Here is a 56130-nt window from a genome sequence, read left to right as displayed (position 1 = left end):
TCTGCGAATAGCCATCCACATAGGGATTGAGTCCCGCCACCATGACCTGGCCCTGGGCGATGTACGCGAAGACGTCCCTGCTGAAGAGCGGGAGTGCCGCGGCGAGCGGGATGGTCCACGCGATGATGGCCGTCATCAGGTACGGCCTCGTGTCGTCCGACCAGCCGTTCAGCCGCTGTCCCAGGCGCAGCCAGGACCGGACGAGGAGCATCCCGCCGAGCGCCAGGAGGAGCACGGAGAGCACGGCGCCGGCGGGCTCGAACCGCAGCCAGATGATGAGCGGGATGCGCCGGAGCTCCGCCGACGCGAGGGACAGCCAGCCGACGCCCAACGACCCCATCCACATCAGGAGGGAACCGACGAACCCCTGCACGATGGCGATGTTCGGTCGGTTGGGCCCCTGCTGCGTCGCGACGTCGGAGAGCGGGACCTGGGCGGGCATCGGGGAAATCCAATCGTCGGCAAGCAGAAGTCGGCGTCGAACGCCCCTGTCCCAGGCCGGTGACGGCCCGGTGGCGGGAGACCCGCGGGCGGCGCCTTGCCGGAATCAGCAGGGTTTCCCAGATCTCCCCGCGGCCCTGAGCGAACTTCTCGAATATTAGCATCGGGCCCGGAGCGCGACCCGGCAGGCGCTGCGACGAACGGCGTGCCAGGCAGGGCTCCTGTCGCGTCCGGCGCCGGCAGCAGGCCGGGGCACCCGGGCACGGACGCGGGGGTGCCGGGCGGTACATTGGTCGAATGCCGATATCGAATGACCCCATCGTCTGGATCGACTGCGAGATGACGGGGCTGGACCTCGTTCACGACGCCCTGATCGAAGTCGCGGTCCTCGTGACGGATTCCGAACTCAACGTCCTCGGTGACGGCGTGGACGTGGTGATCAAGCCCACGCCCGAGTCCGTCGCCCAGATGGGCGACTTCGTCCGGACGATGCACACGACGTCGGGCCTGCTGGAGGAGCTCGACGGCGGCATCACGATGGAGGACGCCGAGCAGCAGGTCCTCGAGTACATCAAGGCGTGGGTTCCGGAGCCCCGGAAGGCCCAGCTTGCGGGCAACTCGGTCGGGACGGACCGGAACTTCCTCGTCCGGGACATGCCACTCGTCGTCGATCACCTGCACTATCGCGTCATCGATGTGTCGACCATCAAGGAACTCGCCCGCCGCTGGTACACGCGTGCCTACTTCCAGGCCCCCGCGAAGACCGGCGGCCACCGGGCTCTGGGCGACATCGAGGATTCGATCAGGGAGCTGCGGTACTACCGGTCGGCGGTCTTCGTACCCTCCCCCGGACCGGACTCCGCAACCAGCAAGGGCATTGCGCGCACGATCGCGTCCTGACGTCCGGGCGGCATTCCGTCGCCCCGGTCAGGAGCGCACCGAAAAGTGTGTAAACTTGTTTCCGCTGCCTTCCGCGGACAGCCCGGCCGGTCACTCGGACGCGGGTCTGCGTTGCGGAGACACATGGTGGGTATAGCTCAGTTGGCAGAGCGCCTGGTTGTGGTCCAGGAGGTCGCGGGTTCAAGCCCCGTTACTCACCCTCAGTCGTCAGGAACCTTCCTGACCACGTATGCCGTCCCGGAATCGTCCGGGGCGGCATACGTCATTTAGGCCCCACCAAGCCCAAGCCCCGGAGAACGGGTGTGCCTCTCCGGGCTGCGAGCATACGAAGGACCCACGTCATGGAACGCACAGTGTTCGAAGAAGATCACGAGCTCTTCCGCGATGTCGCACGCGAGTTCAACGACCGCGCCGTCGCTCCCCACTACGCCGACTGGGACCGGCAGCACCTGATGGACCGCTCGGTCTGGACCGCGGCGGGCGAGCAGGGACTGCTCGGGCTTGCCGTCCCGGAGGATTTCGGCGGAGCGGGCATGCCCGACTTCCGGTTCCGCGCGGTGCTGGACGAGGAGTTCGCCCGGGCCAACCACCTCGCCGTCGGGCTGGCATTCCACCTGCAGGACGATCTCGTCCTTCCGCACCTGCTCGCGTACGGTTCGGACGACCTCAAGGAGCGGTGGCTGCCGGGCATGGTCTCCGGTGAGATCGTCACCTCCTGCGCCTGGACCGAACCGGGGGCCGGTAGTGACCTCCGCGGCATCCGGACGAAGGCCGTGCGCGACGGCGACGACTGGCTGATCAGCGGCCAGAAGGTCTTCATCGGCAACGGGATCAGCGGCGACGCGTCCCTGGTCCTCGCGCGCACCGACGGCGGCACGGGCCGGGGATCGAGCGACTCGTTCTCCCTGTTCATGGTCCGCAAGGGCGAGGGCTATACGCCCGGTCGCCAGCTGGACAAGATGGGCCTCCGCGCCTCCGACACCGCCGAACTCTTCTTCGACGCCGTCCGTGTGCCGGGCGCCGACCTCGTGGGCGAGGTGGGCCAGGGCCTGCGCTACAGCCTCGGGCAGATCCCGCAGGGCCGCCTCGGCATCGCCGTCGCCTCCGCCGCCCTGGCGCGGGCGACCTACGAGCAGACCGTGCGGTACGTGAGCGAGCGGAGCGCGTTCGGCGAACGGGTGCTCGATTTCCAGAACACCCGCCACGTGCTCGCCGACATGCTCACCGAGGTGCAGGTGACGGAGACCTTCGTCGACCAGGCGGTGCTGGCCTTCAACGCCGGAACGCTGACCCCGACCGCCGCGGCGCAGGCCAAGCTGTGGGCCAGCGAACGGGCGAAGTCCATCACGGACCGCTGCCTCCAGCTGCACGGCGGCTACGGCTACATCCTCGAATACCCGGTCTCGCAGGCGTTCCTCGCGGCGCGGCTCCTGACGATCTTCGGCGGGACCAGCGAGATCATGCGCGAGTCCATCGGCCGGTCCATCGCCGACCGCCCCACCCAGAACAGGTAGGTTCCATGACCGTCCACCCCATCACGATCGCCGGTGAGCCTGTCCTGCACCGGCGCGCCCTGCCCGTCGGAGCCTTCGACGACGCGCTGCGGACCCTCATCGCCGACATGTTCGAGACCATGGACGTCGCGAACGGGGTCGGACTCGCAGCACCGCAGATCGGCGTAGGGCTGCGCGTGTTCGTGTACGGGATGGAGAACGACGACGGCGTCGCTCCGCGCGGTGTCCTCGTCAACCCGACGCTCGTGACCTCGAAGATTCCCGGCTCCGACCCCGACCCGGAGGACGAAGCGGAGGGGTGCCTGTCCGTGCCGGGCGAGTCCTTCCCCCTCAAGCGGGCCGACTGGGCGCGCATCTCAGGGTTCGACGGCGACGGTGTGCCCGTCGAGTTCGAGGCGACGGGGTGGTTCGCCCGCTGCATGCAGCACGAGTACGACCATCTGGACGGCCGGCTGTACGTGGATCGCCTCAACAACCGCCAGGGGCGCAAGGCGAGCAAGGCGATGAAGAACAACGGCTGGGGCGTGCCCGGCCTCACCTGGCTGCCAGGAGTGGACCCGGACCCCTTCGGCCACTAAGCAGGCCCGGCGCTCCGGCGTCAGGGGTTCCTGGCCGCCCCGACCCCCGGCTCAGGCACCGGGGCCTCGACGAGGTCCTCCAGCCGCTTCACGCCCCGCAGGGGTCCCAGCAGCGCGACCAGCGGAGCGGTGCACGCAATGAGGACGCCGATGAGGACGGCGTGACGGATGCCGACGGTCTCGGCGAGGACTCCCGCGACGAGGCTCGCGAGGGCCAGCATGCCCCAGCTCACAGTGCGGGACGCGGCCCCGAGGCGCCCCATCATGGCCGGCGGACACACGCGCTGGCGGAAACTCGTGCCGATCACGATGTTCCAGGCGACACTCGCGCCCATGACGAACATGCCGAGGATCCCCCAGAGCATGCCGGGGCCGGGCGAGAGGATCAGGAGGGAGGCGTAGCCGAGCACCCCGGGCACCATGGACCAGCGCCACAGCGGACCGGAGCCGAAGCGCTCACCCAACGAGTGTGCTGTGATCCCCCCGACGGCACCCCCCACGGAGGACGCGGCCAGCAGCAGCCCGAGCCACACCTCGGACTCCCCCAGGGTCCTCAGCACCAGCAGCACGAGCAGCGAGGCGGAGATGTTGCCACCGAGGTTCCAGAGCGCGGCGTTGAGCAGGAGGGCGCGCAGCGGGGCGGTGCTGAAGGTGTAGCGGAGGCCGTCCCACATCTCGCGGACGATCCGGTGGTCGCTCCGCGGGCGGACGATCTCCTCCACGTCGAGGCGATGGATGGCCACGAGCGCGATGACCGACGTCGTCACCTGCACGATCAGCGTATTCGAGGCCCCGATGGCTCCCGTCAGCCATCCCCCGGCGGAGCGTCCCGCTGCGTCCGCGGCCGCACCGGATCCCGTGATCAGGCCGTTGCCCTCCATCAGCTCGTCCGCGGTGATGGCCTGCTGCACCAGCGCTGCGTCCGCCAGCTGGAAGAAGACGCCGGCCACGCCCGCGACGAAGGCCGCGACGAACAGCAAGGGGGTGCTGAGGAAGTCGAAGAAGTAGCCGACCGGAAGAAGCCCGAGGACCAGGACGCGCACGGCGAGGGATGTGAGCATCACCGGCTTGCGCGGAAGCCGGTCGACCCACACGCCGATGAGCAGTCCGCAGAGAAGCCAGGGCAGGAAGGTCATTCCGGCGAGTGCGGCGACCTCGAAGTTGCTCGCATCGAGTTCCACCGCGGCGATGACCGGGAGCGCCACCGCTGCGACGGCGTTGCCGAGCACACCGAATGTGCTGGAGACCATCAGCGCCCGGAAATTACGATTGCGCACCAGTAGGTGTGGTTCGGCAGGGCCCCCAGTGCTCATCCGATCACCCTAGTCCAGGGCACCTACGGTGGTTCGTCCGCCGTGGCCAGTTTCCGTCGGTCATCTGCCGCATCTTGACTGCTGGACGGGTGCCGCCGATAATCCTTCACCCAGGCAACCGCATGAGCAGGGGCGGTCCGGATTCCTCCCTCGGCTTAGCAGACCTCCTGCGTTTGCGGCGCCGTCGGCCCGAAGCGCACCATGGAGGAGGGAGTCCGTCCCGCGGTCGTTCCCCCAGCAGTATCGCGGTCGACGAGCTCCCGAGGCGGCTATAGACGCCGGGCGGTCCCCCTACCTCCTGAGACCGGTACGGGGGACCGTTTCATGAGCGTGGCGAGCGGTCGTATCGAAGCGAACGGGCCGACCCCGAAGCCCCAGCAGTAGGCCGACCCGTTCATACCGCAGCGATTGCGTATGAGACCCGCGGCGGTGATCACACAGTAGGACGCGCGGGGTCCCGGGACAACGTATGACGCGCCGGGGATTCTGTCCGGGGTTCGACCGCGGACTGTGCGGGCAGTGCATCCGGCCCGGAACACCGGCGTCCCCGCGCGATATCTGTCAGGTCGAGGGATGGGTCGACCGATACGCCGGGTTCTGTCATCGCGCGCCGTCGCCGGCGTGCGAGTAGCGGCCATCCATCTACGAACGCCGTTGCCGACGCCCTCCAGCGGCCTACCCGTGCACTCGGGCGGGCAGCCCTCGAACGCGCACTGTCTGGCCTTGCTCCGGGTGGGGTTTACCGAGCCGTGCCGGTCACCCGGCACGCTGGTGGTCTCTTACACCGCCTTTTCACCCTTACTACCCGCGCCGGCCGGAACCGGGAACGGGAGCGGTCTTTTTTCTGTGGCACTGGCCTGCGGGTTACCCCGAGTGGGCGTTACCCACCACCCTGCCCTGTGGAGCCCGGACGTTCCTCGGTGGAGTCGATGCTTCCGCACCGTCCAACGCGACCGCCTGGTCGACCCATCCACTCCCAGTCTAGGCCGTCGGGAGCGCGCCGGCGGCCGTGCACGGACGCCCTTCTCCGGTTGGATACAGTGGATCGGTGCTGATCCTGCTCCCCCCGTCCGAAGGCAAGTCCGCAGCCCGTACCGGCGCCCCGCTCCATCTGGGCGATCTCCACTTCCCCGAACTCAACGGCTCGCGCAGGGCCGTGCTGGACGCTCTCCGGGTGACCAGTGCCGCCGACGACGCCCACGCGGTCCTCGGCGTCGGGGCGTCCCTCGCCGAGGACGTGGCGCGGAACCTGGTGCTCGACGTCGCACCCGCCGCTCCCGCCCACGACATCTACTCGGGCGTCCTGTACGACGCCCTGGACTATGCGGGCATGACGGCCGTGCAGCGGCGCAAGGCTCGGGAGCAGTGCGTCGTCGTCTCCGCCCTGTGGGGTGCCGTGGGCTTCGGCGACCGGATCCCCGCCTACCGGCTGTCGATGTCGGTCGACCTCCCCGGCACCGGGCGCCTCGCGACCTTCTGGCGCGAGCACCTCGCGGCACCCCTCGCACACCACGCGGGAAACGGCCTGATCGTCGACTGCCGTTCGAGCACCTATGCGGCGGCCTGGGCCCCGCCGGTCCAGCAGACCGCTGCGGTCAACGTGTTCCAGATCCGGAACGGGAAGCGGACGGTTGTCTCCCACTTCGCGAAGCACACGCGGGGCGAACTTGCCCGGCACCTGCTCACGCGACGCGGCGCAGCACCGGCGACGCCGAACGCCCTGCTCCGTGCGGCCCGTGAGAAGTGGACGGCGGACCTCCGGCCGGCCACCGCCCGGAGGCCCACGCAGCTCGACATCGTGCTCGACTGAGTCCCGCGGTCGCTCGTCTGCCCACCGACACGGCCTCGTCGGTGGGCATCACGCGACATGCCCATTCAGGGAGCCGTGTCGGTGGGCAGGTGTGACGGCGCTCAGTCGGCGACGAGCTCCACCTCGAACCCCTCGGCGTTCTCGAGGTACGCGGCATAGTGGTCGGTGCCGCCCGCGAAGGGATGCCGGTCGGCGAACAGCAGCGTCCAGCCGTGGCTGGCCGCCCGACGGGCCAGGAGGTCGACGTCGGCGCGTGAGCCCGCGTGGAACGCGAGGTGGTTCACCCCGGGACGACGGCGGTCGTGGCCGCCCGCTGCGACCTGCAGCCCGCTCTCCAGGACAACGTAGAATTCCTCGGAGCCGAAGCTCACGCCGGTCTTCCACGACTGCTTGCGGGGGAACCCGAGCCGCTCGAGCAGCCAGCCGAGGCTGGCGTCCGCCGCCGGGAGGTCCTTCGTCCACACCTCGACATGGTGCAGCCGGCCCGTCCGGCGGGGCACCTCCTGCGGAGGAGCGCCGCGGCCGGTCGAGGGCGCAGCCGTGGTCGGCGGTGCGGCAGCGGATCGCGGCTTCCAGTCGACGCCGGCCATCCCGGCGTCCATCGCCTCGTTGGAGAGCCGGTCGGCGTCCTTGTTCCGCTCGCGCGGGATCCACTCGTACGTCACGCGCCGGGGGTCGAGCACCTTCCGTGCCCGGGCGGCCAGGACGCGCATGTCCGCGTGCTTGATCTGCCAGCGCCCGGACATCTGCTCGACGACGAGCTTGGAGTCCATCTTCACGTGGACGGCGGCGTGCGGGTTGATCTCGCGGGCGAGCTCGAGCCCGGACACGAGGCCGGAGTACTCGGCAACGTTGTTGGAGGCCTTGCCGATGTAGGCGGCCTTCTCCACGAGGATGCGGCCCGTGTCGGGATCGCGCACGAGGGCACCGTAGCCGGCGTGCCCCGGGTTTCCGCGCGATCCGCCGTCGGCCTCGACGACGAGGCGCGTCGGCAGGTCCGGGCGGGCGCGGTCCTGGTCCTCGTCCTCGTCCTCGTCCTCGTCCTGCGCGTAGGGGTCGAACAATTGCTGATCGGTCACGGCTGCTGGTTTCCCCAGTCGCTGGAGCGGACGAGGATGCAGCCCGAGTCGGGGCAGAGGACGATGTCGTCGGGCGCGGCGGCGGAGATGTCGGCGAGGTCGCCGGGGCTCAGCTGCATGCCCGATCCCTCGGACTTGCCGTGGAAGAGGCGTGCTGCCCCCACTCCACGCCGGGCCAGGATGCGGTCGTAGATCGCGAGGAGACCGGCGTCGAAGGTGGCGGCGAGCTCGTCCCGCTGCACCTGCACGCGGGCACGTTGCGCATCGACGTCGGCCAGTTCGGCGTCCCGGGCGTCCTCGAGGGCCTTGAGCTCCGCGCGGACGCCGTCCGTGCGTCCCTGTACCTCGGCCTGCGCGGCCTTCGCCGTGTCCACCCGCTCCATGACGTCGAGTTCGACGTCCTCGAGGTCGGACCGCCGTTTGGTGAGGGTCGCAACCTCGTGCTGCAGGGCGGTCAGGTCCTTCGAGGTCCCGGTTCCGCTGTTGAGCCGCTTCTCGTCGCGTTCCAAGCGATCGACGACGGACTGGACCTCGTCCTCCGAGCGGGTGAGTTCGCGCTGCAGGTCCCCGAGTTCGGTGGTCGCCCGGACGAGCTCGCCGTCGACCTCGGCCACCCGGCCGGCGACGATCCCGATCTCGGGATTGCTCCGGGCTGCGGCGGCCTGGCGGGCCAGCTTGTTGAGGGTCGAATCGAGGGCCTGCAGATCGAGCAGGCGGAGTTGTTCCTCGGGTGCAGCCTTGGCCACGATAAACCTCCAGGTGGGGACGGATGGGGCACGACGGGCGGGCGTGGGCCTCATCCCAGCCTAGGCCACGCCGTCCGGGACGATGGTCAGTGACCGGGCGTGAGGACGAAGTCCCAGGGGTCGGTGTTGACGCCGCTCACGCGGATGTCCGCGGTGAAGCCCTGATCGGTGAGGACGTTCGAGAGGGCCGCGGCGGCGGGCGTCAGCCACAGCCACTCGCTGCCGAAGTGGGAGACGTCGATGAGGTAGGGCGTGCCGCCGACGGCCGCCTCCCTGACCTCCGACGCCGGGTGGTGCCGCAGATCCGCGGTGACGTACACGTCGGCCCCGCTCGACCGGACGCGATCGAACAGGGAATCACCCGCGCCGCCGCAGACGGCGATCCGGCGCACGACGGCGTCCTTGTCGCCGGCCACCCGCACGCCGCCCGCTACGGCGGGAAGGATGGAGAAGACCACTTCCGCGAAGGCTCCGAGCGTCACCGGCGCGCCGAGGTTCCCGACCCGCCCGATCCCCTCCTCGGGCAGGCCGTCCGCCGCCGGGGTGAGGGGCTGCACCTCCTGCAGGCCGAGCGCGTCCGCGAGCACGTCGGAGACTCCCCCGACCGCGCTGTCGCCATTGGTGTGGACCGTGACGAGGGCGCACCCTGCCTCGATCAGCCGGTGGACGGCTTCTCCCTTGAAACCCGACGCGGCGACGGAGGAGACGGGCTTGAGGAGCAGGGGGTGGTGGGACACGATCATCGTCGCCCCCCAGTCGAGAGCCTCGTCGAGGACGGCCGCGGTGGGGTCCACGGTGAAGAGGATCTTCTCCGCCGTCCGCGCCGTCCGCCCGGCCACCAGCCCCACCTTGTCCCAGTCCTCGGCGAGACCCTCGGGCCAGAGTTCCTCGATGGCGAGGAGCACGTCGCCGACGGTCGGCACCGTCGACCCGGACGGATCAGGCGCGGCGGCGGCGGACGGAGCGACACCGGAGACGTGCTCGTTCTGGTCCATGACACCAGTAATACCCGCCGTCGACGGAGCCGCCAAGTTCCTGCCGTTCCACCGACGGCGGAGCGGGTGCGGGAATCATCGGCACCTGACGTGCATTGAGACAGTCATGAAGACTTTTGTGCTTGGAGGGGGCTGCTTCTGGTGCCTCGATGCCGTCTACCAGAAAACCCGCGGCGTGACCGAGGTCGTCTCCGGTTACACCGGCGGCCATACGAGGCACCCGGACTATGACAGCGTCTGCTCGGGTATCACCGGGCATGCGGAGGTGGTCGCGGTGACGTTCGACGAGGAGGTCGTCCCCGAGGACGTCATCCTGGACATGTTCTTCGTGTCCCACGACCCAACCACACTCAACCGGCAGGGCTACGACGTCGGCACGCAGTACCGCAGCGTCATGTACTACCAGGACGCTGCTCAGAAGGAACTCTTCGAGGCCGCGATCCGCCGCAACCAGGAGAGCTGGAAGGACCCGATCGTCACGGAGGTCAGTCGGCTCCCCCACTTCCACGTCGCCGAGGACTGGCACCAGAACTTCTACGCGAAGCACCCCGAACAGGGGTACTGCCAGGTCATCATCAACCCGAAGCTGGCGAAGGCCCGGAAGTATTACGCCCAGTGGCTGGCCGCATAGGAGCGCCGACGCCCGGGCGTTAGGCTGACCGCCGTCGCCCCGGGGCAGGCCCGCGCCACCCCCACGACACCCCCTACCGCATCCCGAAGAAGGCAGGCCCCCATGGCAAAGATCTACGACGACGTCACCCAGCTGGTCGGACGAACCCCCCTCGTCCGTCTCAACCGGCTGACCGAAGGACTCGAGGCGCAGGTCGCCGTCAAGCTCGAGTTCTACAACCCGGCCAACAGCGTCAAGGACCGCATCGGGGTCGCCATCATCGACGCCGCCGAGAAGGCGGGCGCCCTGCGCCCCGGTGGCACGATCGTGGAGGGGACCTCCGGCAACACCGGCATCGCCCTGGCGATGGTGGGGGCCGCCCGCGGGTACAAGGTGGTGCTGACGATGCCGGAGACCATGTCCACCGAGCGGCGCGTCATGCTCCGGGCCTACGGTGCCGAGATCATCCTCACCCCCGGCTCCGAGGGCATGCGGGGCGCCGTCGACCGCGCCAAGGAGATCGTCGCGACGACCGAGAACTCCATCTGGGCCCAGCAGTTCGCCAACGCCGCCAACCCCGAGATCCACCGCACCACCACAGCCGAGGAGATCTGGGACGACACCGACGGCGAGGTCGACATCTTCGTGGCCGGCGTGGGCACCGGGGGGACGATCACCGGCGTCGGCCACGTCCTGAAGGAGCGGAAGCCCGGCGTGAAGATCGTCGTCGTCGAGCCGGCCGACTCGCCCATCCTCAGCGGCGGCGCGCCCGGCCCGCACAAGATCCAGGGACTCGGCGCCAACTTCGTCCCGGAGAACCTCGATCGCGAGATCTACGACGAGGTGATGGACGCCACCGTGGAGGACTCCGTGCGAGTGGCCCGCGCGCTCGGGACCCAGGAGGGAATCCTCGGGGGGATCTCGTCCGGAGCCATCGTCTGGGCTGCGCTCGAGCAGGCGAAGCGCCCCGAGAACGCCGGTAAACTCATCGTGGCCATCGTGTGCGATTTCGGCGAGCGGTACATCTCCACGATCCTCTTCGACGACATCCGCGGCTGATCCCGCGGTGCCTGCGGCAATGCCCGTCCCCAACCACTCCACGAGAAGGTAGCCGGTGAGTTTTCTAGCACGACTGAGCGAGGATCTCGAGACCGCGCGCACCCACGACCCGGCGGCGCGTGGCGCGGTCGAGACCACCGTGGTGTACTCCGGGCTGCACGCCATCTGGGTCCACCGCCTGACCCACCGCATGTGGCGGGACGAAAGGCTGCGGTTCCCCGCCCGTGCGCTGGCCCAGCTCGCGCGGGCCCTGACCGGCGTGGAGATCCACCCCGCCGCCACCATCGGTCGCCGGTTCTTCATCGACCACGGGATGGGCGTGGTGATCGGGAGCACCGCGGAGATCGGCGACGACGTCATGCTCTACCAGGGCGTCACCCTGGGCGGACGCTCGCTCGAGCGGGTCAAGCGCCATCCCACCATCGGTGACCGCGTCACGATCGGTGCGGGCGCGAAGGTCCTCGGCCCGATCACCATCGGTGCGGGCAGTGCGGTCGGCGCGAACGCCGTCGTGGTCAAGGACACTCCCCCGGACTCGATCGTCACCGGTATCCCGGCGACATTCCGCCACCGGGACTCGCGCCGCGAGACGCAGCCGGCCGTCGACCCGGCGGAGTACGTGGACCCCGCCATCTACATCTGACCCTCCTTCGCGCACGACGGAAGCCCCGGACCGAGGTCCGGGGCTTCCGTCGTCCATACCGTCAGTACCCTCCGGTCAGTGGGTGTCGACGGCTTCGATCTCGGACTTGTCCTCTCCCCAGAGGGTGTGGAAGGTGCCCTCGCCGTCGACCCGGTTGTAGGTGTGCGCGCCGAAGAGGTCGCGCAGGCCCTGCGTCAGCGCGGCCGGCAGGCGCGGGCGGCGCAGGCCGTCGTAGTAGGCCAGCGACGCCGAGAAGACGGGTACCGGGATGCCCAGCTGGACGGCGGTGGCGACCACGCGCCGCCAGGCGGGCACGGCGCCGGCGATCGCCTCGGCGAACGCTGGGGCGAGCAGGAGGTTCGCCGGGCGCTCGTCGGCGACGGCGTAGGCCTTCATGATGTCGTCGAGGAGTTCGGCCCGGATGATGCAGCCGGCCCGCCACAGGGACGCGATCTCCTCCAGTTTCAGGTCCCAGCCGTACTCCTTCGCCGCGGCTGTGAGCATGTCGATGCCCTGCGCGTAGCTCACCAGCTTCGACGCGTACAGCGCCAGCCGGACGTCCTCCACGAACGTCTCGGGCAACTCCACGGTGCCCTCGTGGCCCTGCAGGATCTCCTGTGCCAGCACACGCTGCTCGGTCTGGGAGGACAGGGCGCGGGCGAAGACGGATTCGGCGATGCCCGACGTCGGGCTGCCCAGCGCCAGCGCGGACACGACGGTCCACCGGCCGGTGCCCTTCTGCCCGGCGGCGTCGACGACGACGTCGACGAACGGCTTGCCGGTGCGCGCATCCGTGTGGCCGAGGACCTCGGCGGTGATCTCGATCAGGAAGGAGGACAGCGTCCCGGTGTTCCAGTCAGTGAAGATCTTCGCCTGGTCGGCCGGCTCGATACCCGCTCCGGAGCGCAGCAGGTCGAAAGCCTCCCCGATCACCTGCATGTCCGCGTACTCGATGCCGTTGTGGACCATCTTCACGAAGTGGCCGGCGCCGTCCGTGCCGATCCACCGGCAGCACGGCTCACCGTTGTACTTCGCGGAGATCTTCTCCAGCATCGGCCCGAGCGAGTCGTAGGCCTGCCGGGACCCGCCGGGCATGATCGACGGGCCCAGGAGCGCGCCCTCCTCGCCGCCGGAGACGCCGACGCCGACGAAATGCAGGTCGTGCGCGGACAGGGCCGCCTCCCGGCGGCGCGTGTCCTCGTAATGGGAGTTGCCGCCGTCGATCACGATGTCACCGGGCTCCAGCAGGGGCACCAGCTGCCCGATGACGGCATCCACGGGCGCACCCGCCTTCACCATGATCAGCACCCGGCGGGGCTTCTCCAGCGCGTCGACGAGTTCCTCCATGGTCTCTGTGCGGATGAACTCCCCGTCCCCGGAATGCTTCTCCAGCAGGGAATCCGTCTTCTCGATGGACCTGTTGTGCAGGGCCACGGTATAGCCGTTGCGGGCCAGGTTACGGGCGAGGTTGGCCCCCATGACTGCCAGTCCTGTGACGCCGATCTGTGCGCTCAATGTGATCTCCGTTGTTGGTCAACTGCATGCAAGACGCCGCATGCGACGGTACTCCGGGCGCGTTCACGCGCGGCTCCTCCGGTCGCTTTCACACTATTACCGTCGCGCTGCGCGCCGCCACACCTGGGGCCGCCGATCGCGGTATGTGTCGCGCGGTCTGCACCTCCGGCTCCACGTCAACCGGCGGCCCGGCTGGGACGGTGGTGCCATCCGTGAAAGAATGATAAGGATGTCCGACGTTACCGTTACCCCCACTGCCCCTGCCCCCGCCTCCACGCGCCCTCAGGTGCGCCCCGAGGTGGAGGGCGCCGAGCCGATCGTCGCCAGCGACGGCCGGCCGCTGCTGCAGTTCAAGTCCCCGAGGGTCAGCCAGCCGCCGGTGCACCTGGCCGACCTGACCCTGCCCGAGCGGCAGGAGCGGCTGAAGGAACTGGGACACCAGGGATTCCGCGCCAAGCAGCTGTCCACGCACTACTTCTCGCATCACACGACCGACCCCGCGGCCATGAGCGACCTGCCGAAGGCCGGGCGCGAGGAACTCGTCGCCGCCATGTTCCCGCCGCTGCTCACCGAGGTGAAGCGCCTGACAACGGACAACGGGGACACCATCAAGTTCCTGTGGCGCCTGTTCGACGGCGCCCTCGTCGAGTCGGTGCTCATGCGCTACCCGGGCCGGGTGACGCTGTGCGTCTCCTCGCAGGCCGGCTGCGGCATGAACTGCCCGTTCTGCGCCACCGGCCAGGCGGGGCTGACACGCAACATGTCGACGGCGGAGATCGTCGACCAGGTGGTCGCCGCGAACCGCGCCATCGCCGAGGGCGCCCTCGGGGACCTGCGCACGGACGGCGGGCACGACGCCGACCGGGTCACCAACATCGTCTTCATGGGCATGGGAGAGCCGCTGGCGAACTACAAGCGCGTCATGGCAGCACTGCACCGCTTCGTCGACGAATCGCCCGAGGGCCTCGGCATGTCGGCGCGCAACATCACGGTGTCGACGGTAGGCCTGGTGCCGGCGATCAACAAGCTCGCGGCCGAGTCCCTGCCGGTCACCTTCGCGCTGTCACTCCACGCTCCCGACGACGAGCTTCGCGACGAGCTCATCCCGGTCAACACGCGCTGGAAGGTCGACGAGGCGCTCGACGCCGCCTACAACTACTACCGCGTCACCGGGCGTCGCGTCAGCATCGAGTACGCGCTCATCAAGGACATGAACGACCACCCCTGGCGTGCCGACCTGCTGGCGAAGAAACTCAACCAGCGCGGCCGCGGCTGGGTGCACGTCAACCCGATCCCCCTCAACCCGACGCCGGGATCCATCTGGACGGCGTCGGAGAAGAGCGTCTCCACCGAATTCATCAACCGGCTGCGCGACGCCGGTATCCCGACGACGCTCCGCGACACCCGGGGCAAGGAGATCGACGGCGCCTGCGGGCAGCTCGCGGCCGAGGAGTAAACCTGCATGGATTGGCGCCGGTGATCGGCGAGCCGGTATAGTCGATCCTCGTGATGCCGACCGGAACGGTTCCGACCGACGGCCTGGTGTCACGGGAGAAGGGTCTTTAGCTCAGCTGGTAGAGCGCCACGTTTACACCGTGGATGTCATCGGTTCGATCCCGGTAGGACCCACGAAGAACCCAGAAGGAGCCCCGCAGCTGCGGGGCTCCTTCTCTGTTCCAGGTCCGTCGTCGGGACGCGCGGTCGCCGCCCGAGAAGGCCGCCACCCGACCTTTCCGTCCCGGCGGTCAGGCAGTCCGGTGCATCTCGCTCGCCAGGCCGCGGCGGCGAAGCGTTCAGCGCTGCCTCAGAACGTCGATCAGCTCGTGGACGAGGACGATTAGCACGAGCGACGCCCCGGTGACGAAGAGCAGGGCCAGCCACAGGGCCGGCGGCCCGCCGTCGTCATCGATGCCGAGACCCAGTCTGCGTGCCGCAATGCACAGCGCGATCATGCCGGCTCCCACGACGAGGATCGCCGTCCTTCGATTCCACTGCCAGTGTCCGAGCACGTGGTCCCCTCTCGTCGGAGGCTCCTGAGGCGCTCCTACCTCTGTGCCTCCGCCACACCGACCGGCGCACCGTCGTCGAAGGTCACCACATAGTCCTGCCCCATGATGTCGACGACACACTCCATGGCCCCGCTAACCCGGCAGTCCTCGGCTGGAGCGGGCGGCGTCGCCGGATCCTCGAAGATCGGCTCCAGCAATTCGGGCGGAATGCCGGGAGGCGTGGGTTCGTGGAACATCACTGACCCGGGCCGCAGGCAGGTGTAGGGATCGCTGGGATCGGTCCACCAGGCTCCCTCCTCCGTGATGGGGCACTGCGGGTAAGGCGGCGCGGGCAGGAGTTCCGGCGGGAGATCGCCGCCCCGGCCGGTTCCGGCCGGCAGTGGCGCCGGTGCGGGTGTCGCCGGCCCGGCATCGGCCGGGGCCTCGACGGATCCGTCCGCAGCAGGAGATTCCCCGCCCAGCGCCGGAACGGCAGGGACAAGCGTCGGCGGGACGACCGCAGGGACGGACGGCGGAGCGGCGCCCCCTGGCTCGGCCATGGGTGGCACGACAACCGGCGCGGCGACCGCTGGCTGGGCCACCGGCGCGGAAGGAGCAGGCGCGGCCTCGGGCTCGGTTACGGGTGGGACGACAGCCGGCTCCACCACCGTCGGCGCGGCGACCGCTGGCTGGGCCATCGGCGCGGAAGGAGCAGGAGGGGCCTCGGGCTCGGCCACGGGTGGGACGACAGCCGGCTCCACCACCATCGGCGCGGCGACCGCTGGCTGGGCCACCGGCGCGGAAGGAGCAGGAGCGGCCTCGGGCTCGGCCACCGGCGGGGCGACCGCGAGGGCGGAGACGGCCACTACCTCGTTCGTCCCACCCCGCACCTCGAGTACCACGGGTGCTGTGACAAGCGCCGCCGCGGATCCGAAAGCTATCAGAAGAGACCGTGTTGTGCGCTGCATTGTTCCACCCTGCTCGAGAGACCTGATGGTACGACGCTACGTGCGCGCCGGCACGAGCGGCAGCGTGGTGATTACTCGGACGAGACGCTGACTACCTGTATCTCGCAGTGCAACTACCTAAGGCCGCGGCAGGTCCGGGAGCTGCTCGGCGAGATAGGTGAGGGCCTCGGAGACGCCCGCCTCGATCTTGAGCGAGGCGAACTCGTCCCCGCGCGTCCATCCGCGATTGATGATGACTACGGGCTTGCCCGCTTTCGCTGCATGTCGGACGAAACGCAGTCCGCTCATCACGCTCAGCGAGGACCCGGCGACCAGGAGCGCGGCGGCGTCGTCGACGATGGCGTACGCGTCGGCGACCCGGCCCTTCGGCACGTTCTCACCGAAGTACACGAAGTCGGGCTTGAGCATGCCGCCGCACACCGGGCAGGGAGCCATGAGGAATTCGCCGGTGTCGTCCACATCGGCGTCGGCATCCGGGGCGATGTCTCCGGCGTCGGACTCCCGCTCGAGGTATCCCGGATTGAGGGCCTCGAGGATCTCCGCGATCCGGGACCGGGCGAAGGGCGCCGCGCACTGCAGGCACACGACGCGGTCGAAGGTGCCGTGGAGGTCGATGACGTTGATGCTTCCGGCCGAGGAATGGAGTCGGTCGACATTCTGCGTGATGAGCCCGGACAGCAGGCTCCGCTGCTCCAGCCGTGCGATGGCGGTATGCCCCGCGTTGGGGTCGGCCCTGCGGAGGTGCCGCCAGCCCAGGTGGTTCCGCGCCCAGTAGCGGCGCCGGAGGGCTTCATCGCCGACGAACTGCTGATAGGTCATCGGATTGCGGGGCACCGATTGCGGACCACGGTAGTCGGGGATGCCGGAGTCGGTACTGAGACCCGCGCCGGTCAGTACTGCCAGGCGCTGCCCGCCGAGCAGGGCGACGGCCTCGTCGAGGAGTACGCGTTCCGCCGGATGCAGCGGCGGGAGCTCCGACGCCGGGGGCTCCCGCACGAACCCGGTCAACCCGAGCCCCGGATTCGACTCCGGTCCGGGCAGGTCGTCACGCCTTCGCATGCCGCCGCCCGGAGCGGTCACAGGGCCGCTTCGACCGAGCTCAGAGCGTGGGCGTAGTCGGCGATCGGTCGGCCCTGCCCGTGGGGTGATGACACGACGGCGCGGACCACACCGGTACCGTCCAGCACATAGCTGACGCGCTCGGCGTAGCCCTGCTCCTCGTCGAACGCCCCGTACGCACGCGTGACCGAGCCATGCGGCCAGAAATCGGCCAACAGGTCGAAGGAGATGTCGTTCGCGTCCGCGAATGCCCGCAGCGTGTATTTGTGGTCCACGGAGACCGCCACGAGCGTGACCCCGGCGGCGTCGAACAGCTCCAGACTGTCCCGGAGCTGGCCGAGCTCATCGGTGCAGACGCGGGAGAACGCGAAGGGGAAGAACACGACGACGGAGCCGCCGACCAGCGATGATCGCGTCACAGTCTCGCCGAACTGGTTCGCCAGGGCGAACCCGGGGGCCATCGACCCGACCTCGAGTGGCACGTCCTACTGCTTCCGGCGGTTGACGAGCCGGGTCGCGGCCCATTCCTTGGACACACCGGCGGAGGACGTGGAGTGCAGTCCCGCCGTCGGGGCCGCTTCCTGGATGTCCGCCGGGGGCACGTAGCCGGGCCGGCCCGATTTCGGTGTCAGGAGCCAGACGACCCCGTTGCCGCCGAGCGAGGTCAGCGCATCCACGAGTGCGTCCACCAGGTCACCGTCGCCGTTCCGCCACCAGAGCAGAACGCCGTCGACGACGTCCTGATCGTCCTCCGTGAGCAGTTCGGATCCGATGCCGTCCTCGAGACTTTCGCGGAAGTCGAAGTCGACGTCGTCGTCGTACCCGAGTTCCTGAACGAGGTCCCCCTGCTTGAAACCCAATTTGCCTGCCACGTCGACCGCGGTGGCGGCCTCAGCCTCGCTCACTTGTCTCCTCCTGGAAGAACCGGACTGTCGCCCGACGGATCCTGCTGTAGATGTACATGGCTACCAGCCAACACCTTTCTGAGCCCAGCATCAAGCCAGCGAAGGGGATTTCGGGCGCTGCGTCGACACTCGCGCCCGGATCGCGGCGGTGGCCGCCCCCGCACACGCCCTCGGCGTAATCTGCCCCGCCGCTCCACTCGCGCTACGCATCGGGCCCGCGGCGGCGATAGAGTAAAGCGACTATGGCCGGGTGCTTATGCCGGGCATGCATCTCTGCGCGGGCCCACGAGCCGTGCGCAGGCACTAAGCGACACAGACATAATCTGTGGAAGTGGAGAGACATCACGTGGCTGTAGAACAAGGTACGGCGGACATCCTGAGCGGTCTGACCGCCGGCAAGCCCGACGGGGATCCCGAGGAGACCGCCGAGTGGATCGAATCACTCGACGATCTGATTCGTGTGCAGGGCACCGAACGCGCGCAGTACATCATGCGTGCACTCCTCCAACGGGCAGGCGCCCAGTCGGTGGGCGTGCCCATGGTCACGACGACCGACTACGTCAACACCATCCCCGCGGATCAGGAAGCCGAATTCCCGGGCAACGAGGAGATCGAACGCAAGTACCGCGCCTGGATGCGCTGGAACGCGGCCGTCATGGTGCACCGCGCGCAGCGCCCCGAGATCGGCGTCGGCGGTCACATCTCCACGTACGCAGGAGCGGCGACCCTCTACGAGGTCGGCTTCAACCACTTCTTCCGGGGCAAGGACCACCCGGGCGGCGGTGACCAGGTGTTCTTCCAGGGTCACGCCTCCCCCGGCATGTACGCCCGCGCCTACCTCGAGGGCCGCCTCACCGAGGAGGACCTCAACGGGTTCCGCCAGGAGAAGTCGAAGGAGGGCAACGCCCTCTCCTCCTATCCGCACCCCCGCCTGATGCCGCACTTTTGGGAATTCCCCACCGTGTCGATGGGCATCGGACCGATGAACGCCATCTACCAGGCGCAGTCCAACCGGTACCTCCACAACCGCGGCCTCAAGGACACCTCCGACCAGCAGGTCTGGGCCTTCCTCGGCGACGGTGAGATGGACGAGCCCGAGTCGCGCGGCCTGCTGCAGCTCGCCGCGAACGAGAACCTCGACAACCTCAACTTCGTCATCAACTGCAACCTGCAGCGCCTGGACGGGCCGGTGCGCGGCAACGGCAAGATCATGCAGGAACTCGAGGCCTTCTTCCGCGGTGCCGGCTGGAACGTCATCAAGGTGGTCTGGGGGCGCGAGTGGGACTCGCTGCTGGCCAAGGACCACGAGGGTGCGCTGGTGGACATCATGAACCAGACGCCCGACGGCGACTACCAGACCTACAAGGCCGAGTCCGGAGGATTCGTCCGTGACCACTTCTTCGGCAAGTCGCCCGAGACGAAGGCCATGGTCGAGGACCTCACCGATGCCGAGATCTGGAACCTCAAGCGCGGCGGCCACGACTACCGCAAGGTGTACGCGGCGTACAAGGCGGCCACCGAATTCAAGGGCAAGCCGACGGTGATCCTCGCGAAGACGGTCAAGGGCTACGGTCTCGGCCCGCACTTCGAGGGCCGCAACGCGACCCACCAGATGAAGAAGCTCACCAACGGCGACCTGAAGGCGTTCCGCGACCACCTGCGGATCCCCATCACCGACGAGCAGATCGACGACGACCTCTACAACGCGCCGTACTACCACCCGGGCGTCGATGCCCCCGAGATCAAGTACATGCTCGAGCGCCGGCGCGAACTCGGTGGGTACGTGCCGGAGCGCCGGACCAAGCACGCCGAGATCGTCCTGCCCGACGACAAGGCGTATGCGACGGCGAAGAAGGGGTCCGGGAAGCAGATGGCCGCCACCACCATGGCGTTCGTGCGCATCCTGAAGGACCTCATCCGTGACAAGGAGTTCGGCAAGCGCATCGTGCCGATCATCCCCGACGAGGCACGCACGTTCGGCATGGACTCGTTCTTCCCGACGGCGAAGATCTACAACCCCAAGGGCCAGAACTACCTGTCCGTGGACCGCGACCTCGTCCTCGCCTACAAGGAGTCCGTGGAGGGCCAGATCCTCCACGCCGGGATCAACGAGGCAGGGTCGATGGCGGCGTTCACGGCGGCCGGGACCGCCTACGCCACGCAGGGCGAGCCGCTGATCCCGATCTACGTGTTCTATTCGATGTTCGGCTTCCAGCGCACCGGCGACTCCATCTGGGCAGCAGCAGATCAGATGACGCGGGGCTTCATCATCGGAGCCACGGCAGGCCGCACCACGCTGACCGGTGAGGGCCTGCAGCACGCCGACGGCCACTCGCCGATCCTCGCCTCGACGAACCCCGCCGTCATCACGTACGACCCCGCATTCGGCTACGAGATCGGGCACATCGTGCGGGACGGGCTCGAGCGCATGTACGGGGACATCGGCGACAAGCCGGAATCCTTCCGCAACGTCATGTACTACATCACGGTGTACAACGAGCCGTTCCAGCAGCCGGCCGAGCCGGAGGAACTGGACGTCGAGGGCCTGCTCAAGGGCATCTACCTCCTGAAGCCCGCGAAGGTCGACGGGCCGAGGACCCAGCTCCTCGCCTCCGGTGTCGCCGTCCCCTGGGCGCTCGAGGCGCAGCAGATCCTCGCGGACGAGTGGGGGGTCTCGGCCGACGTCTGGTCCGTGACCTCCTGGAACGAATTGCGCCGTGACGGTCTCGACGCAGAGGAGGAGGCCTTCCTCAACCCCGGCGCGGAGGCCCGCACGCCCTTCGTCACACAGCAGCTCGAGGGCGCCACGGGTCCCATCGTCGCAGTGTCGGACTTCATGAAGGCGGTCCCCGACCAGATCCGCCAGTTCCTGCCGAACGAGTTCGCGACCCTCGGAGCCGACGGCTTCGGTTTCTCGGACACCCGCGCGGCAGCACGCCGGTTCTTCAAGATCGACAGCCACTCCGTCGTCGTCCGGGCGCTCGAGATGCTCGCCCGCCGCGGTGAGGTCGACGCGAACGCGCCGAAGGAAGCGATCGAGAAGTACCGCCTGCTCGACGTGAACGCCGGCACCACCGGCAACACGGGCGGAGACGCCTAGGCCCGGCACATTCCGAAGGGGCGACGGCGGGAGCAGTTCACGAACTGGTCCCGCCGTCGCCCCTTTTTTGTAGCCTTCACACAAATGAGGGGCCGCGGGTCGAAGACCGTATGCTCGGAGAATGCCGCAGCCCGACGACATCCCTGCCAGCATCCCGACCGCGGGAGGGCCGACGAACGCCGGGGCCGCTCCCCCGGATCCTGCGACAGTCGAGAAGCTGCGCTCCACCATCGGATCGCTGTCCACCGCGACGCTACGGCAGCTCGACACCGACCTGCCGTGGTACCGGGGATTGCGGCCGGACGAGCGTTCCGCGCTCGGCATGGTGGCGCAGAAGGGCATCGCGTCGTTCGTCAACTGGTACCAGAAACCGGTCTCGCCGGCATGGGTCCTGAGCGACGTCTTCGGCACGGCGCCCACGGAGCTCACCCGCTCCATCAGCCTCCAGAAGGCCCTGCAGCTCATCCGGGTGGTGGTGCAGGTCGTCGAGGATCAGGTGCCGTTCCTCGCGCCGGCCGCTGATCAGGGATCCCTGCGTGAAGCCGTGCTGCGGTACTCGCGCGAGGTGGCGTTCGCTGCGGCCGACGTCTACGCCCGGGCCGCGGAGACGCGCGGGTCCTGGGACACCCGCCTGGAAGCGCTCGTGGTCGACGCCATCCTGCGCGGCGAGAGCTCCGATGCGCTCCGCTCACGGATCGCGGCGGTCGGCTGGAAGTCGCAGGCCCGCATCACCGTGATGGTCGGCAGCGCCCCGCCGGATCCCAACGCCGGATTCCTCAACGAACTTCGCCGTGTCACCGGCCGCCTGGCCGAGGACGTCCTCGTCGGGATCCAGGGCGAGCGGCTCATCCTCGTGCTGGGCGGCGTCCGGGACCCGGCCAAGGCGTATCCGAGGATCAGCGAGCTGTTCGGCGACGGCGCCGTCGTCCACGGGCCCGAGGCGGAATCGCTCGTCGCTGCGAGCAGCTCCGCGCAGGCGGCCTTCGCCGGGCTGACCGCAGCCCGCGCCTGGCCCGGGGCGCCCCGCCCCGTCTCCTCCGAGGACCTCTGGCCCGAGCGCGTCATGTCCGGGGACGACACCGCGCGGCGCGCCCTCATCAGGACGATCTACCGCCCGCTCCTGGCGGCCTCCAACGGGCTCGAGCAGACCCTGTCCGCCTATCTCAGTCTCGGGCACTCCCTGGAGGCCACGGCGCGGGCCCTGTTCGTGCACGCGAACACCGTCCGGTACCGCCTCCGCCGCGTCTGCGACGTCACCGGCTGGGATCCACTCGTCCCCCGCGAGGCGTACGTCCTCCAGACGGCGCTGGTCGTCGGCCGCCTCGCGCCGTCCCAGACCGCCGCAGGGCCGGGTGGAGCGGCGCCCGGAACAGGGCGCGCAGCACGCGCCGCGCCCGCGGACCAGGGCGCGACGACGCCCGCCGCGCGCGCCGTCTCCTTGTAGACTTCCCACAAAGACGCTCAGTGAGCTTGGTTCAGCCGAACACCCGATAAAGCTCCCTCGATTTGGAAAGCTGGAACAGTGCTTGCAATCGCCTGCCCCGGACAGGGCTCACAGACACCGGGCTTCCTCAGCCCCTGGCTCGAACTCCCGGGAGTCCGGGACCATCTGGAACAGCTCAGCGACCGAGCCGGCACCGACCTCGTCCGCCACGGCACCGTCTCCGACGAGGAGACCATCAAGGACACCGCCGTCGCCCAGCCGCTGATCGTCGCGGCCGGTCTCGTCACGGCGCGCCTGATCCTCCAGGACTACCCGCTCACTGCGGCGACCGTCGTCGCGGGGCATTCGGTGGGCGAACTGACCGCGTCGGCGGTCGCGGGGGCACTCAGCGAGGAGGACGCCGTGGCCTTCGTCCGTGTCCGGGCCAACGCCATGGCCGAGGCCGCCGCCGCACTGCCGACCGGTATGAGCGCCGTCCTGGGGGGTGATCCCGACGAGGTCGCCACCGTGCTGGCGGGCCTCGGGCTCACCGCCGCGAACGCCAACGGAGGCGGTCAGGTGGTCGCCGCGGGGACCCTCGAGCAACTGACTGCCCTCGCAGACGCTCCCCCGGCCAAAGCCCGCGTCATCCCCCTCAAGGTCGCCGGAGCCTTCCACACCGCTCACATGGCGCCTGCCGTCACGGCCCTCGAAGCACTGTGCCCCAGCCTCAGCCCCACCGATCCGCTGGCCACCCTCGTGTCCAACTATGACGGTCAGCCGGTCGCCGCGGGTGAGGGCAATCTGGACAGCCTCATCGCGCAGGTCTCCCGGCCCGTGCGCTGGGACCTCTGCATGGAGTCCATGCAGGCGATGGGCGTCACCGGGATGGTCGAACTGTCGCCCGCGGGTACGCTCACGGGCCTGGCCAAGCGTGGAATGCGCGGGACGGCGACTCTCGCAGTAAAGTCGCCCGAGGACCTCGACGCCGCCCGCAGCTTCATCACGGAGCACTCGCGGACCTCGGACCTCGATCCGTCCCTTACCCCCGAAGGACCCCAGTGAGCATCACCACGATCAAGCAAGCCCCCCTCCGCGAACACACGCGCATCCTCGGTGTCGGCGCCTACCGCCCCGAGGTGATCGTCACCAATGAGGACGTGTGCCAGTGGATCGACTCCTCCGACGAATGGATCCGGCAGCGGACCGGGATCGTCACCCGGCACCGCGCGCCCCGCGAGGTCAGCGTCATCGACATGGCGGAGGCCGCTTCCCGGGAGGCGCTGGCAGCCGCGGGGATCGAGGCGTCACAGCTCGGCGCCGTCCTCGTCTCGACGGTGACCCATCCCTACGCGACGCCGTCGGCCGCCGCGCAGCTGACCGACCGGCTGGGGGCCACGCCGGCACCGGCGTTCGACATCTCCGCGGCCTGTGCCGGCTACTGCTACGGCATCGCACAGGGTGACGCGCTGGTGCATGCCGGCACCGCCGAGTACGTCCTCGTGGTGGGCGTCGAGAAGCTGTCCGACTTCATCGACAACGCCGACCGCACCATCTCGTTCCTCCTCGGGGACGGGGCCGGTGCCGTCGTGATCGGCCCCGGCGACACCGCGGGCATCGGCCCCTCCGTATGGGGATCGGACGGCAGCAAGCACGAGGCCATCCGCATGAACCGATCCCTCATCGACGTGCGTGACTACTCCCTCGGAGTGGCCACCGACACGGAGCCTGAGACCGACGCGGACGACGGCCGCCAGAGCCTCTGGCCCACCATGGTCCAGGATGGACCCACGGTGTTCCGCTGGGCCGTGTGGGAGATGGCGAAAGTCGCACAGCGAGCCCTGGACGCCGCCGGCGTGACCGCGGACGATCTGGCGGTGTTCCTCCCCCATCAGGCCAATATCCGTATCATCGATGAAATGGTGAAGCAGCTGAAGCTCCCTGAACACGTCTACGTCGCGCGGGACATCGTGGACGCCGGCAACACCTCGGCAGCCTCGATCCCGCTCGCCATGCATCGCACCCTCAAGGAACAGCCGTCGCTCAGTGGCAAGCTCGCTCTGCAGATCGGTTTCGGTGCGGGCCTCGTGTTCGGTGCGCAGGTCGTCGTTCTTCCCTAGTTTTCAAGCCCAGACCGCGAGAGTGCGGTTTGACCATCCCCGCCGGTGTACCGGCAAGAACAGAAAAGGAGCCACCATGGCTAGCAACGAAGAGATCCTGACCGGCCTGGCGGAGATCGTCAACGAAGAGACGGGTCTCGCGCCGGAGTCCGTGGAGATGGACAAGTCCTTCACGGACGACCTCGACATCGACTCCATCTCGATGATGACCATCGTCGTCAACGCCGAGGAGAAGTTCGGCGTGCGCATCCCGGACGAGGAAGTCAAGAACCTGAAGACCGTCGGCGACGCCGTCAACTTCATCTCGGGCGCGCAGGCCTAGTTCCTGCGGTTCCGAGCGCTGCGGCCGCTCCCGGCGTCCCCGCCGTGAGCGGCCGTACTCGTCATCTCCCCGCCCCGGTCGTCCCGGTGCACCCCCCAGCGTCGAAAGAGTGACCATGCCACGCAAAGTCGTCATCACCGGACTCGGTGCCACCACCCCCATCGGCGGGGACGTCCCGACCATGTGGGCCAACTCCCTCAAGGGAGTCTCGGGCGCACGGACCATCGAGGCCGACTGGGTGCAGCGATACGAACTACCGGTCACCTTCGCCGCCCAGATCACGACCCCCGCCTCCGAGGTCCTCACCCGGGTCGAGGCCAAGCGGATGGACCCCTCCACGCAGTTCGCCGTCGTCGCCTCCCGTGAGGCATGGCGGGACTCGGGAATCGAGGACATCGACAAGGACCGCCTGGCCGTCGCCTTCGCCACCGGAATCGGCGGGGTATGGACTCTGCTCGACGCCTGGGACACCTTGCGCGACAAGGGCCCCCGACGCGTCCTGCCGATGACCGTGCCGATGCTGATGCCCAACGGTCCCGCCGCGGCCGTCAGCCTCGACCTCGGCGCGCGTGCCGGCGCCCACACTCCGGTCTCCGCCTGCGCCTCCGGCACCGAGGCACTGCACCTTGGGCTGGACCTGATCCGGTCCGGGAAGGCGGATGTCGTGATGTGCGGCGGGGCCGAGGCCGCGATCCACCCGATGCCGATCGCGGCCTTCGCCGCCATGCAGGCCCTGTCCCGGCGCAACGACGAGCCGGAACTGGCATCGCGACCCTACGACACTGCCCGCAACGGCTTCGTCATGGGCGAGGGCGCCGGCGCGCTCGTGATCGAGGCCGAGGAACACGCCCTGGCCCGTGGTGCCCGCATCTACGCCGAGCTCGCCGGCACCTCCGTGACCGCGGACGCCTACCACATCACCGCCCCGGACCCGGAGGGTCTGGGCGCAACCCGCGCCCTCAAGGCAGCCCTGTTCGATGCCCGCGCCCAAGCGGAGGACGTGGTCCACGTCAACGCGCATGCCACGTCGACGCCGGTGGGCGACAAGCCCGAGTACACCGCGCTGAAGGCGGCTCTCGGCAGCCACCTGGACGACGTGGCGGTATCGGCGACGAAGTCGCAGACCGGTCACCTCCTCGGGGCGTCCGGTGCCGTGGAGGCCGTCATGACGGTCCTTGCCATCCACGACCGCAAGGCCCCGGTGACGATCAACCTGGACAACCAGGATCCCGACATCCCGCTCGACGTCGTCACCTCCCCGCGCGACCTGCCCGCCGGCGACATCGTCGCGCTGAGCAACTCCTTCGGGTTCGGCGGCCACAACGCCGTCATCGTCCTCCGGAACGTCTGATTCCCGGCCAGAACGGGGAAGGCGCCATCCGCACGGATGGCGCCTTCCCTGTTCGTCGTCGCGTGACCGGGTGCTCAGCCCACCTGATGGAGCCAGCGCACGGGGGCTCCCTCGGCAGCGTGCCGGAAGGGTTCGAGTTCTTCGTCCCACGACTCCCCCAGTGCGAGGGACAGTTCGTGGTAGACGGCGGCGGGATCGCCGGCTCCCGCCTCGTAGGCATAGCGGATGCGGTCCTCGGTCACCATGATGTTGCCGTGGACGTCCGTGGTGGCGTGGAAGATCCCGAGTTCCGGCGTGTGCGACCAGCGGCCGCCGTCGGCACCGGCGCTCTGCTCCTCCGTGACCTCGTAGCGCAGGTGGGCCCACCCGCGGAGTGCGGAGGCGAGTTGGGCGCCCGCGCCCTGGGAGCCGACCCAGGAGAGTTCGGCACGCAGCATTCCGGGCGCGGCAGGCTGCGCTGTCCACTCCATGTCGATGCGCCTGTCCAGCACCGAGCCGATCGCCCATTCGACATGAGGGCACAACGCAGTAGGGGCTGAGTGCACGTACAAGACACCGCGCGCCATCACAACAGACATTCCATCCTCCATAGCTGTAGGTACGTCTTCCCCAACGACCTGCAACGGATGATGACAGTGCGATGAACCTGGCAGTGCTTTCCGAGACCCTCCCGCGATACCACGCGGGATCCGCCTGACTCCTGCTCATTCTGCACGAGAGGGGTGAATTACGCCACTTCTGCGCACCCGCGACCACCCCTTGGACAGACGATCGGAGAATGAGCCGCCTTGGTTCTTGGTGTTACTCGGGCAGGTAGGGCTCGTAGCGTTCGAGGGTGCCGTCCACGACGGGGATGGACAGTTCCTCTGTGCCTTCTCCTGTGGTGGCGGTGATGGGTGTCAGGGCGCCCGGCGCGTCCCCGACGGTGTCGAAGATGACTTCGTTCGTGTCGAACGGGAACTGTCCTTCCGCCGGCACCGTGATGCTGACATCGTCGTCGTCGTCGCTGATCGTGACTTCGACGGGCTCCGCCGATTCGTTGTTCAGGGTTCCCAACAGACGCCCGGGCTGGCCCTCCTCCGTGGCGACTAGCAGGAAGCTGCGTAGTTCGATCGAACCAACGACGCCGTCCTCGCCTACGGCGATGGCATCCCAGTCTTCCTCTGCCGCCGAGTAGCATCCGGTCAGGCCGAGGGACGCGCTGACGGTGAGCAACACCGCGGCGCTGAGATATCGGTTCCGTGTGGTCTTCATGTGGGCTGAGGGGTTCGTCATTTGATTGTCTCCTGGCTGGTCATGGGACGGTCGATCCGGTCGATGGTTGTACTTGTCATCCCTGTGGGGTGGCTCCTCCTTGGCCGACGCTACTGGTTGCCTTTCCTCGAGGCTAGGAGTCCGGGGTTGAGCGCAGTTCGAAGAACACAAGCTGGGGCGGGGCGCTGATGCGCATGGGCAGGTTACTGAACCCGATCCCGCAGCTGACGAACAGCGCGTTACCGGTGGCACCGAAGCCATCCGGTGCGAAGCCGTCGGCGACCATCGTTTCGTTCGTCGTCCACGCGAGCCATGACCATTGCGGGGTACCGGGGACGGCGATCTGCCCGCAGTGGGTGTGCCCGGCGACCGCAAGCGGCGCGCTGCCGGCGGGCAGCGCGGGGAAGGTCGTGGGATTGTGCATCATCACCAGGCGTGGAGCATCATCCGGCACCTCACTGAGGGCTTTGTCGACATCAGCGAGGCCCTGATAGGCCGGACCGATCCCCACGATCTGCACAACCGCATCGGCACCGTTCGCGCCCGGGACGGACAGGGTCGACGAGGCGTTCTGCAACACCGTCACGTCGTGTGCGACCAGAGATTCGGTGAGCTGATCGGCGGCGTCGACGAGATAGTCGTGATTCCCGAGCACTGCGAAGGTCGGGATGTCCGCATCGCGAACAGGTTCCAGAAGGTCCAGGACCGTTTCGATCTTCTCCCGGTTCGGAGGGTCCTCGCTGTAGAGGAAGTCTCCGGCGATCAGCAGCGCCGCAGGCTCCTCGTCGACTACCCGCTCCACGATGCGTTCGACCATGCCGATGTTCGCGAACCACATGCCGATCTGCAGATCAGCAATCACAGCGACTTCCGTGCCGTCCGCCTCAGCACTCAGGCCGGGGATGACCGTCTGATGACGTTCCTCATCCAGCATCAACCGGGGCTCAATGGCGAATCCGTACACCACGACCATGTTCACGACAAGCACGATGGCAGCCACCGTGGTCCTCAGTGCACGTCTCATCGTCGCTCTCCCTCTGTTCTTCCGCGAAGTCCATGCGGGGCCCGGGAGGAGGGCCCAGTGCGAACTCCGCGTGTACGACCTTCTGCCCTGGATCAGCTGTCCTGCCCCCGTGGTGTCTAGGTGTCGGAGGCGACGGAATCATCGATTTCGGTGGCGTGGACGTAGGGCTCGCCGTCCCAGTCCTCGTAGAGGGCGTCGTCCAGATCGACGCCGAGCTCGTCCTCCACCGTGACGACGTAGAAGCCTTCCTTCACAGTGCCGGTGACCACGACTGTCGCCTCCGTGCTGACCTCGGGCAGGTCCTCCGGATGAACGATCAGCAGCTCGTCGACCGTGGTGTCGTCGGTCCCTGCGATCGTGAATGCCGTGGGATCGATGACCTCGTTCACATCGGCCGACAACGTCACCTCCTCACCGATGTAGGAGTCCCTGTCGTCGAACCACGACTGGTCGTAGGAGCCGATGTAGGCGTCGTCACCTTCACCGACCTGCTCATCCTCCTCCGACGGTTCTGCCTCGTTGACGTCCTCGACGTCGGCGCCCTGTTCGGATCCGGCCGTGTCGCTGCAGGCCGCGACGGACAGTACTGCCGCCGGTGCGATCGCCAGGGCGGCTGCCTTCTTGATCCACGTGCTCTTCGTCATCGTTCCCATGACTCCTCCTCAGGTTCAGGGGGTCCGGCGGCGCCTTCCGGCCCTTCTGTGCGGTGGGGGTATGTTCTACGCCAGAACCCACAGTAAGCACCCTTAGCACTCGCATTGGGACGATCCGGCCATCATCCCCGCTACCGTTGCGAAGACGCAACCGCCCCGTTATTCGGCTGAGACCAGCTGACGACGGGCTGGCAATCAGCGGTGAATCGGCCGGTACGCCGGCTGCGCAGGAGCGCATCGTCGACCAGGCGCCGGCGTCAGGGGTGGCGAACGGCGCGGGCACCCTGATGGAGTCGGCGCCCAGAGCGAGCAGGACCACGACGGGGTGCAGCTTCACGGCTTCGCCCATGATCAGTGGCTGCAGCAGGTTGCCCTCGGTCTGCTGCACGACGACGACCGCGATCCCCACGCCACTGGCCGGCCCCGCGCCGCTGGTCACATAGGCGACCAGGACGGCGAAGATCCCGGTCAGGGTGGCGCCGATCACCGGGACGAACCCGCCGAGGAAGATGATCATCGTCAGAATCAGCGCGGTGAACGTATTGGCGAGGACCGACAGGGCTCCGAGCGCATCCTCTGTCCCCGTCGTGGTTGTGTCGCGCCGGCGTCGTCCTCGGCCCGCATGCCCAGCCGGCGTACCGGCCGATTCACCGCTGATTGCCAGACCGCCGTCAGCCGGTCTCAGCCGAATAACGGGGTGGTTGCGACTTCGCAACGGTAGCGGGAAGGATGGCCGGATCATCCCCGTGCGAGTGCTGAGGGTGCTTACTGTGACTGTGGCATGGAACACGACCACGAATGGCGCACCTCGTCATCAACGAGAGGATCATCATGGACACCATTGGATCCGTCCGCGAAGGGATGGACGTCTTCACCGCGTCCGGCCACAAGATCGGCACTGTCGCCGGCGTGAAGATGGGAGACCCGGACGCGGTCACCGCCGAAGGCCAGCAACCGGAGCAGACCGGAAGCGTCGTGGGAGCAATTGCGTCGGTCTTCGACCGCAGCCCCGCGTTGCCCGAGGAACGCAGGCAACGACTCCTGCGCCTGGGTTACATCGAGATCGACGGCACGGGGCCCGGGAACCACACGTACGAGTCGGCGGAGGACATCGATCGGGTCACCGATGAAGGTGTCTTCCTGAGCCTCTCGGCCGCAGCCACCACGACCTGAGCCGGTGCCCTGAGCACGATCGCAGACGACCTCACAGGAGTTCCACTGATGCTGATAACGACACGGGTGGCGGAAGGATCCACCCTTCGCTCTGTGACGCGATCAGGGACACGTCCGAGGCCGGCTATCACGCAGGCGTCGACGGCGGCCCTCGCAGCACTGGCGACGGCGGTGACGCTGGGAGGGTGCACCAGCGCAGCTTCCGAGCCCGGGGTCGGCCACGGGACCCAGGTCGCGCTGGACCAGATCCAGGCGATCGACCTGAAACTGGTGACCGAAGCGGCAGATGAGCCGGCCCGAATTCTGGGTACCGTGATCAACACAGGAACGACCCCCGTCGAAGTGGTCAGTCGTGACGCCGACGACACCGCCACACTCACCATCGGGGCCGAGGACACCTTCCGGTTCGCCGACAACCCGACGATCTTCAGCACGACGGACGCCGACATCGGCGACACGGCAGCGATGCTCATCAGCGTCCCGGTCATCGCCAGCGAGGAAGCCGTTGCGGTGCCCGTGTACCAAGGCGACCTCGGAGGCTACTACGACCGCACGTCTTAGGCTCCGGGACCGTAATCCCACCAGCACGGTGCACCTGAACCATCGACCGTCGTCGACGGCACCCGCGACCCCTCCACCTCCCTACCTTCCTGACTGGGACACGGACATCCCGCCACTGCCGATCGTCACCGCGAAGCAACCCAGCTCGGCGAGAATGGAAAACATGGACGGACCGAACGATGACCAGGCGCCCGAAGACAACAGCCTTGATGCCCTCGTGCGTGCCTCGCGGGTCTTCATCGCGGTGGTGGCGCAGTCCATCGCTGACATCGAGGACCGCGTCACTGCCCCGCAATGGCGGGTTCTCATCCTGATCGCTACCCGCGGATCGCAGACACACCGCGCCGTAGCCGCGGATCTCCGGGTTCATCCCTCAAACGCGACCCGCACCGTCGACAAACTTCAAACGGCAGGACTCGTTCGGAGAGAAGAAGATCCCCACGACCGTCGTTTCCTTCGCCTGCAACTCACCGACGAGGGCCTGGCCCTGGTGAACCGCGTCATGTCCAACCGGCGACGGGCACTGTACGACGTCGTCAGCCGGATGGACGCCGGCGACCGACTGGCACTGGAGAAGGCAATGCGTGCCTTCGCCGAAGCTGCAGGTGAACCCCCGAGCGAGGCGACGGGCGCAGCCCTCGGACTGGGCTGAACGCGCCACCCCCACCCTCCGACCCCGGGCTACCGGGAAGCCTTGTCCGCGGTGTCGTTCATGACGGCCTGCGCCGCGGCCTGCTCCCGCCGATCGAGCGTGGTCCTGATCGTCAGGTCGGAGCGGTACAGCACCTCTTGGCGGTCCTCGACGGTCGCACGGTAGGCAGTGTCATCGAGGATCAGGTGCGTGGCGTAGGCGCAGAGATACGCTCCCTGCGCCGAGCCGGTGCAGCCGTCGAGGGTGGGCGTGCCGGTGAGCCCGAGCTCGGTGGCGATGGCGTCGTCGTGCTCCTCCTGGGTGATCGTTCCGCGGGCGAGCATCGCGTCGATCACGAGGTTCCTGCGGTGCGGTGCCTGGAAGATCGCGTGCTCGCCGTTGTGCAGGGCGGAATCGATCAGGACGTCGGTGACGAACTGCTGGGTGATGGTCGAGGCACCGCGGGTCGTACTCGCTCGACAGATTGCTGGCGGTGGCCCCCATGATGACATCGAGGTCCACCCCGTCGTGGTCGTACAAGCGGTAATACTCGATGAGGACCAGGGCGTCCTGCATGCCCTGGGACGCCCGGTCGAGGGTCACCGGCTGCCGGTTCTCCTCCTGGAGGGTCCCGATGAACGACCCGTCCGCGGCCACGATCGTCGTCGACGCGTCCACCGTCGTTGTGAAGTACGAGCCGGACCTCGTCGTCGTCGTCGTCGCCGACGACGTCGAGGAGCTGTCCTAGTACCACCCAGGTCCATCACGGCGGGAAACCCTCATGACACCGGCCCCAGGACACCACCTACCGGACGCCGACGAGCGCGCTCCACCAGTGGCGTCGGAAGCACGACGAGAATTCATGGGACGGTGGTATCAGGCAACCCGAGGACGCCATGCACCGCAGCGGACGTGGATGTTCCAACAGCGGGCCATGGACACAAAAACAGGAGTGCAGGGCGCTTGGCCCTGCACTCCTGCCGCCCCCGGTGCCGTTTGCTCGACCCGCGGACTCCTTCCAGTCAAGGGCGAAGCGGCCCATGGATCAATCGGTGATTATCGGGTCCGGACCCAGCAAAGTGTGTGTGACCTGCTGGACCCGTGGGATGACGGGCTGCTTCCGTTATGAACGGCCCGTTCACAGGGATAGGTGCTCGGTCGGTGACTCGTCACAAACCCCCAGATGTGTCGGGGCATGATCTCGAGGATTACAGTGAGCACCAGCCGTCAGCGCGACAGATCCGACGTCGGAGGGTGCGAAGGGTGAGCGAGGATTCCATGGTGAGCAGGGGGATGCCGTCGTCCCACTACAGTGGCCGAGAGCGAGGGCGCGACCTCGCAACGGAGCTCGCGGAGCTCGCCCGGTCGCTCCAGCGGGAACCGGACTCGGACGCGATCGTCACCGGATTCGTCCACGCCGCCCTCGACCTGATCCCCGGCGTCGACGAAGGCTCCGTCAGCGTCGTCCTGGGACGCAAGAACATCGGCTCCCGCGGCGCATCCGGGGCCCTGCCGGAGCGCATCGACGCGCTGCAGATGGAGACCGGTGAGGGCCCGTGCCTGGAAGCGGCGTATCAGCACCGGACGATCCGGGTCCCGGACATGGCGCATGAGGACCGGTGGCCGCTCTTCGCGCAGCGGGCCACGGAGGCGGGCGCCCGGGGCATGCTCTCCATCCAGCTGTGGGTCGAGGGCGATGATCTCGGCGCCCTCAATCTCTACTCCTACGAGGCCGACGCCTTTACGGACGAGTCGGAGAACATCGGCCTGCTGGTGGCCTCGCACGCCGCCGTCGCGTTCGCCGAGGCCGAGAAGACCCGGCAGCTCCACGAGGCGATGGACTCCCGGGACGTCATCGGCCAGGCCAAGGGAATCCTCATGGAACGCCACAAGATCACCGGCGAGCAGGCGTTCATCGTGCTGTCCATGGCCAGCCAGCGCGCCCACATGAAGCTCTGGACCGTCGCGGATCACCTCATCAGCAGCGGCGAACTCCCCGGCAGACGGAATGCACGCTGATCCAGGTCCATCAGCTTTTCCAGGGGCGACCACAGCTGATCATGGCGGCCTCTAGCGCCATACCGCTGCGCAAAGAACCCAGCCTGAGATTGCCCTCGACGATGTCCCATCCGCAAGCTTCCGCGTCGTCATTCGGTCGTGGTGTGCCCTTGGAGTGACGTTCTGAGGCGCTTGATGCCGTCCCGGATCCTAGTCTTCGCGGTCGGTACGGGGATTCCGAGGCGATCAGCAACCTCGGCGTAGGTCAGGCCGGCATAGTAGGCCAGGCGGATCGCCTCACGCTGCGTTGGAGACAAATTGTTCAGACAAGCCCGGACTGCAGCGACTTCGAACTGCTGGATGACAGTGTCCGCGACCTGGTCGTAATCGATCTCCTGATTTTTGATCCCCCACGTCAGGTCCCTGACCCGGTGGGACTCCTCGGAGCGGACCTTGTCGACTGCGCGGCGGTGCGTGACGGTCAGGATCCACGACATCCCGGTTCCGAGGCCGGGATCGAACCGCACCGCGGCGCCCTGCCAGAGGGCGAGGAAGACATCCTGCGTCGTCTCGGCGCTCATCTCCGCGTCGACGAGGACTTTCCGAGCAAGCCCGTATACGCGGGCAGCGGTCTGCCGGTACAGGTCCTCGAACGCCCGCGGATCGCCCTGTCCGACCCGAACCAGAAGGGTTTCGATGTCACCCGCGCGATAGTCGCCAGATGATGTCGGCGGAGGGCAGGGAGAAGCCAGAGGAAAAAGACGGCCGAGAACCGGGTTCTGCGCGGTGTGCATAGGGCTGAGACCTTCTGATGACCGGTGGTGTGATCCAGGCGACGCTGCGACACATAGTGCCTCACACTGCCTGATTGCTAAACAACCTAAAGACAGCAAAGCACAACTACACCAGGTCCGACAGCACAAAAAACATGCGTCGATGATGTTGTTCGTCGGCCATCGTGACGCCCGCCTGCCCAGGTCCTCGACAGGATGGTCACATACCTCGTCCGTCGCTCGCACGCCCAGAGGACAGGGGGCAGCTCCGGAAGGCTCGGGCTCTCGTCAACCGGCCGCGGCGGATTGCCGGTCTATTGGCCCCACCGCATCGTCCATGGTGAACTAGTAAGTGTACTTATCTTCGAGGTCAAGCAGTCGGCCCGGAGATGAGCGCCCTCGCAGAAGGCCCGAGAACTCCCGCGCCGTCCACCACAGGTCACCAGCACCCGTCGCGGCCCCCATCATCTCGTTCACCAGAAAGATCAACCCATGGATACCCCACGCAGGTTCGACACCATCACCATCATCTTCAACCCGAACAGCACAGGGGACGCGCCGAAGCTCGCCGAGGAACTCGCCGACCAACTGACGCCTGCCTTACCGGACACGATCATCACCCTGCAACCCACCGAGCACGCAGGGCACGCGATCGACCTCGCCCGTGAAGCGGCCTCACAACCCAATGCGCTCATCGTGTCGGTCAGCGGGGACGGGGGCTACAACGAGGTGGTCAACGGGACCATGGCTAGCGGCAACCGCGAAGCGGTATGCGCGGTCCTGGCCGCCGGCAACGCCAACGACCACAGCCGGGTCACCGGCCGCAAACCCCTGGGCGAAGCAATCATCGAGGGCCGCGTACGGCAGATCGACGTGCTGCGGATCAGCATGGACGACACGGATGCGGACCCGGTGTACGCGCACTCCTACATCGGCTTCGGTCTGACACCGGTTGTCGCGATCGACCTGGAGAAGGGCGGCAAGGGCGCCGTCAAGGAGATGTTCTCCGTGGTGCGTACGTTCTCCAAGTTCAAGCCTTTCGAGATCCGTCAGAGCGACGGCACGCGCCGCACCTTCGACAGCCTCGTCTTCGCGAACATCTCCCAGATGGCGAAGTACGCAACCCTCAGCGAAGCCGGGGACCAACCCACTGACGGGAAGTTCGAGGTCATCACTTTCCCCCACATGGCGAAGTGGCGGATCCTGCTCACCGCACTGCGCGCAACGACGAAGGGCCTGGGCGACCAGCCGAGCTACGCCCAGTACCGGTTCTCGACCCTCAAGCCCATGCCCTACCAGATCGACGGCGAAGTACGATCGGTCGAGCCCGACACGGACATCACGATCGACAGCATCCCCCGCGCGCTCTCCATCCTCGGCTGAGCACCACCACACGTGCCCGCGCCCGATGTCGAGGCAGTCGTTCGCGGAGAACATCAGCGGAGCGCTGACCGGCACAGTGCCCGATCCAACCTCATCCCCATCGACGCGCAGTATGACTTTCAGCGATCCGCCCGGCCGAGGCTCGATGTACCTCGTCTCAATCTCGACGGTGTGGGTCCCCGCGGGCAGATGGGAATCGGACATGATCCTGGTTCGCTGGATCAGGAACAGGTTGTACTCGTAGGTGAACACACCGTCCACCATGAAGCAGGTAAGGCCGCCGGCTCCACCCAGCTTGTACAGCACCCCGTTCGCGCGATCGGGGGCGTCGAGCTCAAGGGTGATGATGGCGGGCCGGTTGCCGAGCTCCGGCACACAGAACTCCGGCATCCTGACGGTGTCGCCGGTCATCTCCCATTCGGTGTAGGGAGGGCTGATGCGATCCTCAGGATGCATGGGTCAACCGACCGGATCGGGGACCGCAGCACCGGAATCGGGACACTCCCTCGCTGTAGCCGACCCGGCGCCGGCGCCTCACGCCCGGGGATGCGCCTGCTCGTAGCTGCGGCGAAGCCGGTCGACGGATACATGGGTGTACAGCTGGGTCGTGGCCAGACTGGAGTGCCCGAGGATCTCCTGGACCGCGCGGAGGTCCGCGCCGCCGTCGAGCAGGTGCGTCGCGGCGCTGTGGCGCAGGGCGTGCGGCCCGCGCGCGGCGGTGTCGCCGAGGGCGTCGAGCGCGGTCCTGACCTGGGCCCGCACGGCACGCTGATCGATGCGCCCTCCGCGCCGCCCGAGGAAGAGGGCGGGGCCGCTCTTCCCGGTCACCCATTGCGGCCGGCCGCGCCGAAGCCAGTCGTCGACGGCGTGCGCGGCCGGAACGCCGTAGGGGACGGTGCGTTCCTTGGCCCCCTTGCCGAGTACCACGAGCGTGCGCCGTTCGGTGTCGAGGTCGTCGACGTCGAGACCCACCAGTTCCCCCACGCGGACGCCCGTCCCGTACAGCAGTTCGAGCATGGCCCGCAACTGCAGCTCGTGCGGGTCCCCCTGCCCGGTCCTTTCGGCCGCACTGGTGAACATCGCGGAGGCTTGCGGCTGGCTGAGGACGGCGGGGAGGGTGCTGATGCGTTTGGGGGCGCGGAGGCGGAGGGCCGGGTTGGCGGGGACAAGCTCCTCGCGGACCGCCCAGTCCATGAAGGAGCGGACGGACGCGGACCGCCGGGCGATCGTCGCCCGTGACAGCCCTGCGGCGTCGAGCGCTCCGAGCCACGCGCGGAAATGCCGCAGTTCCAACTGCGTGAGCATGGTGACGCCCGACTCCCCCGCGTGCAGCAGGAAGAGTTCGACGTCCTTCAGGTACGCGCGCACCGTGTGTTCGGAGCGGTTGCGCTCCCGCGTCAGGTAGTCCGCGAACCGGTCGAGGCCCGTGCGGAACTCACCGGTCACGTCGGTAGTGCTGTCTGCCATGAAATCCTCCGTTCCCCAGTATCCACGGGAGCCGCTTCGACATCCCGCACCGACCCCGATTACGGGCAGCCTGACTACGAATACCATCACGGCTGCAGGCCGCCTCCGCGCCCGATTGCCGGTCCGGGTACTGAACCGGGATTCACTGGATGGCCCCGTTCCAGCTCGAGGAGTGCGGTCTTGGTCTCGGTTCCCGCGGCATACCCGACCACGGAACCGGTACTGCCGACGACCCGGTGCCCTGGCACGATGATCGACACGGGATTGCTGCGCACCGCCACCCCGATCGCGCGTCCCATCCGGGGATTGCCGAGCTGGGCGGCAATATCGCGGTAGCTGCGGGTCTCCCCGTAGGGAATAGCGCTCAGCGCACGCCAGACCCGGTACTGGAACTCGGTGGCATGGAGCTCCAGCGGGGTGACGAAGGTGAGCCGTGATCCGGCGAAGTACTCACCGAGCTCCTGGTCGGCCTGGAGCAGCAGGTCGACGGTGCGGTCGAGCGGGACCGTCGCTCGGACATCCGGGGCCGGCGGTGCGTCCGGCGTCCGGAGTCGATCAGCCGTGATGGGGTCCCCCAGATGCGCCCGATCCGGGGCCGGGGAATGCCCCTCGTGGTAAAGGCCGACGATCGCACCGGCTCGGGCGACGATCGTGAGGCGCCCTATCGGGGATGGGATCGTGTGATGCCATCGGCCGGTCCCGGCATCGGTGGGATGGGTCAGGTCCATGAGTGTCCTCCGTGGTAGCGGGTCCGGATAGCGGGGTCCGGTGGGGCCGCGGTGGTGTGTGCGAGTGAGGCCGTGGGACAGCAGTGCAGGGTCATGTCCTCCGGCGGCACCACCCGCCGTCGGCCCTGACGGCGAGTCCCGCCAGCTCGAGGCGCGCGAGACCGCTGATGACTTCGCGTGTGGACAGGCCCGCGACGACGGACAGCTTGTCCACCGTCGTCGCAGCACGGACCGGCAGGCCGTCCAGCAGCAGCAGGTCCGGCACGGTCAGGCCGTCGTGGTCCAGGACGGGGGCGGCCTCGGCTCGCAACCGGTCGCCGAGCGGTTCGGCGCCCAGCGGGCCGGCGAGTTCGACGACGTCGGCAGCGTCCGTGACGCATACTGCCGTACCGTCCCTCAGCAGCCGGTGGCACCCCGCGGAGTTCGCCGAATGTACGGAGCCCGGCACCGCGCCGACCGGGCGACCGAGCCCGGCCGCATGGTGAGCGGTATTCAGCGCTCCCGAGCGCCACCGAGCCTCGACCACCACGGTGACCGCGCTGAGCGCCGCGATCAACCGGTTGCGCTGCAGGAACCGCCAGCGCGTCGGGGAGCTTCCGGGTGGGACCTCCGAGACGAGCACCCCCTCGTCCGCGATCACCCGCAGGAGCTCCTCGTTCCCTGCGGGGTAGTACCGGTCGATCCCGCAGGCGAGGATCGCAATCGTGGCGGCGCCGTCCCCTCCCGCGGTCGTGGCGAGTGCCGCCCGGTGTGCCTGCGCGTCGATGCCGTAGGCTCCGCCCGAGACGACCGTATAACCGCGGGTGGCGAGGCCCGCGGCCATCTCGGCGGTGACGGAGGATCCGTAGGAGGTGCCGTCCCGCGACCCGACGAGCGAGGCGAGACCCGTGGACGGCGGGATCGCGTGCCGGCCCCGCACCCAGAGGCACAGGGGTGCGGCCTGCTGCAGATCGTCCAACGCCGCCGGCCAGTCGGCGGACTCCGGGATGACGAGGCGTCCACCGAGCCGGTCGAGGGTCGCCAGGTCCCTCTCGGGTGCAAGGTCGCGCAGGCGCGGCGCCCATCGGGCCAGCCCGTCCTCCAGGGGGCGGCGTCCGCCGTCCGGGATATCGAGTGCTTCCATCAGCCGTCGATGGACGCCGGTGCCTACTCCGATCTCGCGTCGGGCGATGCGCAGGGCGTCCTGCGGGCCGACGACCGACACCAGCCCCAAGCCGATGCTGTCGGAGGGTTCGAACAGGCGTGACAGCGCAGCCCTGGCGAGGCGGAGGTCCTGCTGCTTCCCGCTCATGCGGCACGCTCCTGCAGGCGGAAACCGAGGGCAGTGCCGACGTCGTCCGCGTCCGGGTGGGAGCGCCCCGCGAGGTCGGCGATGGTCCACGCCACGCGCACCACCCTGTCCCAGCCCCGCGCACTGACGAGGTTCCGGTCGAGCGCCCGGTCGAGCGGAGCCGTGACCGCACGCGGAAGCGCGAGCTCTCCGCGGAGGATCCGCCCCTGGACCTCCGCGTTGGTGGCGTAGCCCCAGCGATGGAGGCGTTCGCGCTGGGCCGCGCGCGCCGCCGCGACCCGGCCCGCGACGGCGGCGGAGGGCTCGGGCGGCCGGACGTCCATGTAGTCGGCCAGGCTCAGGCGCTGGACGGCCAGCTGCAGGTCGACGCGGTCCAGCAGCGGGCCGGACAGGCGGTTGAAGTATCTCCGGCGCTGCTGGGCGGTGCACAGGCAGTCGATCCCCTTGCCGTTCGCGAGACCGCAGGGACAGGGATTGAGGGCCAGGACGAGCTGGAACCGCGCCGGGTAGGACGCCGTGCCGGAGGCTCGGTGCAGGACGAGCATGCCGCTCTCGAGCGGCTCGCGCAGCGCCTCGAGGACGCGCCGCTCATATTCCGGCGCCTCGTCGAGGAACAGGATGCCTCGATGGGCGCGGGAGGCCGCCCCTGGTCTCGGAATGCCGCTGCCGCCCCCGATGATGGAGGCGGGCGTCGCCGTGTGGTGCGGACTCTCGAAGGGCGGCTTCCGTACCAGTTCGGTACACAGCCGCTCACCGGAGAGGCTGTGGATCGCCGTCACCTCCATCGCCTGGTCGTCCTCGAGGTCCGGGAGGATGCCGGGCAGCCGCTCCGCGAGCATCGTCTTGCCGGCGCCGGGCGGTCCGACCATCAGGAAGTGGTGGGCGCCCGCGGCGGCGATCTCCAGTGCGAACCGCGCTTCCTGCTGGCCCGCGATGTCGGAGAGATCCCGGGCGGGTCCGGATCGGACCGTGGGCGGAACGGGGTCGCTGCGGACGGCGGGCTCGGGCAGTGCGACCCGGGCGGCGTCCGCCCCGAAGGCCAGCGCCACCTCGGCGAGCGTGCGGTAGGACCCGACGTCGGCGGCCGGGACAAGAGCGGCCTCCGGTGCGTTCTCCTCCGCGACGATGATCCGATGGTGACCGGCCTCGACAGCAGCCATGACGGCGGGCAGCACGCCGCGAACCGGCCGGAGCTGCCCGTCCAGGCCGAGCTCGGCGATGAAGACCGTGGAGCCGACCCCGCGGACGTCGCCCGCCGCGGCCAGCGCGGACATGACGATCGCGAGGTCGAAGGCCGATCCACGCTTCGGCAGGGATGCCGGAATGAGGTTGACGGTGATCTTCCGTCTGCTGAGCGGCACACCGGCGTTGCGGGCTGCGGCCCTGATGCGGTCCTTGGCCTCGTTGAGCGACGCGTCGGGCAGGCCGAGCAGCACGAAGGCCGGCAGTGTCTGGCCGATGTCCGCCTCGACCTCGACGACGTGCCCGTTCATGCCAACCAGGGACACCGCGTAGGTCCGTCCGAGCGCCATCAGAGCACGGCCCGCACATGTTCGATGCGCGGGCTTCCCGTGCCATCGTCGAGCACGCCGACGGCGTCGATGCGGAAACCACTGAACCGCAGGTTGTGTGCGCGCGCCCACCGTGAAGCAAGCAGGTAGAGCCGTTCCAGCTTGTCGGCCGTAATGGCCTCGAGGGGCTGCCCGAAATCATCCGAACTGCGTGTCTTGACCTCCACCACCACGAGGGTGGATCCGTCCACCGCCACGAGGTCGATCTCCCCCGCCGGACACCGCCAGTTCCGATCCACGATCCTCAGACCGGCCCGCTCCAGGAAGACCGCGGCGATCGCTTCGCCGCGCCGCCCCAATTGATCCTTCGCCAACATGGCTACCACCTCCGCGCCCAGCCTCGTCCGGACAGACCGGCGCGGAGAGGCCCCAGACGGCTATGTGGACAACCCGGAGACACTACCGCGCGTCCACGGAACCGACGACAGCACTGGTGGACAGGCCGGCGTCGGCCTAGCGTGGAGGTGCAGCGGCAGCCGCCCGGCCGCCGTGCCGTCGACGGATGGAGGACATCGTGTCAGAGCAGAGGAAGGTCCTGGGCATCGAAGGGGAACTGCTGCAGCAGCAGGCGGAGGCCCAGGCCGGGGCGTGGCCAGGGACCGGGCCATCGGCGGGCGGCGGAACGGGCGGCTCGGAGGCCGACCGGCAGGAGCAGGACACGCCCCTCGAGGCCGGCGCCGGCTGGCACGAGGTGGGGATCGCCGGCGAGGGGACGGGCGGCTCGGAGGCCGACCGCCTGGAGCAGGCCGCCGACGTGCCGCTCGACGCCGAGGAGGCCTTCCCTCACGGGAGCGGGGACGACGAGGACGCCGTTCCACACGTGGAAGACGACGGGGACGGGGACGCCGACGGCCTGGAATGACGTCGGCGCACCGCGCGGGGCGTCAGTTGCCCAGGGTGCCATCCTTGGGCAGGGCGATGTCGTCCGACTTGGCGAGCTCTTCGACGTTGACGTCCTTGAACGTGATCACGCGGACGTTCTTCACGAAGCGGGCCGAGCGGTAGACATCCCACACCCACGCGTCCTGGAGCGTCAGGTCGAAGTAGACCTCACCGTCGGCGGATCGTGCCTGAAGGTCCACGTGGTTCGCGAGGTAGAACCGGCGCTCGGTCTCCACGACATAGCTGAACAGTCCCACGACGTCCCGGTACTCGCGGTAGAGCTGGAGCTCCATGTCGGTTTCGTAGTTCTCAAGATCCTCGGCACTCATCCGACCATCATCCTCCACTTTGCATTCGGGCCGTGTCAGGCCGCGCCAGGCTTCCCAGACGCCAGGTCTTTCGGTGGTACCCACTCGGGCCGACCGCGTCGATGGCCGCGCGATGGCTTTCCGTCGCGTAGCCCTTGTTCACGTCCCACCCGAAGTCCGGATGGTCGGCGGCGAGGGACACCATCAGGGCGTCACGCTCCACCTTGGCCAGCACGCTGGCCGCCGCAACGCTCAGGCACTTCAGGTCGGCCTTGATCCGCGTGTGTACGGGGGCCGTGCAACCGTGCACGTCGACCTGCTCGACGGCGGCGTCCCCGGCATCGTCCGTCCCGAACAACGCCCCCTGTGACTGCGCCGAGAGCCAGTCGTGGTTACCGTCGAGGATGACGACGTCGGGGGTGACGGTCCCGAGGACCGAAGTCCACGCCCTGCTCCCGGCGGTGCGCAGCGCGGCCATCAGGCCCAGCGCGTCGATCTCGACGGCCGAAGCATGGCCGACGGCGGAGGCAACGGACCAGCGGCGGATGCGGGGCACCAGGGCCTCGCGCTCGGCGGCCGGGAGCAGCTTGCTGTCCCGCACGCCCCGTAGCGGGGACGGCGCGCCGAGGTCGACGACGACGATGCCGACCGATACCGGTCCGGCCAGCGCGCCTCTGCCCACTTCGTCGCAACCGGCCACGTATCGATGGCCGGCGGAGGCGAAGGACTTCTCGATGCTCAGCGTGGGAGCGGTGGAGCGTTTCCTGCGCAGGGCCGTCATGATCCGGTCGGGGTGGGGGCAGGCACGGGTGTGGTGGGAACGGTGGGCTGCGTGCCGGGTGCGGGCTCGGGCACGTCGTCGAACACCTCCATGGGGGTGGTGAGGAAGCCGAGACGGTTCAGCGGCCAGGCGATGACCGCGGCCTTGCCCTCGACGTCCTCGATGTCGACGAAGCCCGCGCCGGGCTTCGTCTGGTTGGCCCGCGAGTCGGCGGATGCGTTGCGGTGGTCCCCCATCACCCAGAGCTTGCCCTCGGGTACGACGACGTCGAAGGGGACGTCGGAGGGGTTGGCCCCCGGGTAGAGGTAGGGCTCGGTGAGCGGCTCGCCGTTGACCGTGAGGCGCGCCTGGGCGTCGCAGCAGATGACGTGGTCCCCTGGAAGCCCGATGACGCGCTTCACCAGGTGCTGCTGGGACTCGTCGGGGGCGAGCCCGATGAAGACGAGGGCCTCTCTGAACCAGCTGACCTGCGTCTCGGCCTGGGCGGGGAGCCAGCCCTCGGTATCACTGAAGACGACGATGTCCCCGCGCTGCAGGTCGAACGGCTGCGGCACCAGCTGGTTGACGAAGATGCGGTCGTCGATCTCCAGGGTCTCCTCCATGGAGCCGGAAGGGATGAAGAACGCACGGAAGAGGAAGGTCTTGATGAGGAACGAAAGCACCAGCGCGATCACGATGATCGTGCCGAGCTCCTTCAGCCACGCGCCGAGGCCTCGATCGCGGCTCTTGCCGTCGCGCCGTCGCTCCCTGGGTGCGTCGGGTGCGGTGCCGTCCGCGGAGTATGCGCGGGGCTCGGACGCGGAGGGTGCGCCTGGATCGGACGCCGATGATACGGGGGCCTCGGCCCGCGAAGAGGACTTCCTGCGGAAGCTCCGTGCCATGTGAACAGTTTCCTCTGTATTCGTGATGCCCGGCTGCCGATGGTGCCGGCGAGCGGCCTTCGACAGGCGACCCGCGCACCGGTTGGACGTCAGTCGGACAGTCGGTCGATCGTGCCCGACCGGTCCAGTGGCCAGACTAGCTGAAAGGCCCGCCCGATGATCCGATCCTCGGCGACGAGCCCGCCGCCCGGTGCTCCGAGCAGCGACCGGGAGTCCGTCGACGCCGACCGGTAGTCGCCGAGGAGCCACAGCCGCCCCTCGGGGACGACGACGTCGAACCGCGTGGTGCTCGCGACGTCGCCCGGATGGACGTACGGCTCGTCGAGGACGGTCCCGTTGACCGTCAGGGATCCGTCCGCGCTGCAGCACACCAGGTGGTCCCCGCCGACCCCGATCACGCGCTTGACGTAGGTGGTGTCGTTGCCTGCCAGCCCGAGCCACTGCCCCGCGCCGGCCAGGACGCGTTCGGGGAGGCTCCGCGGATCCGTGATCGGGTCGAAGGATCCGCGGCCGTCGAAGACGACGACGTCGCCGGGCCGGATGTCCTGATTTGCGAGCTTAGTCACGAGCACCCGGTCGCCCTCGGTGAGCAGGGGCTCCATGGACGCCGACGGTATCGAGTAGATGTCCACGAGGAATCCGCGCACGAGACCGGTGACGAGGACGGCGAGGACGACGGCGGAGAACACGAAACGCCAGCCCACGAAGCGGGGCCGGCGTTCCGGGTGCCCTCCAGCCGGAGACCGGGAAGCGGGCGTTTCATGCACCTTCAGGGAGTTACTTGACCGTCTTGGGGTCGCGCTTCTCCTTGATCTTGGCTGCCTTGCCGCGCAGTTCGCGCATGTAGTACAGCTTGGCGCGGCGCACATCGCCCTTGGAGACAACTTCGATCTTGTCGAGGACCGGGCTGTGCACGGGGAACGTACGCTCCACGCCGACACCGAAGCTCACCTTGCGGACCGTGAAGGTCTCGCGGATGCCGTCGCCCTGGCGGCCGACGACGAAGCCCTTGAAGATCTGAACACGGGTGTTCTTGCCTTCGATGATGTTGACGTGGACGTTGACGGTGTCGCCGGCGCGGAAGTCGGGGACGTTGTCGCGGAAGGATCCGGCGTCGACTGAGTCGAGAATATGCATGGTGATGCTCCTGGTGAACGCCACAGGTCATTCACGTTGGTCACGGCGCTCAAGGATCGGGCACGCGGCCCGGACTATGACGCCGAAGAAGATGTCCGGCCAATCCGATGATTCGGTGGTCGGTGTGTTGAACTGTTGGCCGCACGCCCCCTGTGGCAGGGTCCGGCCCAGTGGACACAGAGCACGATTATTCCACAGGGCCGACGCCAACCGCTAATGCTGGGGTCTCGTGAGCCTGCCGTCGACGACGTCGAAACCCGCGGCGCGCAGCGCGGCGAGGTCCGCCTTCCCGAGAGCTGCGGTGTCCACGCGGTCGAGGAGGTCGGGGCGCCGGTCGGCGGTGCGCCGGAACTGCTCGAGCCGCCGCCACTGCGCGATCTTCGCGTGGTTGCCGCTCAGCAGCACCTCCGGAACCTCGCGGCCGCGCCACGACGACGGCTTGGTGTACACGGGGTATTCGAGCAGGCCGTCCGCGTGGGATTCCTCGACGAGGGATTCCGGGTTCCCGACGACGCCGGGGATGAGCCGGGCGATGGCCTCGACCATGGCGAGCACCGCCACTTCCCCACCGTTGAGCACATAGTCGCCGAGCGATACCGGCCGGACGTCGAACTCCGCGCGCGCCCAGTCGACGGCGCGTTCATCGATGCCCTCGTACCGGCCGCACGCGAAGACCAGATGGTCGACCTCGGCAAGGTCGTACGCCATCGCCTGGTCGAACACGGCGCCCGCGGGGGACGGCACGATGAGGGTGGGCCGTGCGTCCGCGGGCGCGTCCGTCCGGACGGTCTCCAGCGCCTGCGCCCAGGGCTCGGGTTTCATGACCATCCCGGCGCCGCCGCCGTAGGGGGTGTCGTCCACTGTCCGGTGCCTGTCGGTGGTGAAGGACCGCAGGTCGTGGATGCGGACGTCGAGCACGCCGTCCTGGCGTGCCTTGCCGATGAGGGACAGGTCGAGTGCGGCGAGGTACTCCGGGAAGATGGAGACGACGTCGATGCGCACTAGTCGCGTGTCCCGCCCGGGCCGGAATCCGCGGGAGACCCAGCGGGGGCACCGGTCGACGTGTCGGCCGCGGCGTCGCGGGAGAGGTCGTCGCCGTCGTCGGGCGCCTGGTTGGAGCCGGGCGTGTTGAGGTCGAAGAGCCCGGCCGGCGGCACGATGGTCACGAAGCCCGCCTCCGGGTCCACCTCGGGCACGATCGAGGTGACGAACGGTACGAGTGCCTCGTGGCCGTCGGCGAGTTCGACGACGAGGAGGTCCTGGACCGCCATGGTCCGCAGGGCGGTGACCCTGCCGACGGACGCGCCGTCCACGCGGGCGTCCAGGCCGACGAGCTCGTGCTCGTACCAGGCGTCGTCGTCGTCCTCCTGAGCGCCGGCCGTGTCAATGAAGAGCTGGGCGCCGCGCAGGGTCTCCGCCTGGTTCCGGTCTGCCACCTGCTCGAAGCCGACGATCAGGATGTCCTTGTTCCACCGTGCCTTCACGACCGTCAGTTCGGTGACCGCCGCGCCCTCGACGCGAAAGATCCCGCCCGGCTCGAAGCGGTCCTCCGGGGCATCGGTGAAGAGCTGGACCGTCACCTCTCCGCGGATGCCGTGGGGCTTCCCGATCCTGGCTACGAGTACGTCCATGGTGGTGCTCCTGCTGATGGATGGCTGATACGTGGGTACTACGGGGATAGACGGGAACGGCCCCACCACCAGGACCTGGTGGTGGGGCCGTTCAGCACGCTGTTCGGCGTGAGGCTCTGGGCGGGTCAGTCGCGGCGGCGGTCGGTGTCGACGACGTCGACCCGCACCGGTTCGCCGTCCGCGAGGGCCGACACCACGGTGCGCAACGCACGGGCGGTGCGGCCCTGGCGCCCGATCACACGGCCGAGGTCCTCCTGGTGGACGCGGACCTCGAGCGTCTCGCCGCGGCGGTTGTTCTTCGCGGATACCCTGACGTCGTCAGGGTTGTCGACGATGCCGCGGACGAGGTGCTCCAGAGCTTCGGCCAGCAAGTTACTCTGCCTCGGTGGCTTCCGCGGCGGCGTCGTCGGCCTTCTTCGCCTTTGGGGTGATGGCCTCGGGGACGATCACGGAGCCCTTTTCGGGGGCGACGAACGCCTCCTTGGCGGCCTTGGTCCTCAAGGTGCCTTCCTGGCCCTTGAGTCCCTTGAACTTCTGCCAGTCACCGGTGATCTTCAGCAGGACGGAGACCTGCTCGGTGGGCTGCGCGCCGACACCGAGCCAGTACTGCGCACGGTCGGAGTCGATCTCGATGAACGAGGGCTCCTCGGTGGGGTTGTACTTGCCGATCTCTTCGAGGGCACGGCCATCACGCTTGGAGCGTGAATCCATGACGACGACGCGGTAGAACGGTGCGCGGATCTTGCCCATGCGCTTGAGGCGAATCTTTACGGCCACTTGTGTGGTCACTCCTTGTAAGTGAAAAGGGGCGAACCCGTCGTCCTGCTCCCGTGGGGCGGGCCATTCATGAGGGTTCTTCAGGACACAATGCGCGCGCAGAGAGAGGGGCTGCACGGATCGAGTACGGATCCATTGTGCCAGACCACCGTGCTTTAGGCGATTCCGCCGGACGCGTCGTCGGCGGTCACCCTGAGCCGGTTCCGCCAGGGATCCTCGAAACGCAGTTCGGCCCCGGCGTGGTGGCTCGCGACGCGCGCGTGGGCCAGGCGCTCCGCCAGGGCCCCGACCTCGTCCGCCGACGGCACCCGGATGAGGACCTCACCAAGGCCGAGGGTGTCCTTCCGCGGCCCGGCACCCCGGCTGTTCCACACGTTCATGGCCATGTGGTGGTGGTAGCCGCCGGCGGAGACGAAGAGTGCCTGGTCGTGCCACCCGGCGGTGCGCTCGAACCCGAGGACGTCCACGTAGAAGCTGTGGGCCGTGCCGACGTCGCCGACCTGCAGGTGGACGTGGCCCACGCCGGCCGCCCTCGACTCCGCCTGCACCACCGCGTCCTCGGTGAGGTGCCGGTCGAGGTAGTCGCGGGGAGGCAGGGGAAGGCTGTCCATCACGACAGTGCGGGCGCCGCGCTCATCGCTCGTCCAGTTCCACCGGTGGCGGGGGCGGTCGACGTACAGTTCGATGCCGTTCCCTTCGGGATCGGTGAAGTAGAACGCCTCGCTCACGAGGTGGTCCGCGCTGCCCACGTAGGTACTCAGCTCGTGCCGTGCGGCGGACGCGACGGCGGCGGCCAGGTCTGCGCGGTCCTCGAAGAGGACGGCGGTGTGGAAGAGGCCGGCCGCGCCCCGTGGCGGGAGTTGCAGGTGCCGGGCCGCCTCGAGGCGGAGGACGGCATTCCCCCGGCGACCGAGGACGACGGCATCGGCTCCGTCCTCGATCACTTCGAGGCGCAGGGCGTCGGTGTAGTAGCGGGTCAGCCCTGACAGGTCGCCGACCTTGAGGGTCAGCGTCCCCATGGCGGTGTGGGTGGGCAGCAGGTCCTGCTCGTGCATGTCGGCTCCTCGGAGGGGAAGGGTCTCCACTGCACAACTTATTGAAGCTTCAACTTATTCCGGGGCGGCCGAGACGACCTCTCCGCGCAGCACCACGGTCCGGAGGGACGCGAGGGTGCCCACATCCACCCGTGGATCGGCCGCGCAGACCACGGCGTCGGCGCTCGCACCCTCCTCGATTCCCGGGAAGCCCAGCCACGCGCGCGCCGACCAGCAGGCGGCATCGAGCGCCGCGATCGGGCCCAGGCCTGCGGCGGCCAGGGCTGCCACCTCGTCCGGAAGCCTGCCGTGGACGATGACGCTGCCGGCGTCCGTGCCTGCGTAGACGGCGATGCCGGCGTCGTGGGCGTGCCGGACCATCGCTTCGCGGCCGCTCCACAATCGGCGCATGTGCGCCGCGTAGTCGGGATACTTGCCGGCAGCGCCGTCCGCGATGGCGGGGAAGGTGTCGATATTGATCAGCGTGGGGACGATCGCCACGCCCTGCTCCACGAACCGGGGGATGTGCCGCGGCAGCATGCCGGTGGCGTGTTCGATGCAGTCGATGCCGGCGTCGAGCATGCCGTCGAGCGTCTCGGCGGCGAAGCAGTGGGCCGTCACGCGGGCACCCTCCGCGTGTGCGGCGTCGACCGCTTCCTTCAGGGCTTCGGGGGGAAAGGCCGGCGCGAGGTCGCCCAGGGAGCGGTCGATCCAGTCCCCCACGATCTTGACCCACCCGTCGCCGCGCCGCGCCTGCTCCGCGACGGCCCCGGCCAGCTGGGCCGGTTCCACCTCGACGGCGTAGTCGCGGAAGTAGCGGCGGGTCCTCGCCACGTGCCGGCCCGCACGCACCAGGCGCGGGAGGTCCGCGCGGTCGTTCATCCACCGCGTGTCATTGACGACACCGGCGTCCCGGATGAGCAGCGTGCCGGCGTCGCGGTCCTGCAGTGCCTGCCGTTCTGCCACCGCGTCGGGCACGCGCCCCCGCCGGTCCAGGCCGACATGGCAGTGCGCGTCGACGAGGCCCGGCAGCACCCATCCCTCGATGGTCCGCAGCGGGCGGCCGGGCGGGCGACGAAAGGTGAAGCAGCCGTCCTGTACGTAGACGTCGCCCACCGCCTCGGACGGCGAGAGCAGCACCGTCCCGGTGAGGTGCAGGAAACCGGGACCGTCAGGCAGCACCGAGCCCGCCGGCCTGCGGTCCTCATACCGCTGACTCACGCGGCGGCCTGCCGTCGGCGCGCACGCAGGAAGGACCGGATGAGCGCATCGCCCTCTGCGGTGTCGTGCGGCCGGTGCCCGCCCGGAGTCACCCGGTGGATCGCGCCCGTGCCGGCGAGGTAGTCGGCCACCTCCTCGTACAGGGGCTCCCATCCGCCGGTCAGCACCAGGGTCGGCACGCCGGGGACGATCGCCAGCGGAGCCTCCCAGGGAGGGCTCTGGAGCCGCAGCCGCGCGGCGTCCCGGCGGTCGTCACCCGTGGCGGGCGTCCGCGCATCGGTGTCGAACACGCGCCGCACGAAGGCGCGCAGGAAGTCGTCGTCGGACATCGCATGACGTCCGGCAAAGAGCGGCTTCATCAGGGCGAGGTGCGCCGCGGTGGCCGGCAGTCCGGCCGTGAGGGAGAAGCACGCCGGCTCGACGAGGACGAGCGAACGCACCAGGTCAGGACGCTCGACGGCGAGCATCATCGCCGCCACGGCGCCCTGCGAATGGGCGACGACGTGTCCCCCACCGCCCAGGGCATCGGCGACGATCTCCTGGTCCCGGTCATGGTCGGTGGCGACGGGCTCGTCGGTCGCGGAGAACCCGTGCCGGCGGACGTACAGGCAGTCGAAGTCGATGGACAGGCCGTGCTGCCGGGGCCACGCCGCAGCACCGAACGGACCGCTGCCGTGGACGAACACCACGCGCTCGGCGACCATCACGGATCCGCGCACATCGCGGTGCGGGGTCCCCGCGGGCCGGGTTCCGACAACACCCGCGGTCTACTTCCCGAGGAACTTCTCGAAGCCCTTGGGAAGATTCATCGCGGACGGGTCGAAGTCCTGCTGCCCACCGAAAGCGGCGCCGGTGGGCGCTGCCTTGCGTGCGGCCGCGCGCCGGGCCTCCGCCTCCTGGCGCTCCTGGGCGGCCTTCGCGGGGTTGCCCGAGCGCGGCTTCTTCTTGTCCTTCGCGGCGACGGCCTTGTTCTTGCGGGGTCCGCCGAAGCCCCCCGGACCGGCCATGCCGGGCATGCCCGGGATGCCCCCGCCGGAGGCCATCTTCTTCATCATCTTCTGGGCCTGCGTGAAGCGCTCCAGCAGGCCGTTGACCTCGGAGACGTGGACGCCGGAACCGCGGGCGATCCTCGCGCGGCGCGAACCGTTGATGATCTTGGGGGCGACGCGCTCGTGCGGGGTCATCGAGCGGACGATGGCCTCCACGCGGTCGATCTCCCGCTCGTCGAAGTTCTCCAGCTGCTCCCGCATGTTCGCGGCGCCCGGCATCATCATGAGCATCTTCTTCATGGAGCCCATGTTGCGGATCTGCTGCATCTGCGTGAGGAAGTCGTCGAGGGTGAAGTCCTCCTGGTCGGCGAACTTCTTCGCCATCCGCGCCGCTTCGTCCTTGTCCCAGGACTGCTCGGCCTGCTCGATCAGGGTGAGGATGTCACCCATGTCGAGGATGCGCGAGGCCATGCGGTCGGGGTGGAACAGCTCGAAGTCGGCGAGGCCCTCACCCGTGGAGGCGAACATGACCGGCTTGCCCGTCACGGATGCGACCGAGAGGGCGGCACCACCGCGGGCGTCGCCGTCGAGCTTGGTGAGCACGACGCCGGTGAAGTCCACGCCCTCGTTGAAGGCGAGCGCCGTGTTGACGGCGTCCTGGCCGATCATCGCGTCGATGACGAACAGCACCTCGTCGGGGCTGATGGCCGCACGGATGTCGGCGGCCTGCTGCATGAGTTCGGCGTCCACACCGAGGCGTCCGGCGGTGTCGACGATGACGACGTCGTGCAGCCGGGTACGGGCCTCGGCGACACCCTGACGGGCGACGGCGACCGGGTCACCGGTGGCAGCCTCGAATTCGGAGCTGACGCCCGGGTGCGGCGCGTAGACGGGGACGCCGGCCCGCTCGCCGTTGACCTGGAGCTGGCGGACGGCGTTGGGGCGCTGGAGGTCGCACGCGACGAGCAGCGGGCTGTGGCCCTGGCCCTTGAGCCACTTGGAGAGCTTGCCCGCGAGCGTGGTCTTTCCCGCGCCCTGCAGGCCCGCGAGCATGATGACGGTGGGCGGGTTCTTCGCCAGCCGGATGCGCCGGGTCTCGCCGCCGAGGATCCCGACGAGTTCCTCGTTGACGATCTTGACGATCTGCTGGCCGGGGTTCAGGGCCTGCGAGACCTCGAGGCCGAGGGCGCGTTCCTTGACGGCGGCCGTGAAGGCGCGGACCACGGGGACGGCGACGTCGGCGTCGAGCAGGGCGCGACGAATCTCGCGGACCGTGGCATCGATGTCCGCCTCGGTGAGGCGGCCCTTGCCGCGCAGGTTCTTGAAGGTTGCAGTCAGCCGGTCGGAGAGTGAATTGAACACGTGCCGTGCACTACTTTCATCGGGGACTTTGGAGACTCAACTTCCAAGGGTATCAACTGGGGACCTCCGGGGAGCGCTCGACGACGCGTCCCGGGCCACCTTGTGGCCCTCCCCCGCGGAGGGACGGGCGCGACCGCAACCCGCCTCGCCGACGCAGGACACCTGACGACAGAAGTGGCAAGGTGAAGAGGTGGACACTTCTTCGCTCGCAGAGCACGACACCATCCCCGCCGACGCCGAGACCCGCGTGAGGACGCTCCTGATCCTCGGAGCCTCCGGCGACCTCACCGGGCGCCTTCTCCTGCCGGGACTCGCGCGGCTCATCCGCCTCGGCCGTGCCGACGGGCTGAAGCTGGTGGGCGCGGGCTCCGACGACTGGACCGACGAGCAGTGGCGTGCGCGGGTGGACGACTCCTTCGCCGTCGCCCGAGAGAAGGCGGACGACGTGGGGCGGGCATCCCTGCAGCAGGTGCGCGACGACAGCTGGTACCAGTTCCTCGACGTCACCAAGGACGGACTGGCCGACCTGGTGCAGGGCCTGGAAGGACCGGTGGCCATCTACTTCGCGTTGCCCCCGGCCGTCAGTCAGCTGGCGTGCGGCGCCCTCGGACCGGATTCGCTGCCGAAGAGCACCCGTCTCGTGATGGAGAAGCCCTTCGGCACCGACCAGGCGAGCGCGCACGAACTCAACGAGAAGCTCTCGGGACTGGTCCCCGAGCAGAACATCCACCGGGTGGACCACTTCCTCGGCAAGGCGACGGTGTTCAACATCCTCGGCCTCCGGTTCGCCAACCGTATCCTCGAGCCGGTGTGGAACAACCTCCACATCGAGAAGGTCGAGGTGATCTTCGACGAGGACCTCGCCCTCGAGAACCGGGCCCGCTACTACGACGGCGCCGGTGCGCTGCGCGACATGATCCAGAGCCACCTGCTGCACGTCATGGCACTCCTGGCCCTGAACCCGCCGTCGACCCTGCACGAGAGGGACCTCCGCGATCACATCGGCTCCGTCCTCCGGGCCAGCTCGGTGGACCTGGACAGTCCGGGCAGCAGCCGCCGGGCACGCTATGCGGCGGGCACGATCGGCGACCGGGAGGTCCCCGACTACGCCGCCGAGCCCGGCGTCGACCCGGAGAAGGGCACCGAGACGCTCGCCGAGATCACCGTGTCCATCAACAACGAGCGCTGGTCCGGTGTGCCGTTCGTCCTCCGCTCCGGCAAGGCGCTCGGCCTGAAGCGCAAGGAGGCCGTCATCACCTTCCGGCCCGTGAACCACCTGCCCGTCGGGTTCACGGGCCAGGACGCGCCGACGAAGCTGCGCATCGGATTCGGTCCCGACACGCTGCAGCTCGAGATCGACGTGAACGGGCCCGGCGATATCTTCGCTCTCGACCGGGCAACCCTCAGCGCCGACCTCAACGCGACCGACCTCCTTCCCTACGGCGAGGTGATCGAGGGCGTCCTCGAAGGCGATCCCACGCTCTCGGTCCGCGGTGACACCGCGGAGGACTGCTGGCGCATCGTGGAGCCGGTCCTGAAGGCGTGGTCCCAGGACCGGGTGCCCCTCGAGGAGTACGCGGCGGGTTCCGGCGGGCCGGACGCATGGCCGTCGTCGCACGGCCGGAAGGAGTAGGGGCCGCGGGGTCCGCGCCCACCGACTCACCCTGTTCGCTGGGCATGACGCATGATGCCCTCCGCGAAGGGCGAGTCGGCGGGCAGAAGGATCACGGAGAGTGCTTCGCAGCTCCGACCGTTGCGCGGGCCAGCAGTTCGTCGAGCTGTTCGTAGCACTCTGCCAGGCCGGCCTCCATCCCCGACTGCACCATGCCGCCACGGGCCTCCATGGTCGGATAGACGGCATGCGCGGTCAGCCGCGTCCTCCCGCCGGGCAGCTCCTGGAAGCTCAGGAACTCGATGCTGACGACATCCGGGTAGCCGTCGTACTCGAAGGTCTGGATTGCGAACTCGTTGTCCCGGACGGTGTGGAAGACACCGCTGAAGATGTGGTCGACGCCGTCGGGTGCGGTGTGCGTGTAACGGTAGCTTCCGCCGGTCCGGAACTCGTACTGCTGGACGCCCAGCCGTTGGCGCCGTGGGCCGAGCCACTGGGCAACGAGCCCGGGGTCGGCGTACGCGTGGAAGACCTCCGCCACGGGGAAGTCGAACTCGCGTTCGAGGTCGATGAAGGGGAGGCCCTCCGGGACGGTGAGTTTCAGGGCATTGCTCATGACGGGTCCTTTGCCTGCGGGTCGCGTGCCGCGGCCTGGGTGTGGAGCACGACGTCGAGGCCGCGGAACTGTTCCTCGCGGACCAGCCGGTACTGGTCGATCCACGCGGTGAGCGCCTCCAGTCGTGCGGGGTTCAGGTGGACGGGCCGGCGCTGGGCGTCGCGTGTGCGCGTGACGAGCTGCGCCTGCTCGAGGACCTGAATGTGCTTCGAGACCGCCTGCTTGGAGATCGCGAAGGGTTCCGCCAGTTCGTTGACCGTGGCCGGACCCCGGCCGAGGCGGGCGATGATGCCGCGGCGGACGGGATCGGCGAGCGCCAGGAAGGCGATGTCGAGGTGCTCGTCGTCGGTCACAGGTCAACCTCCGGATAGGTAACCACTCGATTGATCAACGTTTTGGTTGATCAATGTACTGGTTGTCCAAGGGTAGGCCTCGGTATCCGCGGGGGCAAGGGGCCCGACTCCCCTTTTCGGCGCAGCCGCACGCCCACCGACCCGCGCTGCTCAGTGGGCATGTCGCAAGATGCCCCCTGAGCAGGGCGAGTCGGTGGGCAGAAGCGCCAGGGCCAGGACAGCGGGACGCCCGGCCGGGATCTCCCGGCCGGGCGCGTGAACTGACTGCTGTGCTTGGCGTACCTGCTGTGCTTGGCGTACCTGCTGTGATTCTTGTGTGGAGGCTGCCCTACAGGGCGGCGTCTCCCCGTTCGCCGGTGCGGACGCGGACGGCCTCCTCGACCGGGATGACCCACACCTTGCCGTCCCCGGCACGACCCGTGTTCGCGGTGGAGACCAGGACATCCACGATGTCGGTCACCCACGCGTCCGCGACGAGCACCTCGACGCGCGCCTTCTGCAGGAGGTCCACGGTGTACTCCGCCCCGCGGTAGACCTCGGTGTGCCCGCGCTGGCGGCCGTAGCCGCTCGCCTCGCTCACCGTCAGTCCCTGCACGCCGTAGTTCTCCAGGGCCCCGCGTACTCCGTCGAGCTTGTCGGGCCGGACGATGGCTGTGACCAATTTCATGACTTTACGCCTTCCGTGACGTCCTGCTGCGCGGGATCCTGCGTGGTGCGGTGCTTGCCGCCCTGCTGGGCGACGAGTTGGTCGGCGTACGGGTGGAAGGACCCGCCGACGCCGAGTCCGCCGAATTCGTAGGCGGTCTCCGCGTGCTCGGTGAGGTCCACGCCGGACACCTCGTCGTCCGAGCTGATCCGGAACCCGATGGTCTTGTGGATGGCGAGGCCGATGATCGCGGTCATGATCGCGGAGAGGGCGATCGCGATGGCTGCGGCCACGATCTGCGCGATCAGCTGGCTGAGCCCGCCGCCGTAGAAGAGGCCGCCACCCTCACCGTCCACCGGCAGCATGATGAAGCCGAGGGACAGCGTGCCGACGATGCCTGCGACGAGGTGGACGGCGACGACGTCGAGCGAGTCGTCGAACCCGAGCCGGTACTTGATGCCGACGGCGAGGGCGCAGATAACGCCGGAGACGATGCCCAGGCAGATGGCGCCGACGGGGCTGACATTCGCGCAGGCGGGGGTGATGGCGACGAGCCCGGCCACGATGCCCGAGGCGGCACCGAGCGAGGTGGGCCGTCCGTCACGGATGCGTTCGGTCATGAGCCAGCCGACCATGGCGGCGGCCGGGGCTGCCATGGTGTTGACCCAGATCAGGCCCGCTTCCTCGGCGGAACCGGCCGCGCCGCCGTTGAAGCCGAACCAGCCGAACCACAGGAGTGCGGCGCCGAGCATCACGAAGGGGATGTTGTGCGGGCGCTGCGCCGGGTCCTTGCCGAAGCCCTGGCGCTTGCCGAGGATCAGGGCGAGCACGAGGGCCGCGACGCCGGCGCTGATGTGGACCACGGTGCCGCCGGCGAAGTCGACGGCCTCACCGACCGCAGCGGGGGAGGGGGAGTGGGCGGGCAGGAGGCCTCCGCCCCAAACCACGAACACA

The 56130-nt window shown here is 68.7% G+C and carries 60 protein-coding genes, 2 tRNA genes, 1 other RNA gene and 2 pseudogenes (1 of these 65 only partly in view); 23 read left to right on the top strand and 42 right to left on the bottom strand.

Annotated elements, in window-relative coordinates; genetic code table 11:
- Positions 1–442 carry the start of a polyprenol phosphomannose-dependent alpha 1,6 mannosyltransferase MptB gene (gene mptB, locus ACX80F_RS15335; RefSeq protein WP_459337261.1) on the bottom strand. It extends 1079 nt beyond the left edge of the window, so only the first 442 of its 1521 coding nucleotides appear in the window; its start codon is at positions 440–442; its stop codon lies off the left edge, out of view.
- 296 nt (positions 443–738) lie between these two features.
- Between mptB and orn the strand changes: the two genes are divergently transcribed.
- The 4 genes from orn (at position 739) to def (ending at position 3433) form a co-directional block, all read left to right on the top strand.
- Positions 739–1341: an oligoribonuclease gene (gene orn, locus ACX80F_RS15330; protein WP_459337260.1), complete on the top strand. Its 603-nt coding sequence runs from the start codon at positions 739–741 to the stop codon at positions 1339–1341.
- A 126-nt stretch (positions 1342–1467) separates the two neighbouring features.
- A tRNA-His gene (locus tag ACX80F_RS15325) sits at positions 1468–1540 on the top strand.
- Between the two features lie 142 nt (positions 1541–1682).
- Positions 1683–2855, top strand: coding sequence for an acyl-CoA dehydrogenase family protein (locus tag ACX80F_RS15320; RefSeq protein ID WP_459337259.1), 1173 nt, complete (start codon positions 1683–1685; stop codon positions 2853–2855).
- Positions 2856–2860: 5 nt separating this feature from the next.
- The gene (gene def / locus ACX80F_RS15315; RefSeq protein WP_459337258.1) at positions 2861–3433 is read left to right on the top strand and encodes a peptide deformylase; all 573 of its coding nucleotides are present in this window, start codon (positions 2861–2863) and stop codon (positions 3431–3433) included.
- A gap of 20 nt (positions 3434–3453) precedes the next feature.
- On the opposite strand, the gene ACX80F_RS15310 is transcribed toward def, so the two are convergent.
- Positions 3454–4746, bottom strand: a complete 1293-nt coding sequence (locus tag ACX80F_RS15310; protein ID WP_459337257.1) for an MFS transporter — start codon at positions 4744–4746, stop codon at positions 3454–3456.
- A 570-nt stretch (positions 4747–5316) separates the two neighbouring features.
- Positions 5317–5715, bottom strand: an RNA gene (gene rnpB, locus ACX80F_RS15305) — RNase P RNA component class A.
- A gap of 79 nt (positions 5716–5794) precedes the next feature.
- Between rnpB and ACX80F_RS15300 the strand changes: the two genes are divergently transcribed.
- Entirely contained in the window at positions 5795–6556 is a 762-nt protein-coding gene (locus ACX80F_RS15300) for a YaaA family protein (RefSeq protein ID WP_459337256.1), read from the top strand.
- 101 nt (positions 6557–6657) lie between these two features.
- On the opposite strand, the gene ACX80F_RS15295 is transcribed toward ACX80F_RS15300, so the two are convergent.
- The 3 genes from ACX80F_RS15295 to ACX80F_RS15285 all read right to left on the bottom strand — a co-directional run bounded on the left by ACX80F_RS15295 (position 6658) and on the right by ACX80F_RS15285 (position 9376).
- Positions 6658–7635: a reverse transcriptase-like protein gene (locus ACX80F_RS15295; protein WP_459337255.1), complete on the bottom strand. Its 978-nt coding sequence runs from the start codon at positions 7633–7635 to the stop codon at positions 6658–6660.
- Entirely contained in the window at positions 7632–8381 is a 750-nt protein-coding gene (locus ACX80F_RS15290; protein ID WP_459337254.1) for a zinc ribbon domain-containing protein, read from the bottom strand. Before ACX80F_RS15290 ends, ACX80F_RS15295 begins: the two co-directional genes overlap by 4 nt.
- Before the next feature lie 86 nt (positions 8382–8467).
- Positions 8468–9376, bottom strand: a complete 909-nt coding sequence (locus ACX80F_RS15285) for a Nif3-like dinuclear metal center hexameric protein (protein ID WP_459337253.1) — start codon at positions 9374–9376, stop codon at positions 8468–8470.
- A gap of 106 nt (positions 9377–9482) precedes the next feature.
- Here ACX80F_RS15285 and msrA point away from each other — a divergent pair, with 106 nt between their 5' ends.
- From msrA to epsC, 3 genes are all read left to right on the top strand, one after another.
- Complete coding sequence (gene msrA, locus ACX80F_RS15280; RefSeq protein WP_459337252.1) at positions 9483–10007, top strand: peptide-methionine (S)-S-oxide reductase MsrA; 525 nt, start codon at positions 9483–9485, stop codon at positions 10005–10007.
- 102 nt (positions 10008–10109) lie between these two features.
- The gene (gene cysK / locus ACX80F_RS15275) at positions 10110–11045 is read left to right on the top strand and encodes a cysteine synthase A (protein WP_459337251.1); all 936 of its coding nucleotides are present in this window, start codon (positions 10110–10112) and stop codon (positions 11043–11045) included.
- Positions 11046–11100: 55 nt separating this feature from the next.
- Positions 11101–11688 (top strand): serine O-acetyltransferase EpsC, encoded by a 588-nt coding sequence (gene epsC, locus ACX80F_RS15270; protein ID WP_459337250.1) that lies wholly within the window; start codon positions 11101–11103, stop codon positions 11686–11688.
- 75 nt (positions 11689–11763) lie between these two features.
- Here the strand turns inward: epsC and gndA are convergent, their stop codons facing one another.
- Positions 11764–13203: an NADP-dependent phosphogluconate dehydrogenase gene (gndA, locus tag ACX80F_RS15265; RefSeq protein WP_459337249.1), complete on the bottom strand. Its 1440-nt coding sequence runs from the start codon at positions 13201–13203 to the stop codon at positions 11764–11766.
- Positions 13204–13432: 229 nt separating this feature from the next.
- Here gndA and rlmN point away from each other — a divergent pair, with 229 nt between their 5' ends.
- On the top strand, positions 13433–14659 hold the full coding sequence (rlmN, locus tag ACX80F_RS15260) for a 23S rRNA (adenine(2503)-C(2))-methyltransferase RlmN (RefSeq protein ID WP_459337248.1): 1227 nt from the start codon (positions 13433–13435) through the stop codon (positions 14657–14659).
- A 100-nt stretch (positions 14660–14759) separates the two neighbouring features.
- A tRNA-Val gene (locus ACX80F_RS15255) sits at positions 14760–14832 on the top strand.
- Between the two features lie 164 nt (positions 14833–14996).
- On the opposite strand, the gene ACX80F_RS15250 is transcribed toward ACX80F_RS15255, so the two are convergent.
- The 5 genes from ACX80F_RS15250 to ACX80F_RS15230 form a co-directional block, all read right to left on the bottom strand.
- Positions 14997–15212 (bottom strand): hypothetical protein, encoded by a 216-nt coding sequence (locus tag ACX80F_RS15250; RefSeq protein WP_459337247.1) that lies wholly within the window; start codon positions 15210–15212, stop codon positions 14997–14999.
- A 35-nt stretch (positions 15213–15247) separates the two neighbouring features.
- Positions 15248–16159 (bottom strand): hypothetical protein, encoded by a 912-nt coding sequence (locus tag ACX80F_RS15245; RefSeq protein ID WP_459337246.1) that lies wholly within the window; start codon positions 16157–16159, stop codon positions 15248–15250.
- Between the two features lie 117 nt (positions 16160–16276).
- Complete coding sequence (locus ACX80F_RS15240; protein ID WP_459337245.1) at positions 16277–17218, bottom strand: NAD-dependent protein deacetylase; 942 nt, start codon at positions 17216–17218, stop codon at positions 16277–16279.
- A gap of 17 nt (positions 17219–17235) precedes the next feature.
- A complete protein-coding gene (locus ACX80F_RS15235; RefSeq protein WP_459337244.1) occupies positions 17236–17700 on the bottom strand; it encodes a redoxin domain-containing protein in 465 nt (154 codons plus the stop codon).
- A 3-nt stretch (positions 17701–17703) separates the two neighbouring features.
- Positions 17704–18123, bottom strand: a complete 420-nt coding sequence (locus tag ACX80F_RS15230; RefSeq protein ID WP_459337243.1) for a DUF3052 domain-containing protein — start codon at positions 18121–18123, stop codon at positions 17704–17706.
- 346 nt (positions 18124–18469) lie between these two features.
- Here ACX80F_RS15230 and aceE point away from each other — a divergent pair, with 346 nt between their 5' ends.
- From aceE to fabF, 6 genes are all read left to right on the top strand, one after another.
- Positions 18470–21223 (top strand): pyruvate dehydrogenase (acetyl-transferring), homodimeric type, encoded by a 2754-nt coding sequence (gene aceE / locus ACX80F_RS15225; protein ID WP_459337242.1) that lies wholly within the window; start codon positions 18470–18472, stop codon positions 21221–21223.
- A 121-nt stretch (positions 21224–21344) separates the two neighbouring features.
- The gene (locus ACX80F_RS15220; protein ID WP_459337241.1) at positions 21345–22667 is read left to right on the top strand and encodes a PucR family transcriptional regulator; all 1323 of its coding nucleotides are present in this window, start codon (positions 21345–21347) and stop codon (positions 22665–22667) included.
- A gap of 78 nt (positions 22668–22745) precedes the next feature.
- Positions 22746–23711: an ACP S-malonyltransferase gene (locus tag ACX80F_RS15215; protein WP_459337240.1), complete on the top strand. Its 966-nt coding sequence runs from the start codon at positions 22746–22748 to the stop codon at positions 23709–23711.
- Positions 23708–24766, top strand: a complete 1059-nt coding sequence (locus ACX80F_RS15210; protein ID WP_459337239.1) for a beta-ketoacyl-ACP synthase III — start codon at positions 23708–23710, stop codon at positions 24764–24766. Before ACX80F_RS15215 ends, ACX80F_RS15210 begins: the two co-directional genes overlap by 4 nt.
- 76 nt (positions 24767–24842) lie before the next feature.
- The gene (locus ACX80F_RS15205) at positions 24843–25088 is read left to right on the top strand and encodes an acyl carrier protein (protein ID WP_043445747.1); all 246 of its coding nucleotides are present in this window, start codon (positions 24843–24845) and stop codon (positions 25086–25088) included.
- Between the two features lie 115 nt (positions 25089–25203).
- A complete protein-coding gene (gene fabF / locus ACX80F_RS15200) occupies positions 25204–26439 on the top strand; it encodes a beta-ketoacyl-ACP synthase II (RefSeq protein ID WP_459337238.1) in 1236 nt (411 codons plus the stop codon).
- A 74-nt stretch (positions 26440–26513) separates the two neighbouring features.
- Here the strand turns inward: fabF and ACX80F_RS15195 are convergent, their stop codons facing one another.
- The 5 genes and pseudogenes from ACX80F_RS15195 to ACX80F_RS15175 all read right to left on the bottom strand — a co-directional run.
- Positions 26514–27017 carry a DUF3145 domain-containing protein gene (locus ACX80F_RS15195; RefSeq protein ID WP_459337237.1) on the bottom strand — a complete coding sequence of 168 codons (504 nt, stop codon included), beginning with the start codon at positions 27015–27017 and terminating at the stop codon, positions 26514–26516.
- A 223-nt stretch (positions 27018–27240) separates the two neighbouring features.
- Positions 27241–27714 (bottom strand): hypothetical protein, encoded by a 474-nt coding sequence (locus ACX80F_RS15190; RefSeq protein WP_459337236.1) that lies wholly within the window; start codon positions 27712–27714, stop codon positions 27241–27243.
- Positions 27715–27826: 112 nt separating this feature from the next.
- On the bottom strand, positions 27827–28693 hold the full coding sequence (locus ACX80F_RS15185) for a metallophosphoesterase (RefSeq protein ID WP_459337235.1): 867 nt from the start codon (positions 28691–28693) through the stop codon (positions 27827–27829).
- 140 nt (positions 28694–28833) lie between these two features.
- Entirely contained in the window at positions 28834–29370 is a 537-nt protein-coding gene (locus ACX80F_RS15180) for a hypothetical protein (RefSeq protein ID WP_459337268.1), read from the bottom strand.
- A gap of 313 nt (positions 29371–29683) precedes the next feature.
- Positions 29684–30112, bottom strand: a pseudogene (locus ACX80F_RS15175) (AI-2E family transporter); the annotation flags it as partial.
- Between the two features lie 56 nt (positions 30113–30168).
- On the opposite strand from ACX80F_RS15175, the gene ACX80F_RS15170 reads away from it, so the two are divergent.
- The 3 genes from ACX80F_RS15170 (at position 30169) to ACX80F_RS15160 (ending at position 31756) form a co-directional block, all read left to right on the top strand.
- Positions 30169–30543: a hypothetical protein gene (locus tag ACX80F_RS15170; protein WP_459337234.1), complete on the top strand. Its 375-nt coding sequence runs from the start codon at positions 30169–30171 to the stop codon at positions 30541–30543.
- A 93-nt stretch (positions 30544–30636) separates the two neighbouring features.
- The gene (locus tag ACX80F_RS15165; protein ID WP_459337233.1) at positions 30637–31104 is read left to right on the top strand and encodes a hypothetical protein; all 468 of its coding nucleotides are present in this window, start codon (positions 30637–30639) and stop codon (positions 31102–31104) included.
- Between the two features lie 163 nt (positions 31105–31267).
- Complete coding sequence (locus ACX80F_RS15160) at positions 31268–31756, top strand: MarR family winged helix-turn-helix transcriptional regulator (protein ID WP_459337232.1); 489 nt, start codon at positions 31268–31270, stop codon at positions 31754–31756.
- Positions 31757–31785: 29 nt separating this feature from the next.
- Here the strand turns inward: ACX80F_RS15160 and ACX80F_RS15155 are convergent, their stop codons facing one another.
- Both ACX80F_RS15155 and ACX80F_RS15150 read right to left on the bottom strand, forming a co-directional pair.
- A complete protein-coding gene (locus tag ACX80F_RS15155) occupies positions 31786–32247 on the bottom strand; it encodes a hypothetical protein (protein ID WP_459337267.1) in 462 nt (153 codons plus the stop codon).
- A 22-nt stretch (positions 32248–32269) separates the two neighbouring features.
- Positions 32270–32338, bottom strand: a pseudogene (locus tag ACX80F_RS15150) (hypothetical protein); the annotation flags it as partial.
- 660 nt (positions 32339–32998) lie between these two features.
- Here ACX80F_RS15150 and ACX80F_RS15145 point away from each other — a divergent pair.
- Entirely contained in the window at positions 32999–33754 is a 756-nt protein-coding gene (locus tag ACX80F_RS15145) for a GAF and ANTAR domain-containing protein (protein WP_459337231.1), read from the top strand.
- A gap of 128 nt (positions 33755–33882) precedes the next feature.
- On the opposite strand, the gene sigK is transcribed toward ACX80F_RS15145, so the two are convergent.
- On the bottom strand, positions 33883–34527 hold the full coding sequence (sigK, locus tag ACX80F_RS15140) for an ECF RNA polymerase sigma factor SigK (RefSeq protein WP_459337230.1): 645 nt from the start codon (positions 34525–34527) through the stop codon (positions 33883–33885).
- Between the two features lie 471 nt (positions 34528–34998).
- Between sigK and ACX80F_RS15135 the strand changes: the two genes are divergently transcribed.
- Positions 34999–35889 carry a diacylglycerol/lipid kinase family protein gene (locus tag ACX80F_RS15135; protein ID WP_459337229.1) on the top strand — a complete coding sequence of 297 codons (891 nt, stop codon included), beginning with the start codon at positions 34999–35001 and terminating at the stop codon, positions 35887–35889.
- Positions 35890–36423: 534 nt separating this feature from the next.
- Here the strand turns inward: ACX80F_RS15135 and ACX80F_RS15130 are convergent.
- From ACX80F_RS15130 to ACX80F_RS15110, 5 genes are all read right to left on the bottom strand, one after another.
- Positions 36424–37356 (bottom strand): tyrosine recombinase XerC, encoded by a 933-nt coding sequence (locus ACX80F_RS15130; protein WP_459337228.1) that lies wholly within the window; start codon positions 37354–37356, stop codon positions 36424–36426.
- 86 nt (positions 37357–37442) lie between these two features.
- A complete protein-coding gene (locus tag ACX80F_RS15125) occupies positions 37443–38084 on the bottom strand; it encodes a methylated-DNA--[protein]-cysteine S-methyltransferase (protein WP_459337227.1) in 642 nt (213 codons plus the stop codon).
- A 91-nt stretch (positions 38085–38175) separates the two neighbouring features.
- Positions 38176–39375: a DNA-processing protein DprA gene (gene dprA, locus ACX80F_RS15120; protein ID WP_459337226.1), complete on the bottom strand. Its 1200-nt coding sequence runs from the start codon at positions 39373–39375 to the stop codon at positions 38176–38178.
- Positions 39372–40907, bottom strand: a complete 1536-nt coding sequence (locus tag ACX80F_RS15115; RefSeq protein ID WP_459337225.1) for a YifB family Mg chelatase-like AAA ATPase — start codon at positions 40905–40907, stop codon at positions 39372–39374. Before ACX80F_RS15115 ends, dprA begins: the two co-directional genes overlap by 4 nt.
- Positions 40907–41272: a YraN family protein gene (locus ACX80F_RS15110; RefSeq protein WP_459337224.1), complete on the bottom strand. Its 366-nt coding sequence runs from the start codon at positions 41270–41272 to the stop codon at positions 40907–40909. The genes ACX80F_RS15115 and ACX80F_RS15110 overlap by 1 nt, the downstream gene beginning before the upstream one ends.
- A gap of 188 nt (positions 41273–41460) precedes the next feature.
- Here ACX80F_RS15110 and ACX80F_RS15105 point away from each other — a divergent pair, with 188 nt between their 5' ends.
- On the top strand, positions 41461–41808 hold the full coding sequence (locus tag ACX80F_RS15105) for a hypothetical protein (RefSeq protein WP_459337223.1): 348 nt from the start codon (positions 41461–41463) through the stop codon (positions 41806–41808).
- Between the two features lie 22 nt (positions 41809–41830).
- Here the strand turns inward: ACX80F_RS15105 and ACX80F_RS15100 are convergent, their stop codons facing one another.
- The 13 genes from ACX80F_RS15100 to ffh all read right to left on the bottom strand — a co-directional run bounded on the left by ACX80F_RS15100 (position 41831) and on the right by ffh (position 51949).
- Positions 41831–42157, bottom strand: a complete 327-nt coding sequence (locus tag ACX80F_RS15100; RefSeq protein WP_043445771.1) for a DUF2469 domain-containing protein — start codon at positions 42155–42157, stop codon at positions 41831–41833.
- Between the two features lie 7 nt (positions 42158–42164).
- Entirely contained in the window at positions 42165–42917 is a 753-nt protein-coding gene (locus ACX80F_RS15095; protein WP_459337222.1) for a ribonuclease HII, read from the bottom strand.
- Positions 42914–43798 carry a signal peptidase I gene (lepB, locus tag ACX80F_RS15090; protein WP_459337221.1) on the bottom strand — a complete coding sequence of 295 codons (885 nt, stop codon included), beginning with the start codon at positions 43796–43798 and terminating at the stop codon, positions 42914–42916. Before lepB (ACX80F_RS15090) ends, ACX80F_RS15095 begins: the two co-directional genes overlap by 4 nt.
- Positions 43799–43887: 89 nt before the next feature.
- The gene (gene lepB, locus ACX80F_RS15085) at positions 43888–44502 is read right to left on the bottom strand and encodes a signal peptidase I (protein WP_459337220.1); all 615 of its coding nucleotides are present in this window, start codon (positions 44500–44502) and stop codon (positions 43888–43890) included.
- 73 nt (positions 44503–44575) lie between these two features.
- On the bottom strand, positions 44576–44935 hold the full coding sequence (rplS, locus tag ACX80F_RS15080) for a 50S ribosomal protein L19 (protein ID WP_087075993.1): 360 nt from the start codon (positions 44933–44935) through the stop codon (positions 44576–44578).
- Positions 44936–45148: 213 nt separating this feature from the next.
- A complete protein-coding gene (trmD, locus tag ACX80F_RS15075) occupies positions 45149–45937 on the bottom strand; it encodes a tRNA (guanosine(37)-N1)-methyltransferase TrmD (RefSeq protein ID WP_459337219.1) in 789 nt (262 codons plus the stop codon).
- Positions 45937–46566, bottom strand: coding sequence for a ribosome maturation factor RimM (gene rimM / locus ACX80F_RS15070; protein WP_459337218.1), 630 nt, complete (start codon positions 46564–46566; stop codon positions 45937–45939). Before rimM ends, trmD begins: the two co-directional genes overlap by 1 nt.
- A 125-nt stretch (positions 46567–46691) precedes the next feature.
- A complete protein-coding gene (locus ACX80F_RS15065; protein WP_199278262.1) occupies positions 46692–46937 on the bottom strand; it encodes an RNA-binding protein in 246 nt (81 codons plus the stop codon).
- Between the two features lies 1 nt (position 46938).
- Entirely contained in the window at positions 46939–47343 is a 405-nt protein-coding gene (gene rpsP, locus ACX80F_RS15060) for a 30S ribosomal protein S16 (protein WP_459337217.1), read from the bottom strand.
- Positions 47344–47498: 155 nt separating this feature from the next.
- Positions 47499–48398, bottom strand: coding sequence for a VOC family protein (locus tag ACX80F_RS15055; RefSeq protein WP_459337216.1), 900 nt, complete (start codon positions 48396–48398; stop codon positions 47499–47501).
- A 54-nt stretch (positions 48399–48452) separates the two neighbouring features.
- Entirely contained in the window at positions 48453–49556 is a 1104-nt protein-coding gene (locus ACX80F_RS15050; protein WP_459337266.1) for an amidohydrolase family protein, read from the bottom strand.
- A 38-nt stretch (positions 49557–49594) separates the two neighbouring features.
- Positions 49595–50302: an alpha/beta fold hydrolase gene (locus ACX80F_RS15045; protein ID WP_459337215.1), complete on the bottom strand. Its 708-nt coding sequence runs from the start codon at positions 50300–50302 to the stop codon at positions 49595–49597.
- A 63-nt stretch (positions 50303–50365) separates the two neighbouring features.
- Complete coding sequence (gene ffh, locus ACX80F_RS15040) at positions 50366–51949, bottom strand: signal recognition particle protein (protein ID WP_459337214.1); 1584 nt, start codon at positions 51947–51949, stop codon at positions 50366–50368.
- A gap of 190 nt (positions 51950–52139) precedes the next feature.
- On the opposite strand from ffh, the gene ACX80F_RS15035 reads away from it, so the two are divergent.
- The gene (locus tag ACX80F_RS15035; protein WP_459337213.1) at positions 52140–53582 is read left to right on the top strand and encodes a glucose-6-phosphate dehydrogenase; all 1443 of its coding nucleotides are present in this window, start codon (positions 52140–52142) and stop codon (positions 53580–53582) included.
- A gap of 91 nt (positions 53583–53673) precedes the next feature.
- Here the strand turns inward: ACX80F_RS15035 and ACX80F_RS15030 are convergent, their stop codons facing one another.
- From ACX80F_RS15030 to ACX80F_RS15015, 4 genes are all read right to left on the bottom strand, one after another.
- Positions 53674–54177 carry an SRPBCC family protein gene (locus ACX80F_RS15030; protein WP_459337212.1) on the bottom strand — a complete coding sequence of 168 codons (504 nt, stop codon included), beginning with the start codon at positions 54175–54177 and terminating at the stop codon, positions 53674–53676.
- Complete coding sequence (locus tag ACX80F_RS15025; RefSeq protein ID WP_459337211.1) at positions 54174–54530, bottom strand: ArsR/SmtB family transcription factor; 357 nt, start codon at positions 54528–54530, stop codon at positions 54174–54176. Before ACX80F_RS15025 ends, ACX80F_RS15030 begins: the two co-directional genes overlap by 4 nt.
- Before the next feature lie 328 nt (positions 54531–54858).
- The gene (locus tag ACX80F_RS15020) at positions 54859–55197 is read right to left on the bottom strand and encodes a P-II family nitrogen regulator (protein ID WP_459337210.1); all 339 of its coding nucleotides are present in this window, start codon (positions 55195–55197) and stop codon (positions 54859–54861) included.
- On the bottom strand, positions 55194–56130 hold a 937-nt coding region (locus ACX80F_RS15015; protein ID WP_459337209.1), incomplete at its 5' end, for an ammonium transporter. The genes ACX80F_RS15020 and ACX80F_RS15015, both read right to left, overlap by 4 nt.

The organism is Arthrobacter sp. TMS2-4 (assembly GCF_054511075.1).
This window is presented reverse-complemented; position numbering and strand designations above follow the sequence as displayed.

Bases quoted from the DNA above. Each gene is read 5' to 3' on its own strand.
- ACX80F_RS15220 (WP_459337241.1), top strand. From the start codon at position 21,345: ATGCCGCAGCCCGACGACATCCCTGCCAGCATCCCGACCGCGGGAGGG.
- fabF (WP_459337238.1), top strand. From the start codon at position 25,204: ATGCCACGCAAAGTCGTCATCACCGGACTCGGTGCCACCACCCCCATC.
- ACX80F_RS15170 (WP_459337234.1), top strand. From the start codon at position 30,169: ATGGCGCACCTCGTCATCAACGAGAGGATCATCATGGACACCATTGGA.
- ACX80F_RS15130 (WP_459337228.1), bottom strand. From the start codon at position 37,356: ATGGCAGACAGCACTACCGACGTGACCGGTGAGTTCCGCACGGGCCTC.
- cysK (WP_459337251.1), top strand. From the start codon at position 10,110: ATGGCAAAGATCTACGACGACGTCACCCAGCTGGTCGGACGAACCCCC.
- ACX80F_RS15285 (WP_459337253.1), bottom strand. From the start codon at position 9,376: ATGGACCAGAACGAGCACGTCTCCGGTGTCGCTCCGTCCGCCGCCGCC.
- ACX80F_RS15240 (WP_459337245.1), bottom strand. From the start codon at position 17,218: ATGCGAAGGCGTGACGACCTGCCCGGACCGGAGTCGAATCCGGGGCTC.
- rplS (WP_087075993.1), bottom strand. From the start codon at position 44,935: ATGCATATTCTCGACTCAGTCGACGCCGGATCCTTCCGCGACAACGTC.
- ACX80F_RS15180 (WP_459337268.1), bottom strand. From the start codon at position 29,370: ATGGGAACGATGACGAAGAGCACGTGGATCAAGAAGGCAGCCGCCCTG.
- ACX80F_RS15195 (WP_459337237.1), bottom strand. From the start codon at position 27,017: ATGTCTGTTGTGATGGCGCGCGGTGTCTTGTACGTGCACTCAGCCCCT.
- ACX80F_RS15030 (WP_459337212.1), bottom strand. From the start codon at position 54,177: ATGAGCAATGCCCTGAAACTCACCGTCCCGGAGGGCCTCCCCTTCATC.
- ACX80F_RS15055 (WP_459337216.1), bottom strand. From the start codon at position 48,398: ATGCACGAGCAGGACCTGCTGCCCACCCACACCGCCATGGGGACGCTG.
- ACX80F_RS15115 (WP_459337225.1), bottom strand. From the start codon at position 40,907: ATGGCGCTCGGACGGACCTACGCGGTGTCCCTGGTTGGCATGAACGGG.
- ACX80F_RS15095 (WP_459337222.1), bottom strand. From the start codon at position 42,917: ATGACGGCCCTGCGCAGGAAACGCTCCACCGCTCCCACGCTGAGCATC.
- ACX80F_RS15190 (WP_459337236.1), bottom strand. From the start codon at position 27,714: ATGACGAACCCCTCAGCCCACATGAAGACCACACGGAACCGATATCTC.
- ACX80F_RS15320 (WP_459337259.1), top strand. From the start codon at position 1,683: ATGGAACGCACAGTGTTCGAAGAAGATCACGAGCTCTTCCGCGATGTC.
- rimM (WP_459337218.1), bottom strand. From the start codon at position 46,566: ATGGACGTACTCGTAGCCAGGATCGGGAAGCCCCACGGCATCCGCGGA.
- ACX80F_RS15245 (WP_459337246.1), bottom strand. From the start codon at position 16,159: ATGCAGCGCACAACACGGTCTCTTCTGATAGCTTTCGGATCCGCGGCG.
- sigK (WP_459337230.1), bottom strand. From the start codon at position 34,527: ATGCACACCGCGCAGAACCCGGTTCTCGGCCGTCTTTTTCCTCTGGCT.
- ACX80F_RS15100 (WP_043445771.1), bottom strand. From the start codon at position 42,157: ATGAGTGCCGAGGATCTTGAGAACTACGAAACCGACATGGAGCTCCAG.
- ACX80F_RS15310 (WP_459337257.1), bottom strand. From the start codon at position 4,746: ATGAGCACTGGGGGCCCTGCCGAACCACACCTACTGGTGCGCAATCGT.
- ACX80F_RS15045 (WP_459337215.1), bottom strand. From the start codon at position 50,302: ATGGTCGCCGAGCGCGTGGTGTTCGTCCACGGCAGCGGTCCGTTCGGT.
- orn (WP_459337260.1), top strand. From the start codon at position 739: ATGCCGATATCGAATGACCCCATCGTCTGGATCGACTGCGAGATGACG.
- ACX80F_RS15205 (WP_043445747.1), top strand. From the start codon at position 24,843: ATGGCTAGCAACGAAGAGATCCTGACCGGCCTGGCGGAGATCGTCAAC.
- def (WP_459337258.1), top strand. From the start codon at position 2,861: ATGACCGTCCACCCCATCACGATCGCCGGTGAGCCTGTCCTGCACCGG.
- dprA (WP_459337226.1), bottom strand. From the start codon at position 39,375: ATGAGCGGGAAGCAGCAGGACCTCCGCCTCGCCAGGGCTGCGCTGTCA.
- rlmN (WP_459337248.1), top strand. From the start codon at position 13,433: ATGTCCGACGTTACCGTTACCCCCACTGCCCCTGCCCCCGCCTCCACG.
- ACX80F_RS15135 (WP_459337229.1), top strand. From the start codon at position 34,999: ATGGATACCCCACGCAGGTTCGACACCATCACCATCATCTTCAACCCG.
- msrA (WP_459337252.1), top strand. From the start codon at position 9,483: ATGAAGACTTTTGTGCTTGGAGGGGGCTGCTTCTGGTGCCTCGATGCC.
- lepB (WP_459337221.1), bottom strand. From the start codon at position 43,798: ATGGCACGGAGCTTCCGCAGGAAGTCCTCTTCGCGGGCCGAGGCCCCC.
- ACX80F_RS15125 (WP_459337227.1), bottom strand. From the start codon at position 38,084: ATGGACCTGACCCATCCCACCGATGCCGGGACCGGCCGATGGCATCAC.
- ACX80F_RS15020 (WP_459337210.1), bottom strand. From the start codon at position 55,197: ATGAAATTGGTCACAGCCATCGTCCGGCCCGACAAGCTCGACGGAGTA.
- ACX80F_RS15155 (WP_459337267.1), bottom strand. From the start codon at position 32,247: ATGTCATCATGGGGGCCACCGCCAGCAATCTGTCGAGCGAGTACGACC.
- ACX80F_RS15160 (WP_459337232.1), top strand. From the start codon at position 31,268: ATGGACGGACCGAACGATGACCAGGCGCCCGAAGACAACAGCCTTGAT.